45 protein-coding genes and 3 pseudogenes (2 of these 48 running past the window's edge) are annotated in these 57,671 nt (G+C 36.3%); 8 read left to right on the forward strand and 40 right to left on the reverse strand.

Annotated elements, in window-relative coordinates:
- Window positions 1-800, reverse strand: the 5' portion of a protein-coding gene (gene pobA / locus F935_RS08615; RefSeq protein ID WP_016138568.1) for a 4-hydroxybenzoate 3-monooxygenase. It extends 415 nt beyond the left edge of the window; 800 of the gene's 1,215 nt are visible here — the first part of the coding sequence; its start codon is at window positions 798-800; its stop codon lies beyond the left edge, outside the window.
- 141 nt (window positions 801-941) lie between these two features.
- Here pobA and pobR point away from each other — a divergent pair, with 141 nt between their 5' ends.
- The gene (gene pobR / locus F935_RS08620; protein ID WP_016138569.1) at window positions 942-1,757 is read left to right on the forward strand and encodes an IclR family transcriptional regulator PobR; all 816 of its coding nucleotides are present in this window, start codon (window positions 942-944) and stop codon (window positions 1,755-1,757) included.
- A gap of 60 nt (window positions 1,758-1,817) precedes the next feature.
- On the opposite strand, the gene F935_RS08625 is transcribed toward pobR, so the two are convergent.
- Window positions 1,818-3,197 carry an L-serine ammonia-lyase gene (locus F935_RS08625; protein ID WP_016138570.1) on the reverse strand — a complete coding sequence of 460 codons (1,380 nt, stop codon included), beginning with the start codon at window positions 3,195-3,197 and terminating at the stop codon, window positions 1,818-1,820.
- Between the two features lie 465 nt (window positions 3,198-3,662).
- On the opposite strand from F935_RS08625, the pseudogene F935_RS08630 reads away from it, so the two are divergent.
- Window positions 3,663-4,281: pseudogene (locus tag F935_RS08630) on the forward strand (hypothetical protein).
- A gap of 69 nt (window positions 4,282-4,350) precedes the next feature.
- Here F935_RS08630 and F935_RS08635 read toward each other — a convergent pair.
- The 3 genes from F935_RS08635 to F935_RS08645 all read right to left on the reverse strand — a co-directional run bounded on the left by F935_RS08635 (window position 4,351) and on the right by F935_RS08645 (window position 5,905).
- Window positions 4,351-4,785: an I78 family peptidase inhibitor gene (locus tag F935_RS08635; RefSeq protein ID WP_016138572.1), complete on the reverse strand. Its 435-nt coding sequence runs from the start codon at window positions 4,783-4,785 to the stop codon at window positions 4,351-4,353.
- Between the two features lie 159 nt (window positions 4,786-4,944).
- On the reverse strand, window positions 4,945-5,412 hold the full coding sequence (soxR, locus tag F935_RS08640) for a redox-sensitive transcriptional activator SoxR (RefSeq protein WP_016138573.1): 468 nt from the start codon (window positions 5,410-5,412) through the stop codon (window positions 4,945-4,947).
- 199 nt (window positions 5,413-5,611) lie between these two features.
- Window positions 5,612-5,905: a hypothetical protein gene (locus tag F935_RS08645; RefSeq protein WP_016138574.1), complete on the reverse strand. Its 294-nt coding sequence runs from the start codon at window positions 5,903-5,905 to the stop codon at window positions 5,612-5,614.
- A 439-nt stretch (window positions 5,906-6,344) separates the two neighbouring features.
- Between F935_RS08645 and F935_RS08650 the strand changes: the two genes are divergently transcribed.
- Window positions 6,345-7,004: an epoxyqueuosine reductase QueH gene (locus tag F935_RS08650; RefSeq protein ID WP_035366182.1), complete on the forward strand. Its 660-nt coding sequence runs from the start codon at window positions 6,345-6,347 to the stop codon at window positions 7,002-7,004.
- 277 nt (window positions 7,005-7,281) lie between these two features.
- Here the strand turns inward: F935_RS08650 and F935_RS08655 are convergent, their stop codons facing one another.
- The gene (locus F935_RS08655; protein WP_016138576.1) at window positions 7,282-8,760 is read right to left on the reverse strand and encodes a MocR-like pyridoxine biosynthesis transcription factor PdxR; all 1,479 of its coding nucleotides are present in this window, start codon (window positions 8,758-8,760) and stop codon (window positions 7,282-7,284) included.
- Between the two features lie 111 nt (window positions 8,761-8,871).
- Here F935_RS08655 and F935_RS08660 point away from each other — a divergent pair, with 111 nt between their 5' ends.
- The gene (locus F935_RS08660; protein WP_016138577.1) at window positions 8,872-9,327 is read left to right on the forward strand and encodes a GNAT family N-acetyltransferase; all 456 of its coding nucleotides are present in this window, start codon (window positions 8,872-8,874) and stop codon (window positions 9,325-9,327) included.
- Between the two features lie 38 nt (window positions 9,328-9,365).
- On the opposite strand, the gene F935_RS08665 is transcribed toward F935_RS08660, so the two are convergent.
- The 20 genes from F935_RS08665 to F935_RS08760 all read right to left on the reverse strand — a co-directional run bounded on the left by F935_RS08665 (window position 9,366) and on the right by F935_RS08760 (window position 32,905).
- A complete protein-coding gene (locus F935_RS08665) occupies window positions 9,366-10,523 on the reverse strand; it encodes a winged helix-turn-helix domain-containing protein (RefSeq protein WP_016138578.1) in 1,158 nt (385 codons plus the stop codon).
- 72 nt (window positions 10,524-10,595) lie between these two features.
- Window positions 10,596-11,264, reverse strand: coding sequence for a hypothetical protein (locus F935_RS08670; protein ID WP_016138579.1), 669 nt, complete (start codon window positions 11,262-11,264; stop codon window positions 10,596-10,598).
- Window positions 11,265-11,276: 12 nt separating this feature from the next.
- Window positions 11,277-12,230 (reverse strand): M15 family metallopeptidase, encoded by a 954-nt coding sequence (locus F935_RS08675; RefSeq protein WP_016138580.1) that lies wholly within the window; start codon window positions 12,228-12,230, stop codon window positions 11,277-11,279.
- A 7-nt stretch (window positions 12,231-12,237) separates the two neighbouring features.
- On the reverse strand, window positions 12,238-12,855 hold the full coding sequence (locus tag F935_RS08680; protein ID WP_016138581.1) for a hypothetical protein: 618 nt from the start codon (window positions 12,853-12,855) through the stop codon (window positions 12,238-12,240).
- A 12-nt stretch (window positions 12,856-12,867) separates the two neighbouring features.
- Window positions 12,868-13,674 (reverse strand): type IVB secretion system protein IcmH/DotU, encoded by an 807-nt coding sequence (gene icmH, locus F935_RS08685; protein ID WP_016138582.1) that lies wholly within the window; start codon window positions 13,672-13,674, stop codon window positions 12,868-12,870.
- Between the two features lie 17 nt (window positions 13,675-13,691).
- Window positions 13,692-15,056: a type VI secretion system baseplate subunit TssK gene (gene tssK, locus F935_RS08690; protein WP_005041639.1), complete on the reverse strand. Its 1,365-nt coding sequence runs from the start codon at window positions 15,054-15,056 to the stop codon at window positions 13,692-13,694.
- Window positions 15,057-15,072: 16 nt separating this feature from the next.
- The gene (tssA, locus tag F935_RS08695) at window positions 15,073-16,167 is read right to left on the reverse strand and encodes a type VI secretion system protein TssA (protein ID WP_016138583.1); all 1,095 of its coding nucleotides are present in this window, start codon (window positions 16,165-16,167) and stop codon (window positions 15,073-15,075) included.
- Between the two features lie 21 nt (window positions 16,168-16,188).
- Window positions 16,189-18,870: a type VI secretion system ATPase TssH gene (gene tssH, locus F935_RS08700; protein ID WP_080645572.1), complete on the reverse strand. Its 2,682-nt coding sequence runs from the start codon at window positions 18,868-18,870 to the stop codon at window positions 16,189-16,191.
- A 148-nt stretch (window positions 18,871-19,018) separates the two neighbouring features.
- Window positions 19,019-19,282, reverse strand: coding sequence for a PAAR domain-containing protein (locus tag F935_RS08705; protein WP_016138585.1), 264 nt, complete (start codon window positions 19,280-19,282; stop codon window positions 19,019-19,021).
- Window positions 19,283-19,298: 16 nt separating this feature from the next.
- Window positions 19,299-20,066 (reverse strand): OmpA family protein, encoded by a 768-nt coding sequence (locus F935_RS08710; RefSeq protein WP_005304028.1) that lies wholly within the window; start codon window positions 20,064-20,066, stop codon window positions 19,299-19,301.
- A gap of 2 nt (window positions 20,067-20,068) precedes the next feature.
- Window positions 20,069-21,028, reverse strand: coding sequence for a type VI secretion system-associated protein TagF (gene tagF, locus F935_RS08715; RefSeq protein ID WP_016138586.1), 960 nt, complete (start codon window positions 21,026-21,028; stop codon window positions 20,069-20,071).
- Between the two features lie 37 nt (window positions 21,029-21,065).
- Window positions 21,066-24,887 (reverse strand): type VI secretion system membrane subunit TssM, encoded by a 3,822-nt coding sequence (gene tssM / locus F935_RS08720; protein WP_016138587.1) that lies wholly within the window; start codon window positions 24,885-24,887, stop codon window positions 21,066-21,068.
- Window positions 24,888-24,917: 30 nt separating this feature from the next.
- A complete protein-coding gene (locus tag F935_RS08725) occupies window positions 24,918-26,327 on the reverse strand; it encodes a hypothetical protein (protein ID WP_016138588.1) in 1,410 nt (469 codons plus the stop codon).
- The gene (gene tssG / locus F935_RS08730) at window positions 26,324-27,322 is read right to left on the reverse strand and encodes a type VI secretion system baseplate subunit TssG (RefSeq protein ID WP_016138589.1); all 999 of its coding nucleotides are present in this window, start codon (window positions 27,320-27,322) and stop codon (window positions 26,324-26,326) included. The genes F935_RS08725 and tssG overlap by 4 nt, the downstream gene beginning before the upstream one ends.
- Window positions 27,286-29,097: a type VI secretion system baseplate subunit TssF gene (gene tssF, locus F935_RS08735; RefSeq protein ID WP_016138590.1), complete on the reverse strand. Its 1,812-nt coding sequence runs from the start codon at window positions 29,095-29,097 to the stop codon at window positions 27,286-27,288. Before tssF ends, tssG begins: the two co-directional genes overlap by 37 nt.
- 16 nt (window positions 29,098-29,113) lie before the next feature.
- A complete protein-coding gene (tssE, locus tag F935_RS08740) occupies window positions 29,114-29,590 on the reverse strand; it encodes a type VI secretion system baseplate subunit TssE (RefSeq protein WP_016138591.1) in 477 nt (158 codons plus the stop codon).
- Between the two features lie 78 nt (window positions 29,591-29,668).
- A complete protein-coding gene (locus tag F935_RS08745) occupies window positions 29,669-30,172 on the reverse strand; it encodes an Hcp family type VI secretion system effector (RefSeq protein ID WP_016138592.1) in 504 nt (167 codons plus the stop codon).
- A 49-nt stretch (window positions 30,173-30,221) separates the two neighbouring features.
- Entirely contained in the window at window positions 30,222-31,703 is a 1,482-nt protein-coding gene (tssC, locus tag F935_RS08750) for a type VI secretion system contractile sheath large subunit (RefSeq protein WP_016138593.1), read from the reverse strand.
- Complete coding sequence (gene tssB / locus F935_RS08755) at window positions 31,696-32,199, reverse strand: type VI secretion system contractile sheath small subunit (RefSeq protein ID WP_003651049.1); 504 nt, start codon at window positions 32,197-32,199, stop codon at window positions 31,696-31,698. The genes tssC and tssB overlap by 8 nt, the downstream gene beginning before the upstream one ends.
- 16 nt (window positions 32,200-32,215) lie before the next feature.
- Window positions 32,216-32,905, reverse strand: a complete 690-nt coding sequence (locus F935_RS08760) for a hypothetical protein (protein ID WP_035366186.1) — start codon at window positions 32,903-32,905, stop codon at window positions 32,216-32,218.
- Between the two features lie 819 nt (window positions 32,906-33,724).
- Here F935_RS08760 and F935_RS08765 point away from each other — a divergent pair.
- Window positions 33,725-34,741 (forward strand): formylglycine-generating enzyme family protein, encoded by a 1,017-nt coding sequence (locus tag F935_RS08765; RefSeq protein WP_016138595.1) that lies wholly within the window; start codon window positions 33,725-33,727, stop codon window positions 34,739-34,741.
- A gap of 4 nt (window positions 34,742-34,745) precedes the next feature.
- Here F935_RS08765 and F935_RS08770 read toward each other — a convergent pair whose 3' ends face one another.
- The 11 genes and pseudogenes from F935_RS08770 to F935_RS08820 all read right to left on the reverse strand — a co-directional run bounded on the left by F935_RS08770 (window position 34,746) and on the right by F935_RS08820 (window position 53,952).
- Window positions 34,746-37,712 (reverse strand): hypothetical protein, encoded by a 2,967-nt coding sequence (locus F935_RS08770; protein ID WP_016138596.1) that lies wholly within the window; start codon window positions 37,710-37,712, stop codon window positions 34,746-34,748.
- Window positions 37,713-40,499: a DUF2345 domain-containing protein gene (locus tag F935_RS08775; RefSeq protein ID WP_016138597.1), complete on the reverse strand. Its 2,787-nt coding sequence runs from the start codon at window positions 40,497-40,499 to the stop codon at window positions 37,713-37,715.
- A 347-nt stretch (window positions 40,500-40,846) separates the two neighbouring features.
- Window positions 40,847-41,212, reverse strand: coding sequence for a hypothetical protein (locus F935_RS08780; RefSeq protein WP_016138598.1), 366 nt, complete (start codon window positions 41,210-41,212; stop codon window positions 40,847-40,849).
- 328 nt (window positions 41,213-41,540) lie between these two features.
- The gene (locus F935_RS08785) at window positions 41,541-41,981 is read right to left on the reverse strand and encodes a hypothetical protein (protein ID WP_016138600.1); all 441 of its coding nucleotides are present in this window, start codon (window positions 41,979-41,981) and stop codon (window positions 41,541-41,543) included.
- A gap of 235 nt (window positions 41,982-42,216) precedes the next feature.
- Entirely contained in the window at window positions 42,217-42,495 is a 279-nt protein-coding gene (locus tag F935_RS08790) for a hypothetical protein (RefSeq protein ID WP_016138601.1), read from the reverse strand.
- A gap of 387 nt (window positions 42,496-42,882) precedes the next feature.
- Window positions 42,883-43,569, reverse strand: a pseudogene (locus F935_RS08795) (RHS repeat-associated core domain-containing protein); the annotation flags it as partial.
- 397 nt (window positions 43,570-43,966) lie between these two features.
- Complete coding sequence (locus F935_RS19055) at window positions 43,967-44,224, reverse strand: hypothetical protein (RefSeq protein ID WP_016138603.1); 258 nt, start codon at window positions 44,222-44,224, stop codon at window positions 43,967-43,969.
- 172 nt (window positions 44,225-44,396) lie between these two features.
- Complete coding sequence (locus tag F935_RS08805) at window positions 44,397-44,879, reverse strand: hypothetical protein (RefSeq protein WP_016138604.1); 483 nt, start codon at window positions 44,877-44,879, stop codon at window positions 44,397-44,399.
- A 6-nt stretch (window positions 44,880-44,885) separates the two neighbouring features.
- Window positions 44,886-49,772: an RHS repeat-associated core domain-containing protein gene (locus F935_RS08810; RefSeq protein WP_016138605.1), complete on the reverse strand. Its 4,887-nt coding sequence runs from the start codon at window positions 49,770-49,772 to the stop codon at window positions 44,886-44,888.
- A 12-nt stretch (window positions 49,773-49,784) separates the two neighbouring features.
- Complete coding sequence (locus F935_RS08815; protein WP_016138606.1) at window positions 49,785-52,952, reverse strand: type VI secretion system Vgr family protein; 3,168 nt, start codon at window positions 52,950-52,952, stop codon at window positions 49,785-49,787.
- Between the two features lie 103 nt (window positions 52,953-53,055).
- Complete coding sequence (locus F935_RS08820; RefSeq protein WP_016138607.1) at window positions 53,056-53,952, reverse strand: LysR family transcriptional regulator; 897 nt, start codon at window positions 53,950-53,952, stop codon at window positions 53,056-53,058.
- Window positions 53,953-54,050: 98 nt separating this feature from the next.
- Between F935_RS08820 and F935_RS08825 the strand changes: the two genes are divergently transcribed.
- Both F935_RS08825 and F935_RS08830 read left to right on the forward strand, forming a co-directional pair.
- Entirely contained in the window at window positions 54,051-55,391 is a 1,341-nt protein-coding gene (locus F935_RS08825) for an MFS transporter (protein ID WP_016138608.1), read from the forward strand.
- Window positions 55,384-55,785 carry a hypothetical protein gene (locus F935_RS08830; RefSeq protein ID WP_016138609.1) on the forward strand — a complete coding sequence of 134 codons (402 nt, stop codon included), beginning with the start codon at window positions 55,384-55,386 and terminating at the stop codon, window positions 55,783-55,785. The genes F935_RS08825 and F935_RS08830 overlap by 8 nt, the downstream gene beginning before the upstream one ends.
- Window positions 55,786-55,835: 50 nt before the next feature.
- Here F935_RS08830 and F935_RS19225 read toward each other — a convergent pair.
- Window positions 55,836-55,935: pseudogene (locus tag F935_RS19225) on the reverse strand (hypothetical protein); the annotation flags it as partial.
- A gap of 213 nt (window positions 55,936-56,148) precedes the next feature.
- Window positions 56,149-56,502 carry a winged helix-turn-helix transcriptional regulator gene (locus F935_RS08835; protein WP_016138610.1) on the reverse strand — a complete coding sequence of 118 codons (354 nt, stop codon included), beginning with the start codon at window positions 56,500-56,502 and terminating at the stop codon, window positions 56,149-56,151.
- A gap of 92 nt (window positions 56,503-56,594) precedes the next feature.
- Here F935_RS08835 and F935_RS08840 point away from each other — a divergent pair, with 92 nt between their 5' ends.
- Window positions 56,595-57,131 (forward strand): NAD(P)H-dependent oxidoreductase, encoded by a 537-nt coding sequence (locus F935_RS08840; protein WP_016138611.1) that lies wholly within the window; start codon window positions 56,595-56,597, stop codon window positions 57,129-57,131.
- A gap of 117 nt (window positions 57,132-57,248) precedes the next feature.
- Here the strand turns inward: F935_RS08840 and F935_RS08845 are convergent, their stop codons facing one another.
- Window positions 57,249-57,671: the 3' portion of a zinc-dependent alcohol dehydrogenase gene (locus tag F935_RS08845; protein WP_016138612.1), read on the reverse strand. 741 nt of this gene lie beyond the right edge of the window; 423 of the gene's 1,164 nt are visible here — the last part of the coding sequence; the start codon falls outside the window, past its right edge; it ends in the stop codon at window positions 57,249-57,251.

Genomic DNA, 57,671 nt, shown 5'->3' on the forward strand with positions numbered 1-57,671 from the left:
ATACTTTTTTCAATAGAGGCCCCCGTCTGTAGCTTTTCACGGCTTTTTGGGTCTAGGCGGCTTTTTAACTCATCCCAAAACTTTTCATCAGACCAATCTTCAACTCGATCTGTTAAAGGTACTTGTAAATAATAACGGCTACGCGTTTCTGAACGCATACTGCATAAAGCAAATCCACGTTCTGACTGTACGTAAATGAGTTCATCGGCTACAGGTGGAACATCTGCCAATACACCTAACCAGCCAAACGGATAAACTTTTTCAAAGGTCTTAATTTTGTCTTCAGGCACGCTGGCACGGCAGACACCATGGTAACCATCACACCCTGCTATAAAGTCACACTCAATTTGAAAAGCTTTGCCTTGGTACTCAAACTCAACTTTTGGAGCTGTGTAGAAATCTTTCACTTGTACATTTTGAGCTTCATAAAATGAAGTGAGCTGCTCTGCTTCACGCGCAGTCATTAAATCTTTGGTGACTTCGGTCTGACCATATACGGTCACTTTTTTTCCACCCGTGAGTCCAGCCAAATCAACTCGATGCAATTCACCATTGGTTAAGATTTCAATGCCCGAATGCGGTAATCCTTTGTCTTTTAAGTTTTGGTCAACGCCTGCTTGTTTTAGTAAGTCGACTGAAACTTGCTCTAAAATTCCTGCGCGAATCCGTGAAGCCACATATTCAGCACTACGTTGCTCAACAATAATATGGTCAATCCCAGCTTTATATAAAAGCTGCCCAAGCAATAACCCTGCTGGCCCAGAACCAATAATTGCAACTTGTGTCTTTAAAATATCCATAACTTCATCCTTGTTTCATCCTGACTTTTAAATTACTGGCTTTAAGTTTTGTGCACTATGTATCCAAGACGAAAATAACCGTTTATCATCTAGTTTGTCCGAATAGCGGACAGAAACAATCAAAATAACAGGAATGAAAGGATGCCTTCTCTCGATGCTTTTTTAGAGCACCCGAACTCGCATGAGAAAATTCGTCAAGATGACTATATTGCAGGGTTAGCAAAAGGCTTAGCTTTACTGGAAGCTTTTGGAATAGATCGGCAACGGCTCAATGTCACTCAAGTAGCTGAACGAACTGGCATTAGCCGCACCGCAGCAAGGCGATATTTGAAAACTTTAAAATATTTAGGCTATTTAGAAACCGATGAACATTACTTTTGGTTAACTCATCGCGTGCTGCGTTTTTCGAGTTCTTATTTAAGCTCTGCTCATTTGCCTAAAGTTGCTCAATCATTTTTAAATCTTTTATGTGCGCAGACATCTCTGACTTTTTCAATTGTGGTGCTGGACGATAACGAAGTTGTGCCAACTGCCCGCAGTTATTTACCGCAGCAAGATAATTTACGTGTAAGCCCTTATGGCATGCACTTAGGAAATCGACTGCCTGCCCACGCAACTTCCACGGGTAAAGTATTGCTGGCAGCACTGCCCGAAGAAGCTCAGCATGCATGGGTCAAAACTTATGGTTTAAAACGTTTAACCCCATTTACCATAGTAGATGAATCAAAGTTTTTTGAAGTGCTTAAGGGTATTTCATTATCAGATTATTGTCTTTCTAAAGAGGAACATGAGCTTGGCGTGATTGCGATTGCAGTGCCCGTTTTTAATGCTCAAGGTCAAGCTATAGCAGCGCTTAACTGTATGTCTCAAACCAACCGTGTACAAGAAGATTATTTAGTTCAGCACCTCTTGCCATTGCTACGCAACACGGCAAATGAACTCAGAAATGTGATTTGAATAAAAGATAAATAGTAAATGTTTAAAATGAGATGGGGCAAGGTGCCCCATCTTATTTTTTTAGCACTCAATTGCGTTCACAGCGAGACCACCTTTTGAAGTCTCTTTATATTTCTCAGACATGTCTCTGCCAGTTTCTTTCATGGTCTGAATAACTTTATCGAGCGTCACAAAATGCTCACCTTCATCATGAAGTGCCATTTGTGCTGCATTAATCGCTTTGACAGCTGCAATTGCATTTCGCTCAATGCAAGGCACCTGAACCAAACCACCAATCGGGTCACACGTTAAACCTAAGTTATGTTCAAGGCCAATTTCGGCCGCATGCTCCACTTGTTCAGGTGATGCACCTAAAATCTCGGCTAAACCAGCCGAAGCCATTGCGCATGCTGAGCCAACTTCACCCTGACATCCCACCTCTGCCCCAGAAATAGATGCATTGAGTTTACATAAAATGCCGACTGCTGCTGCACTTAGAAAAAAGCGAACAACTTTGTCTTCGGAAAAATCTTTAGAAAAAGTCACGTAGTAATATAAAACTGCTGGAATAATTCCTGCTGCACCATTTGTGGGGGCTGTCACCACTCGGCCGCCAGCAGCATTTTCTTCATTTACAGCTAAGGCAAATAAATTAACCCATTCCATGGCATGGAAAGTCGTCACAATCAGGTTTGAGTTTTCTTTATTTAATAACTTATCATGAATTTTTTTGGCTCGACGTTTTACATTTAATCCACCGGGTAATATTCCTTCATTAATTAATCCATTGTGAATGCACTGCTGCATCACCTTCCAGATATCCATAATTTTGGTACGAATCTCACTTTCATTACGCCAGCTTTTTTCGTTTTCAAGCATTAATTCACTTATCGATAAATGATGAGTTTTACATAAGTTTAAAAGTTCAGCCGCGCTATGAAATGGATATGGAACATTAACATCACTGGTTTCAGACTGTGTTTGTGTTAATTGCTTTTGGCTAACAATAAAACCGCCACCAACCGAATAGTAAGTTTCGGCATATAAAATTTCTTCAGCCTCACTATAAGCAATTAGCTCCATTGCATTGGGGTGATAAGGCAAAGATTCATCTAAAAAAAGCACATCACGCTTATAGTCAAAAGAAATACTCTTTTGCTGATTAAGCTGGATGGCTTTATTTTCTAAAACATCTTCAATCAAGTTTGTACTTACTTGAGTATCGATATGTTCAGGATCAAAACCCATTAAGCCTAAAAGAATAGCCTTGTCTGTCGCATGACCAACACCTGTTGCTGCAAGCGAACCATATAACTTAACCTGAATTCTAAGCGTCTTTTGTAGATCATTTTTCTTCAATAAATCATCCACAAAACTGTATGCCGCTCGCATTGGTCCAACTGTATGAGAGCTAGATGGGCCAATACCAATTTTAAAAAGATCAAATACACTAATAAACACGGGATCCTACCTTCAATCATTATTATTCGTATGTTCGTCGTTATTGTGTCCTTTCGGATAACATTAAAATTATCATTAAGTCTGGTACAAATCACGAATAACTATTGGGCAGTAGCACAAAAAGACAACGGTTGAACAATCAACATCGGTCGGTTTAATCAAAAACATGAATTGTGGAGCTTTTATCCCCCCAATCGATGTTCTAAAACTCGTGTTTCAATAAGCGCACCAATTTGTATAAATAAAAAACCACAAATATTAGCCATTAGTCGCACCTCTCTATTTTTATTCATTTTTGCTGGTAAAGTGTTTTACATGGTTTGATACAACCTACTTAACTCAGATGCATAATTCACCTGTTATTGCATCTGATGTTTTTCAGCCTCTAGTCCGCTAGAGGCTTTTTTTATTCTTGATTTAAAGCCTGATATATTAAATTTATAGAAATAATGAAAGAGAAGAAAAATGAATCACATTTTAAGATTGAGCGTTTTAAGTTTTCCGGTTCTACTCTTGAGTGGCTGTATTGGCTGTTATAACCCAACAGGTTGTAACCGGGATGATTCACCTTATTTCTATACAACTCAAATAATTCAAGTCAAAGGCGTAACAGTTCCAGTTGGAACAAAACTGATTTATAAATCTCAAAAGTTAAAACAGAAAGATGAGCAAACTTCACCACTTAAAGAAGAAAATATAACTTGGATAAAGCTACCGAAAGGTACGGCTATTCTTTGGGGAGGAATGCCCACAAATCACCTCCTGCAATTTGCTAATTCTGAAATGCAGGGATTTACAGCATACCGAGCACAAGAAGCTCCCGCTGTATATTCCAATCAATTTTTAAAACTCTGGAAAGAATGTGATAGTGATTTAGATATCTCTATCAAAAATAAAAATGACTGGAGTTTTAATCCTGCAAATATGAAAATTATTGGATGTGGAATTAACTATCAAGAAAGAGCTTCATATAACACTAACAAGCCAAGATAAAGTTGATATTTTTCTCATCAAAATTAATCAGGCTTTACAACAACTGCCTCAACAAAAAGAATATCCAGTTATCCACTATTCCCCAAATTAAATTAATAAAAAAGCCCGCTTTTCAGCAGGCTTTTATTTCAATTTGAACTAGCAAATTTAATTCAAAAAATTAACCACAGGTTGCATTCGTAATTTTTTTAGAAGCTGGATCAATGGTCACTGTAACTCGGTTTGTACGATAATCCATAGTCATTGGTTGACCTGGCGCTACTTTACGCACAATCTCCGATTGAGTTTTTTGTTTAATTTGATCGTCAGTAAGGCCAGTTTGCCCCACCAATTTCTGAGCTTCTTCTGCTACACAGTTCGCTTGATTGTCACGGAATAACTTCCATTCTTCAACGACTTGGCCATTTGGTAAATGACAATAGCCGACTTGACCATTTGCTTCATTTCTAATTTCTAATTTCCCACCTTGTTCAACACAATATTGACTAGCTGGATTTGGTGAACCAATTTTTGGTGGAGTTAAATCTTTATGTTGTACAGACGAGCAAGCCGTTAACGAAACAAGTGCCAAGCCAAGAAAAAGAATTTTTTTCATAATTTTTTGCTTCTTACTAAAAAAACTAAAGATATCAAAAAAACTTATGTTTCATATGACTTGTTTACAATAAAAAACTCACTTGAATGTTCTAGCAAAATAAATTTAATTGATTGGAAATTAAGATATTCCCAATTAAAAGCCATTTTTTGAACTATTCTATTCAGGTCTTTCTAAAATTCGTGGGCCTGATCCGTCTTGTCCTAAAATATCTTCAGGATTTCTTAATGGACATTGCTCTAATGATAAACAGCCGCAGCCAATGCACCAGTCCATTTCATCTCTTAACCGAGTTAATTTTTGAATTCGATCATCTAAATTTTCTCGCCAATGACTCGATAAATCTTTCCATTGCTTAGCTGTTAATTTGCTACCTACAGGATACTGACTTAAAGCTTCCTTGATTTCATTTAAAGGAATCCCCACCCTTTGAGCGACTTTAATAATCGCAATATATCTTAAAATAATTAAGGGATACCGACGTTGATTACCATTTGTTCTTATACTTTTTATAAGGCCTTTCGCTTCATAAAAATGAAGGGTCGAAACAGGAACGCCGCTCCTTTTTGCAACTTCACCCACAGTCAAAACTCGACTAGGGTCAGCTTTTTTATTTTCACTCATCATGATTGACCTCAACTTTACTCGAGGTTTATAAGAGCACGTCTTTGTTTTGTCAAATAAATAACAGAGATTTTCTTATATGTTATGAGCCACTTTTATCAAGTTATAGGTCTTATCTGTAAAAGCAAAAGACAAAAAATGGATCTGATGATTAATCCAGTTCAATCTATAAAATAACTTGCTATCAATCAAATTTAAGAAATTAGTTTTGTAGCGTACAGGGACATCCACAAATCCAAAACATGTTGTAAACGAAAGGCATTGGGGCACCTAATGGATAGACTTTAATTTGCTCGATTTTATAAGTTTTTTTACGTGACTCAATGTGTAATATATTATCGTGACGTGCAATCACAATTCCCTTTTTATATAATTTTTTCCTTTCATTCTTTGCATCAAATTTATATACCAAAAAGTAAACTTTTTCTCCTACGCTGATCTTTGAATGATTAACCATAATGTAACCATTACAATACTTACATTGCCAATCTTCCATATCTCAAATTATCACACGCTTAAATTAAAAAAACACACTGAATTTTGTAGTATAAATTTATTAAAGATATAAATCTAAAGAAATATTTTAATTGAAAAAATAAGGTTTATTTGTGACACATATCACAATAAAAACCTCAAATTATATTTAGATACATCAATCACTTATCAAAAATTTTTTAGAGTCTACTATTTTTTAAGATATAAAACTCACCTATAATTTATTTAATCATATAGTATATTTAGCAATAACTTTAAATTTAGCCGAACATATGACTTTAATATTTAATACCACATTTATTTCATTATATTTAACTTAGTATTAAATATATTAATAGAAAATATTAAATTAATTTCACAGTAAAATTGAAAATAATTCATTTCACATTATATAAAAAATAAATATATAATTAAAGGCATTACAATTTAATTTTTTTATTATGTCAACTCAACGTTTAAAATTAGAACTTCCGTCAGGACATGATCAATTATTACTTCATTCTTGTTGCGCTCCTTGTTCAGGAGAAGTTATGGAAGCATTGATTGACTCAGACATTAAATTTTCAATATTTTTTTATAATCCTAATATTCATCCAGTAAAAGAATATCTCATCCGTAAGGAAGAAAATATTCGTTTTGCCGAAAAGCATAATATTCCGTTTATTGATGCAGACTATGACACTGACAATTGGTTTGCTCGTGCAAAAGGTATGGAAGATGAACCCGAACGTGGCATTCGTTGTACCATGTGTTTCGATATGCGATTTGAACGAACTGCCCTTTACGCATATGAACACGGCTTTAGTCTCATCAGTAGTTCGCTAGGAATTTCTCGCTGGAAAAACATGGCGAAAATCAATGACTGCGGGATTCGTGCTGCTGCGCACTATCCTGAAATTCAGTACTGGGATTACAACTGGCGTAAAAACGGTGGCTCAAGCCGTATGATTGAAATCAGTAAACGAGAAGAGTTTTATCAACAAGAATATTGTGGCTGTGTATATTCTTTAAGAGATACTAACCGCTGGCGTAGGGGTAATGGGCGTGATCGTATTAAACTGGGTGTTAAGTTTTATAGTAATGCCATGGAAGAAGATTAATTTTCATTTCTCTTTAAAAATTAATTAAGTTATTCCGAGCTATATTTATTTTTGATAAAAAAAACGGCCACATCTGGAGAATGTGGCCAAAAGGTGTACTAAATAAGCTTTGATGTAGTTAGATTAATTGTGCTAGCTTAAAATAATATTAATTAAATTAATTTTTAAAAATTTTAATAACATCTCTATTTTCATATAACCAATTGATCATCATAGAAATTCGTATTTAAGCATTTAAAGAATGATTAAATTTATCTAAATAACAAAACTTAGGCTATTATTTTTCTTGTAAAGATTGTGCAATTTTTTGAATGTTTTCAATAATTTCATTAGGCGTATGGGCTGCGTAACCAAAAAGTACTGCGGCCTTTTTGTTTGGCATCTGACAATATCTTGATAGTGGTTGAACAGCCAAGTTTAGAGCTGAACACTGATCAATAAATTCTTGCTCTGTCCACTCACCTTTTAACCAACACACTGCATGAATACCTGAATCTGTGGGTTGAACACTAAGCACATCTGAAAGATGTTCATCAATTGCTTTAATCAATGCCTGTTGGCGCTCATAGCAAGCTTTTCGAACTTTACGTACATGCCGAGCATAGTGACCTTTTTGTATAAATTGAGACAAAGCCACTTGCTCTAAATAAGAACTTCGAACATCGGTATAGTATTTAGCTGCACTAAACGTTTCGATCAATGCTTCAGGCACAACCATGAACCCTAAACGAAACTCTGGAAACATCATTTTGGTAAAAGTACCAGAGTAAATAACTCTTTGCTGCTGATCTAAACCTTGTAGAGCTTGAATGGGATGTGTGCCATAGCGAAACTCACTATTATAGTCATCTTCAAAAATCCATTTTCCTTGTTGAGATGCCCAATCGAGTAACGAAAAACGGCGGGCGAGACTTAAGGTTCCACCTACAGGAAACTGATGTGAAGGCGCGGTATAAACAAGTTTGCTTTTTGGATAATGATGAATAATTTCCGAAATTTGCATTCCTTCTTCATCACTTTCAATAAAATTTACCTGAGCACCAAAACTTCGAAAAATGTTAAAAGCAGCGTCATACCCTGGTTCATCTAAACACACCTCATCATTTGCTTGAAGTAAAGCATAGGCCGTTAAATGAATAGCTTGCTGCGTCCCATTTACGATAATAATTTGGTCTTCGTTGCAGTTCAGCCCTCGAGTGGAGCGGACATATTCACAAATTGCCTGACGTAGAGGCAGATAGCCACGCGGATCGTGAAATTGACCAAGCTGATAATACGACTGCCGCCAAGCTTGATTTAATAACTTTCCCCAAAGTTGATGAGGAAATAAATCAACACAACCTACCCCCACATGGAACATTTTTTTCTTTTGACTTGACCACGACTGCTCTCGCCATGAAATCAATAATGCTTCTATGTTCGGATTAATATTTAAAGAATGATGATTGGCTAGCGTATTTTTTTCTGAATTTTCTTGAACATGTATTAACTGATCTGGCACAACCTCAGCAACAAAGGTACCCGAACTTGGTTTGGTAAATAAATATCCCTCATCAAGTAATCGTTCAAGAGCTGCCAATACAGAGTTTCTTGAAATTGACATCATCTCTGCTAAGGCACGACTGGAAGGCAATTTTGTTCCGGCAGTTAGCCTTCCATCTAAAATAGCATCCCGTAAAGCCGAATATAGCCCATCTTTAATCTGACCTTTTGGCAAAATCAAATGTGGGAAAGATGCCGAAAACGAAGCTGCCATAACAAACTGGTACTGTGAAAAATATCAAAAGTGTATCTTATAAAAATACCACTATCAAAACTACACTCTAATTGTCCATTTTCCATTACTTTAAAATAGAGTGTAATTATTATGCAAAATCAAGATATTCAAATCATCCCAGTTCAACAGCAGGACTATTCACAATGGGAAAAATATTGGCTTGCTTATCAAAATTTTTATCAGGTAAATTTACCTCTTCATGTCTCTAAAGTGACTTGGGAACGCTTTTTCGATGAAAATGAACCCGTTTATTGTGCTGTTGCCAAACAAGGCGAGCAAGTTTTGGGAATTGTGCATTATGTTATTCATCGTTCAACATGGGCAGAGAATAATTATTGTTATTTAGAAGACCTGTATGTTTCACCTGAAGTTCGTGGAAAATACATTGGTAAGCAACTTATTGAATATGTGCAGAATCAAGCAATTGAGCACAACTGTGACCGTTTATATTGGCATACTCAAGAAACCAATGTAACAGCACAAAAGCTTTACAACTGGATTGCACAAAAACCAGGGATTATTGAATATCGTATGCCCTTGAACTAAAAAAGTAAAAACACCAAAAGCTGTAGTGCTTTTGGTGTTTAAATTTTAGTACGAATAAGCTTAATCACTTTGTCATTAATAGTTGAGCATTGATTAAACACAGCAAAACGCTTGAGCTCTTGTTCCAATTCGAAAAAGAAAAGCTCTTTATTTTTGATTGTTTTTTCTAGATGCAGGCTAATCACTTCTAATTCTTTTATAGACCGATGAGCTTTACAATCTAGTCGGCCTACTAACTCATCTTGATACAGAATAGGTAAGCAAAAATAACCATATACCCTTTTGGCTGCTGGTACATAGCATTCAATCCGATAATCAAATTCAAATAAAGAAGTTAAACGGTCACGATGTATAAGCGAGTTATCAAAAGGTGAAAGTATTTTTAAACCTAAATCAGTATTAAGTTTTTGTTCTATAGCAGCCACATCAACATATAGAGTTTGACCATCCTCAAGTTTAACTGCGGACACTACACCTGCATCAATCTGCTCATTAAGCACGACACGCATAGTGTCTTTTAAATCTTTTCCCTTTAAATGGACTAATTGCTTCCAAGTAAATGTGCCATGTGCTCGGAGTGTGATATTAAATAAATACTTCGCATATTCATAAAGCGTGGGCATTATTAAATCAAGGTTTTCAGGTAGGCAACGCTCAGTCAAATCATAGACTTTTTCCATTCCATTACGTTCACAGATCATCAAGTCACCCTGCATATATAATTGCTCAAAAGCACGGCGACCTGGACCTGTATTCCACCAATTTCCCAAACTTTTCTTATTATTCTTATCAATGTCTCGCAGTCGAATTTTACCTTCAGCGCGAACACGCGCCAAAATTTCATTCATAAGGTGCTGATCACCTCTATTGAAATAACGACTTTCCCCTTTCCTAACGGACATCATAGCAGGCAATGCATAGCGATAATCTTTCATAGGAAGATAAGACGCAGCATGATACCAATATTCAAAAATCTGGCGCTCACGAACCAAACTATTTAAATGACTTAGCTCATAATCAGGCACTCGGCTCCACAATATATGGTGATGAGCACGCTCTACAACCGATATGGTATCAATCTGCACATATCCTAAATGCTCAATAGCTTGTAGAGTCCCCTCCACACCTTTTGCAAATGGACTAACCTTTCCTAAGCCTTGATTAATTAAAGCCAAACGTTTTAAAGATGAAGTCATTGAAAGCTCAATTGGCTAATGATATTGATATGGACTACTGCTCATTCGAACATGAGACTGGCTCAAGTGAAATCAGCTTCCTGCAAACATACTAAACATTGCAATAACAACAAAAGAATAAAACACCAAAGGTAAAGCCAAAAACCATAAAATCGCGCGCTTATTTGCTAAAAATAATATTTTTGCAGCAACATAACTTACCCAACATGAATAAATACTAAAAAATAAAATAATTAAACCAGACCAGATCTCTTCACTAAAAAATGTATCTAAATAATTATCATAAATAAATGTTTGAATAACAGTAATAACAATTACAGGAAATGCGGCAACAAACCATTGCATAATATTGGCCTGACGCACCAAAGCAGTATCTGGATTCTCTACACCACACCATTTCAAACGGATTTCATACCACCAACCATAAAAGAACCATGTGATAAATGAAGCAACTGCGCCAAGTGCTAAAACACAAATCCAATAATTAAGCCAATGATCTAAAATAAAAGAATAGGAAGAATAATTTGGATGATCTGATGCCAAAGCCTTAACGAGCTTTGTATCAATGCGATCCATAACAAAAAATACAGCAACGATATAAGTCGCGAAATGGATATATTGCATATCTAATTTCGCGAACATTAAGAAAAACGCTTTAGGCTTAAAATATAATTTTGCGATTTGTTTTGGGCTAATCACTGAATCGATTTTAATGTCCTGTATTTTAGGTTCTGTAAACATATTTTTCTCTTTTTAATTTATATCATTCAAACTTTCAGCAATCAGTTTTTCTGCCATTTCTTGAGTTTTTCTTAATCCGGGCATACGGAATTCGGTATGACCATAATCTTGAATAGATTTCCAACGTCCACCCCATGTAAGCCCAACCGATTCAGCAACTTGCCCATATAAACGATAGCCTTGCATAGCCCAAGGGTCTCTTTCAGAAATAACCACTTTCCCATTTCGTTTAAAGGCGACATCTGCTGCCAGACCAAATTGATGATAACTCTGATACCCTTTTGCTTTTGTCGTGTTCGGATTACCTGCCAACATATTCTGACGCACAGGACTCCGATATCCCTCTAATAGAACCAACTCATAGCCATATTGTTCTTTCATGATTTTAAAAACCATGAGTAAACGCTGCTTATAACGTGGGTTCATTTTGCTCCATTTACGATCTACTAGACTAGTATCTAAAATAGCTCGCCCATCAAAACTTGTATTATCAATCGGTGAAGAATTAATAGTTCCACTACTTTGAGCAGAATATTGTTGCTCTAATTGTGTAGCCTCTACAATTGCGGCTTCAATTAGGCTTTCATCCACTTCTGGTGGTGGCGATAATATTTCACCGTTCAAAAGCGCGTAGATTTGAGGATCTGTTTTTTTGAGATATTCAGCTTCAATTCGAGTTGAGCTAATAGGTCGAGTAAAAGCAAATACTAAAATACTGGCAAACAAGAAAAAGCCCGCAATAACAATCCACCACTGCTGTAAATACCAATGGGATTGTAGCTTTTCAGGCGCAGCAGCCTGATTCATTGTTTGAGCAAATTGTCTAACCTGATTAAGTTGTTTACGGCCTTGTGGCAGTAATGACAAAACAAAATCTTTGCTTCTAACTCTTAGCTCATAAGACATTAAAAACGCTAAACCAATTGCCAAACATGTAAAGCAAAAGAAAATGAGAAAAATCATCATCTATTCATTAATTCACAGCAAAAGGACTTCGTGTAATTTTAATATCTACCGTTGCTTTAGGTGGTTCAACCTCAGTTTCGGGTTCGGCTGGAGCTTTATTCTCAACAACAGGTTTAGTCTGCGCTACTTGTTGCGGCTTGCTCACTGTTTTTTGTTGAGCAGGCTGAACTTTAGGTTGAGTCATTTTAGCTACACCTGTTTGTAGTTGAGGCACAGGCTGACCTTTCTTTTCACCCGTGAGCTGTTCATCAAATGGAGAAACTCTCTGTTGATTGACAGTAGTAGGCTTATGCTGAGCAGGTTTAAAGATATTACTTAATTCATTATCTTTAGGTTGTTCAAAACCATCACGGCTCATTGAATCTGTTTCGTTGTCTTGACTTACAGCTACCTGATTTTGTTCCTCAGCAGAATGAGCAGTTTCTTGATTTAAAATCTGTTCTTCTGTTGATTTACTCTCAATTGCTGTTGATTCTGACGAATGCGGTTGAGACAAGAACAGGAATAGCGAGATGCTTACAAACACCCCGGCAATAACACCAATGACAATATAAAGTATTGGTGATTTCGGCTTTTTTTTATTCGACTGTAAAACTCGAATAGAAGTTGGTTTTTCCTGAGCCATTTCGTACCATCATCAAGGTAAATAAATTGTAATATGTGCTTGCTCTTGAGGAGCAGAAATCACATTTTGATAATTAGATAATGCTTTATCATTTTGATTATTCAGCATAAATTTTAGCCCTGCAAAGGTAAGTAATGCAAAAATCAATAAAAAGATCAAAATCCAAAAGAAAGGAACTTCGCGATGAATAATATTTCGTATCTGATCGGGAATAGCCGAGAACGGCGAAAAGGCAACTTTTTTTCCTTTCAAATAGTCAATTTCATCGCCCACTCTTGATACTAAATGGTTGAGACTTTCCGTAGATTCGATTCGGTACTTACCCTGAAAACCTAATAAAAGGCAGTAATGAAATACCTCTAAAGCAGCTAGGCGTTCTTTTCCACGACTACGTAATTGTTCTAATATTTCAAAGAAACGATAACCCGCTAACTGAGAACCAAACAAGCTCAATTGCAATGGGCTAATTAACCAAGAATTCTGCAAATTAAAATAACTTGGGTCTTGTTGCGTTACGATCGTTTCATCAATCAAAGCACAGAATGCATATTTAGCATCATGAATATCATCAGCTGAAAATTGCAACTTTTTGGCTTGTTGCTCAAATTGATTGAGTAAATTTAAGATTTTTTCACGAAACTGCTGAGCATCTGCCGGCACATACTGATTTCGAATCAAAAAAACCAAATAAAAGCCATCATGCAATAAATCAATAAGATTGATTGCCTGTAGTTTTGCTTGAGACTGGCTATTGTTGTTCCCGCCCGTTCCAATCTGCCCATCATCAAATAAAGAAGGAGCACCTGTGGATTGTGACATTTTTCTCTCCTTTACCCTTAAGCGTTCATGACCGCAATCAGTTCAATACTGATATCTTGGAAACCAGCCGGAACATAAATACAAATCGTCTCTGAATCCAACATGCGCTGATAAAGCTCATGATGTGGTTCAATTTCGAAATAGCTCACACCAGAACGTACCGGTATTGCAGTTGGAACTTGAATTAAGTGATGCAATGGAATCGCGGGCAATGCAGCAACTACACGTTGTTCTACATCTAAAGTGCTACCGATCTTGAATCGTAAAGGTACAATCTGGATCAACTCATGTGTCTGCATTGCACTACTTGATACTGCAATATAAAGTCGAGTGTCTCGAGTAATTTTATCGGTCTCAAGACTTCCCACCCAATATGAAGGACGGATTTCTTTAAGCGCAATACTGATGTAACGACTCGAAATAATCGTATCGAGCAAATCACGTAGAATCGTGTCTAACTGCGAGAAACTTTCTTGTAAATTATGGTGTTTATAGGCAGGCAACTGATCGACATCATACGCCGTCGAGAAAGTTAATAATGAACCTGCTAAACGTAATAATTCGAAGAACAAACGCTCTGGATGAATTTGTGGATATTGCACAAAATGATTAAGACCAGCATGAGCGGTATTTAACGCATTTACTAACCAGAATGAAACGATATCACCAGAACGGAATTCAATTAATTTCTGTTCATTTTCTCGGTTATTGGTTTGAATGGTTTTAATTTTTGCCTTAATAACGTTCAGTGTTCTTTTTAAATTTGAAATAAGTGTTTCTGATGCATCCACGTGCAAAATTGGTGGAATAAACTTTCGGTCAATTTCAAAAGCACCTGAACTTTGACGTTTAATCTTTCCAATAGGCAGATATAAGAAACCATCCAGATTATGGTCTGGATTACTATGTACATCTAATAATTTAAAAACAGCACGGCGGCGTAGCAAACTAATATCTGCTTCGGTAGCATTCGTAAATAGATCATGCGTTTCGACAAGATGAGATTGATATCTGCCCTTTTGCGCTTGGTTTTGATCAATTAGATTTTGCTTATTTGCTTGTAAGAGTGGCAATGCTAAATAAATTAGCATCTCACCACGTAAATTAAGATCATCCAATAAAATTGGCTCAGGCAATAGATCATATGCAGGCGCCTGATAAATTTCACCGTCTTGCCAGATCATCTCTACAGACTCAAGAGCAAGAATATGGGTGCTCAATTGAGCCTCATCGAAATTTAATTTTTGAATACCATATGAAAAAGGTACAACCGCACGAACCGTATGATTCAACCGTTGTTCATGATAGGTATCTTGAATTTGGAAATGTTGAGGTCTTAAAAATAAACCTTCGCCCCAAAGGACTTTTTCAGCTTTAAACATATGTCTTTACCAATCTTTATTCGTATTCATTTTTAGGCTGCACACCTAACATTTCCTGAACCATTTGCAATGGATGCTCATCTTTAATGACTTGTGCTAGCCATTCATGTAACGGCATTTGACTCCATTTAATGGTTTTTTGAAGCATATAACTCACAGGGCTATGAGGCTCGTTGGCTTGAAAGTAATCCGCAATTTCTTGCAGTACTTTCATTGCTTGCTCACGATTCGCCAAGTGTGTTTGTGCCTGAGGCTGAAAAGCAGGCTGATCTGAAACAACTTGTACAGGCACTTGATTTTCCATAGATGAATTTGTAATAACAGCGGCTGGTTCTTGGGTTGGCGCAAGCCCAGTACCAAAAGCCTCTGCCTTATAAATCTTGCGTAATGTGCTGTGGATTGTTTCAAATGCTGAATCAATTGCACCAAAACTCGGTGAGTCTAGTCCCATTAAATGGTCAAGGGTTTGTTTTAAAACATCCCACTCAGTTAACACTGAACTAAAATCTTGATAATTAGAATATTGAAAAGTTTTAGACGTATTAAAAATAGCTTGATCGAATTGCTCTAACTCCGATGGTCCTGACTGACTATCGTAATCTTCAGTTTGCTTTCGGCGAACATTCTCGTGATATAGAAAATTATCGTAATCAAGCAAATTATAATAAGGAACTGTATTAGTTAACGAAACTTTTTTTAACAACATTGGGAGTTGATTAATTAAACCCTGTAATAAACCAATGCGTTGATCTAAGTCATCATCTTCAATAACAGGATGAATTTCCTGCCAGTATTGATTGAGCATGGTATGGCTTAAGGTTAAACCTTTCGCCATACCTTCAAAACCGTAAAGATGAGTCCAAGCTTCTAAGAGCCAAGTTAATAGACGAATATCTTTAGTATTCTCTTTTAGCAAAACACTCGTTTTATTTGATACAAAATCCCAGTCGGCTTGTTTTCGCTCAGCAACCCAATCGCCTTGATCTAGCAATAGATCATCTTGTGTTTTCGCTTTTTTGATTTCATGAAATTCATTAGAAAATGAAAAGTCATCACCACAAGGTAAGCTATCACTAATCGGTTCAAGGAGTTCAGAAATATCAATATTCATCTAATTTTAGCTCTATTCAATTTAAACTTCTGACTTCAACTTTTTACTGGTCCTTTTTTTAGCAGCTTTTGCAACCGGATCTAGTAAATATTGAATTTCGTCATCTTTAGCATCAATCATGATAATTTTTGGCAACTTTTGTTCTGCTAAAGCCACTAAAATTTCTGTAGCCAATGCAGGTAACACCGTAGAATTTAAAATATTATCAACATTACGTGCACCACTATCGACTTCTGTACAGCGACTTAAGAGCAGCTCTACCAAATCGTCAGAATACTGGACTTGTGTACCGTATTGTTTCTCAATTCTTGCAGTGATCTTGCCTAACTTATGTTTAATAATTCGTACAAGTAAATCGTCATGCAATGGAAAATATGGCACAACTCTCATTCGGCCTAAAAATGCAGGCTTGAATTGCTTATATAAACTTGGTTTTAAATGGTCAATCAACTCTTCAGCTGTCGGCCATTCTTCTACTGGCGTATTTAAGCAAGCTTGCATGATCGCGCTTGAGCCAGCATTAGAAGTCAACAAAATAGTGGTGTTTTTAAAGTCAATTACTCGTCCTTCGCCATCTTCTAAAGTACCTTTATCAAATACTTGATAGAACAGTTCCTGAACATCACTATGTGCTTTTTCAATTTCATCAAGCAACACAACACTGTAAGGGTTACGGCGAACAGCTTCTGTTAAAACACCGCCTTGACCATATCCCACATATCCAGGAGGCGCACCTTTAAGCGAAGATACAGTATGAGCTTCTTGATATTCAGACATATTAATGGTGATTAAATGCTGCTCACCACCATATAGTTCATTTGCCAAAGTTAATGCCGTTTCAGTTTTACCAACACCACTTGGCCCCACCAAAAGAAATACACCTTGTGGCTTATTAGGATCTTCAAGTCTTGCTTTTGAAGTTTTAATGCCTTGAACTAATTGTGTAAGTGCATAATCCTGCCCCATTACACGCTCGCCCAATTTATCTTCAAGCGTTAATATCTGTTTAATTTCATCATTAACCATTTTTCCAACAGGAATTCCGGTCCAATCAGAAATAATTTCATTAATAATTAGAGAGTTTACTCTTTCAAATACTAAGGGTTGCTGGCCTTGAATTTCAGCAAGATCCTTACGCAGTAGATTGATCTGGTCATAAGCTTCAGATTCATTAGAATGATTTTGTGCTTCTAATTCCTGAATTTTATGAACAAGTTCTAATTCTTTTTGCCATTGCTCTTCGGTTTCATGAATCTCTTTTTGCAAAGATTCTAAATTAGCTTTTAAAGTTTCTAATCGTTCATGATGAATTGGAATCTGACGATGTTCATTTTCTAAAATTTTCTGTTCAAGCTTTAAGTTATGCTCTTGAGCCTTTAACTGATCAAGCTTTACAGGTTGGGCATTTTGGGTCAACGCAACACGTGCTGCTGCCGTATCAAGAACACTAACTGCTTTATCCGGAAGTTGACGACCACTAATATAGCGATGCGAAGAATGAACCGCTGTAACGATCGCCTCATCATCAATTTGTAATTTAAAATGCTGCTGCATCACTGGAATCATTGCGCGCAACATATCTATCGCAACTTCTTCGGTTGGCTCTTCTACTTTTACCACCTGAAAACGTCGGCTCAATGCAGCATCTTTTTCAAAATATTGTTTATATTCTGCCCAAGTAGTTGCAGCAATCGTACGCAATTCACCACGTGCAAGTGCTGGTTTTAAAAGATTTGCAGCATCATTTTGCCCAGCTTGTCCACCTGCACCAATTAAAGTATGCGCTTCATCAATAAATAAAATAATAGGATGAACTGAGGCTTGAACCTCTTGAATCACTTGTTTTAGACGATTTTCAAACTCGCCTTTAACACTTGCACCTGCCTGTAAAAGTCCCATATCAAGCACATGTAAATGGACATTCTTAAGGGCGTTTGGTACTAAACCTTGAGCAATTTTTAAAGCTAAACCTTCGACCACAGCTGTTTTACCAACGCCTGGCTCTCCAGTTAAGATCGGGTTGTTTTGGCGTCTACGCATTAAAATATCGAGCATTAGGCGAATTTCATATTCGCGCCCAATAACTGGATCTATACCGCCTTGTTTCGCTTTTTCAGTGAGGTTAATCGTATATTGATCAAGTGCAGGAGTTTTAGCTGCTTTGGTATTTGCTACAGTCGCTTCTGTTGGCTCAGCTTCACCAGAAGGTGTTTTTATTTCATCTTGTTGTTCAACACTCTTCTCACAAATTTCAAGAAACTTATGTTTCATTGAATCAATTGGTAAGAGGTCAAATAAACTCGAAGCACGAGTCGCAATTTGATATAAATCAGGCGCAGTTAATAACGCAACTAATAAATGACCACTACGAATAACTGGATTTTGTTCAGCCGAAGCCAATAACCAGGCTTGTTCAAACAAACGAACAATAGATTTAGCAAAAATAGGAGTTCGTGAATTACCTTTCGGCAATTGAGAAATTGTTTCTTTTAAATCATCAACCAAAGCTTCAGATGAAATTTTATATTTCTTTAATAAAATTTTTAAATCATTCTCTAAAGATTGATTAAGTAACTCTAAAAATAAATGCTCAATTTCAATTTCGTAATTTTGTTGAATAACACAAGCATTAGCCGATTTTTCTAAAGCAGTTCGCGCAACTGTAGAAAGTTTTGTAATTAAAATTTTTAAATTACTCATCATTACTCTCAATATTTTTAAATAATTTAATGCTTAAAATCATAATGCCTGTATATTAACAAAATTCAGCTTTATCAGACAAACTACTCATCATTTCAAGCGTTAATAAGTTTTGGTAGATATTTATATCTATATAAAAATATCTCTACCCTTACCCTTGATTTACTAAACTCTGTTTTGGCAATAATTTACAGCCACATGATAATGAATCATTTACACGTGCTGCTGATTTCCCCATAACAAGCATATTCGGATCTCCCGATACAATCGTTGCAACTATTTTGTGTAACGGACAAGTTGCCTTATCTCCTACACAGGCAATTGCAATTCCCTCAATTAAAAAAGTACTATTTCCTGAAATGACTTGCCCTCCACCAGTTGTTGGGCATCCAATCGTAATGTACGGGCTAGCCATGTTCTTCTCCTTATATTTATAGAACAGTAAACTCAATTCGACGGTTTTTCTTTCTTCCTTCTGGAGAAGTATTATCTGCAACTGGCTTAGAAGAACCTAGACCTTCCGCAGATAAATGGTCGGCAGGAATACTCTTACTAATCAAATAGTTTTTTACTGCTAATGCCCGATCTTGGCTAAGTTTTAAATTTTTAGTCGCATCGCCTGAACTATCTGTATGTCCTACGATTTTGACTTTTTTGCCGCCTACTTTATTTAAGGCAACAGCCATCTCGTCTAGAATTTTTTGACCCGCATCAGTTAAAACTGCACTACCAGATTCAAACTCAATAATTCGATTTTTAAGTGCGTCATCAATGATTTTCTGCTCAGCCTGATTGACTGATAACTGTGAATATAGTTGATATGGTGGCTGTACTAACCCTTGAAAGGACTGAATGGTAGGCTGGATATCTGCTGGATTCAGCATTTTTCCACTTAGCTCAAATCGAGTACCATTTACGCTTAATTTACCTTGTGAAACTTTTTTCAAGTCAGGTGTAATAACTCGTGTAACAGAATCACTCCATCCATTTGGAGCAGCTACAGGTCTCACTTGTATTTTATCTACTACCTGATCAGCACCATAAACAGATTGCATTTTTAATAAGATGGCCTGTTTACTCGCCTCATTTGGAACCACACCTTCTACAACAATAGGCTGAGCCAAAGCATAATTAGCTATTGCATAGATAAAACAGCCTTTTATGAGCTGTGTAAGTTTAGTTTGATTTCGTTGATTCATTATTATTCACCCAAAAAAGTCTGTCTAAATAGTTTTAAGCCTTGATTTAAACTTAATTGGCGTTGGCATAATGATTGTTCTAGCGTAGCTAAACCAGCATTCTGCTCCAAATAAGTATCAATCCACTGAGCTTCTATTAAAGAAACCCAATGTTTACTATCCATATTCTGAGTAAAAATATCGCTAAGGGCTAAAATATCAGCACCTTGAAAGCCGAAGAATAATACTGGTTGCTCTCGATGTAATAAGCCAATCAACACCTCAGTATTATGTTCCTTTAAAAAACGACAAATAATACTGACCCAAAAGGCTGCTATTTCATAACTGTAAGCAGGATTATTAATAGGCAAAATCAAAACTTTATTTAATCGACTGGTTCCATTTTGTAAAATTGGCTGAAGTAATAACCCCAGACCAATCATACTTTGAGCTAACTCATAAATGCTGAGCTTCATTAACTGAGCAAATGAGTGCATCGTATGATTTTCATAGAAGCCGATACACTCGCGTTCAGTTAAAACCTGAATTTGATTTTGTAAGTGACCTAATTTTCCAAGTAACAGATCTGAATCTTTAATTCCTTTTAAAGCACGATTGTTTTGAAATAAATCAACGAGTACATGTTTATAGCTATATGGCGCATACAGCAAATTATCATACGGTAAATCAATTTCTAATAAATGGCTCAGTACCATTGGAAAAGATCGGCCTGAACTATCTTCACTTGCGAGTAGATTCGCCGCTAAAAACATATTTTCTTTCGGATTCGCAATAAAGAAATCCAGTGAAGGCAACGTGTTATAAGCTTCTTTAAAGCTGCCCGATTGCATTGCGTATTCCAATGCTTCAGTAATCCACTGATCAAGCAACTGTATTAGAGCATTCTGACCTTTTGTTTTTAAAAAGTCGCCTCGTGCAGGACTTTTGCCGTAATACAAAGGGGTTGTTTTTAATGTTTGCATTATTGCTCCTCCTTTCGCATAGAGGTTATTTTCCATGTCATGGTTTAACTCCCACAGAAGGCTGAGCAAGTGCTGCAACAGGATTTGCTGTTTTTACTGGCGCAGCAGCTTGAGCTGGTGCCTGCTGAGCAGACACCACACGAGCTGCTTTATCGGCAGTAACTTTGTCAACCAGTTGCATACCTGCGTAACCACGGCTTGAACCAATACTGCCTGAATTACTACTGATTAGACGGAAATTCATTTTTACAACTAATGATGGGTCAGTTTTACTACGCCAAAGCATTTCAAACCCGCCATTTTGTTCTTTACGTTGAGCACTATCAATTAAACGGTTAATACCGTATTCGCCCGGCTCATCAAAAATCGTATGCGTTTGACCTTGTAAATCTACAGCGGTAATACGAGCACCCGGAATACTGCCTTGATTCGGCCAAATGAAGTTAACCCACTGTTGCACACCGTTTTCATAAGTCATGCGCTGACCATCAATATCCACGGTATATGAAAGCAATTGTGGATTTGGAATTGGGTAAAACTGGAAGTTAGATTGATTGGTTGCAGGTGCAGCAGGAGCTTGACTATTCAACTCACCTGTTGCCATACCATTTGATGGAGTAACATATCTTTGGAAATTCATGACGAATTGAGGATTTAAACTAATTCCTAAATCTTTCCATGTCTTAGACGTTAATGTATAACCACGACGAATCACAAATGGATCAAGATTTTCTTTTACAAAACGAGAAATGCTGCCGTTTTCACCCAAGATTTGGCCAATTTCACTACTTGTAGCTTGCAAAGAAGCTGATGAGTTAAATGGATATTTCTTAGCAAGATTTGCAGTAAATGGCTGATAGGCTTGCATAACCCATAATTTATTAATTTCGTCTTGCGTAGGTGTAATTAAACTCTCAAAAGCTTGTGTAAGTGGACTAACCACTAATTTTTGTAGTAATCGCTGATCAATTTCACTAAAACCAACCGCCATTTTTTCATCTACAATTTTTTGCGTCTGGTTAAATACAGAAGTTTGCTCATTCAGGGTTTGCTTGACTAATGTCATCGCATTAGGTCCAACTTCCCCTGCATTCTTAAGCTCATTAAACTTGCTACGAACTAGAGCTAAATTTGTCATATATTCATCAAGCAATGATTTACCTTGTTGATCATCGCGTTTGCGAACCAACTGATAGAACATTTGATATTCTTGAGAAATAGCACCCTGAGCATTGGTCGCCACTTGATTAGCAGTCTTGTCATCATGATTTAAAACTTTACGTTTAAACCACGCAACGAATCCTTTTTGTGGAGCTGCTAACTCAGCTTGCACAACTGGATTATCCCAGTTTGTTTCGATTGCTACTCGTTCAATTAAGGTTCGAATTGGAGAGTTCTGTGGCTCACCTAAAACATCAATATTTTTTACTTGCTGAGGGAATTGGGTAGCTTTAGCATAATGAATACCGCTTAAGAATTTTCTCCATTCCGCAATATATTCTTGCTTATAGAGTGCCGTCAGTTGCTTTCTAATTTGTTCAGGGCTGCCTGAGAAAGTTAAATCATCAGATTGACGACTATTTAGCACCCAATCTTTACTATCTGTTGGCTTATCTGCGGCTTCTTCAATCGCCTTTTCTACATAGTCATTCCATGCCTTTTGGGTAAATACGCCAGGCAACGCATAACTACCTAATACAACATTTTTATTAGCCTCACCCACGATCTGACTTACAGTCAACGCAGGGAAACGTACAGCAGCGCGCATTTTTATTTCGTTATAAACACGATCACGCGCAGGCATTCCTCTAACTACAGAGAGCAATACTTGACGTGTTTGATCAACAATTTGTGAATCTGCATCTAAAATTGGGAATTCTTTATCATTCGCCAAAGTCATTGCATACGATAAAATCTGCTCAGCTTCCTGAATCATATCTGCACGTGGCATTTGACCTTTATTTGCATCAAGCCAAGAACGCCAGAAACGCGTAACCTGATCACTTAGATGACTTGCATCCATATATTGTGGATTACTCATCATCAAATACGCTTTTAATGCGTTATAAGCATCTTGAGGATTTGTGTCTGAAGGCTCTAAATATTGTTGAGTCTGAGCAGTTTGCTTGATTTCAACATTTGTGTGATTCGCTTTTAATGTTGCTTCATTATTTTTTACGCGTTGCAAATATTGAGCAATATTTTGCTGTGTCGGTGTTAAGACAATTTGCTTAACGCCTTTTAAATATTCAGCTTTTAACTTTTCACGAAGCTCATTGCCCTGATATAAACCAAAACTAAACTTAAGCGGTCTATTTTCATCAAACTCATCCAACTGCTGTAGACGTCTTTGAAGAATAAGTAAAGCTTCTAATTGGGTAGACAATTGCTGACCCGAGGCTTTCTCTAATTGAACAACCTTATTTAAATCAGCTTGGACTTCGGCAACCAATTGCTGATTATTACGATATGACCAAACCCATACGCCAAGAATAATTGAAACACCCGCTAAAGCACCAATAAATGCAATGTAACGCTGACGTTTTCTACCCGTATTTACATGCTGCTTAACAAGATCTTTATCTTTTAAAATAACATCTGAAAATAGACCATTTAAGAAATAGCCATGATTAGGCGTAATTTTTGAATGATCTTTTAAATCACTTTGAGCAATTTGAGTAAGCTGAAATTCTTGTGCAATTTGTTCAGTCATTGGACTTTCAATGACACCTTCCTGCAAAGCACTGGTGAAGTAAAATCCACGGAAAACAGGTTGAAATTGATATGGATTATCTTCAAAAAGTGTACCGATAAAGCTTTTTAAAGCTGGTTTTAATGTTTTAAATTCTAATGGGAAGGTCATTACACTTGGTGAGATATTTTGCGAATGACGGCGGCTTAAATGAGTCGAGCTTACCCCTTTTAGACCATCATAAAGAATGGTGTAATGTTTTTCGAACAAATCTACCGCGTTATGAGAAGAACTCTGCTCATATGGAAGCGTTGCTCCCCAAGCTTGGTTATATTCTTGAGCTTCATAAAATTCAAAAAACTCGGTAAAACCTGCAATCAAATCCATCTTTGAAAAGACTAAATAAACAGGCACAACTACTTCTAAACGTTCGGTTAGATCTTGAATACGAGCACGTAAATTTTTAGCTAGCTTTAACGAGTTTTCAGGACTTTGACTAATTAACTCAGCAATACTAACAATTAAAATCAAACCATTCACCGGCGCTTTAGAACGGTTCTTTTTTAAAATATTTAAGAAACCTAACCACTCAGAATGGTCTTCGCTATAAACAGAATAACGGCCCGCTGTATCAAGCAAAATACCTTCAGTAGAGAAAAACCAGTCACAATTTCGAGTACCGCTTAAACCAGCTGATACCATTTTTTGATGCGTTTCTTCGAAAGGAAACTTTAATCCAGAATTATAAATAGCTGAACTTTTACCTGCAGCTGGGTTACCAATAACCATATACCAAGGAAGTTCATATAATGCAGCATTCCCTTTTTTATCACCCAACTTAGATTTACGAATCAGTTGAATTGATTCTTTCATTTGTTGGTTAACAAGCTGAAGTTCTTCTTTATCTTTATTTTTGCCATATTCAGCTTGATTATCTTTTTCAATTGCTTCAGCTAGCTCTTCGCCCTGAGCAGCATGCTTTCTTCGTTGAATAAGCCAATAGATACCATAAACAATAAGACCCAAAGCATAGGCAGTTGCTAAAGCCCAGAATATATGACGAGGAATTGAAGTATATGAAGACATCAATGCCACGAACAATGACAAGGCGATAATTGCTTTAGGATTCGTGATGTACTGCCACAAGTAGCCTAAAATTGTATGCATTCTATTCTCGTTCTAAGTCCAAAGTTTAAATTAGTTATTCAACACCATCACATCATCTTTTGAATTTTCAGTGACGCTTTGCACAAATGTATGTGCTGACACCGTATTTTCTCCAAAGACAAAAGGAATGATATGTTCAGGGAAGTGCATGCTCAGCATAAAGCCATAAATATCAGCTAAATGTTGGGTATGCCCTAATGAAGATTTCACATAAATATAGTGATGTGGTTCTATTGGTGTTTGAAGAAAGTGCTGCTGCAATTTTTTCGAAACTTTTATATCGGTCTGATCTGACAATATCAGCACATAAGGTTCCTCACCTTCATGCTGAGGTAAATCATGAAATTCAAAATTAGTAAAAAGCTTCGCTGTATCTTGTTGGCCTACAACAACTTTCAGATTTTTAGTAGGTTCTAATTCTTGAATTTTTACTAAAGGATCTGCCAATAAACAGCTTGCTGCAAATTCAGCAGGAATATAATCTTTAATCATCCAAGACTTTTCATCGACTAGATCTTGATCAATTTCCGAATCAGCCACGACTAAAAAGAACATCTCATGCTCTCTTTTATGAATACCTTTTAATAGGTGTATTAACTCTTGGTAAGCTAATTGCTCTCCAAAAAAATGATATTCAATATGGATCTTTTGAGCAGGAATACCAATCTCAGTAAAAAACGCTAAAATTAATTCATTACTTTGATCATCATTCCAAATATGTAATAAATCTTCAGAAAGAAGGATGTGTAGATTTAAGCGATTTAAGCGATAAACTTCGACTATCGGCATTTGAACATCATCATATTCAGACTCAGGATCAACCCATGCCGGATGCATATGATATTCACGTGCTTGCTGCGACTCATAAAATAAAGTTGAACGTTTTAAATGCTCTGCAAGAAGATATAAGTTTTCTATATTTTGTTCTAATTGCTGTTGTATTAATGACATCATACGAACTTGTCGTGGAGATGCATACTCGCTCTCCTCATGATTATCTTCATCCAAGTCTTTAATACGGTAAGATAAAAGAGGCAATCCATAAGAATTTAACAGTTGATCATCCAGCTCTGGACTTTTAAAGTTTTGTAGCTCCGCAATAATGCTTTCATTCTCACCCAATGCATGTACAGCAAAAGAAGAGTAAATATTAAAATCTAGCTGTTCGAGTGGTGCATCTGTTACCGCGGTTTGTTTTTGATTAGTATCATTTTTATCTTGATTTATAGCCTGTTCTTTCTTGTCTTTGTAAGTTTTATAGGCACTATAAATTAACCAAGGAGATAAGATCGCCAAGGTAATAATTGCTGGTAATAGCAAGAAATAAAGGAAAAAATCACCCTTATCAGGGTTATATTGAACGTCACGCCAGTAGAAAATAATAATTCCACTAACTACTGTAAAAATAGCAATAAACGAGAGTAATATTTTTTTAATCATATTGTCTCTCCAATAAGGCTATAGCAAGTTTCATGACTATGCACTTTCGGTTGTTTTGATATAAGAAAAGAACCTTGCCCCAGCCCACTCTGATTATGATGAGTTAGGCAAATAGGTTGTATTTCAGACTCATCTAACACGATTCGAAGATCTATCGATAAAGTTGGACTACACCAAGTTTCTACAATTTTTTTTAGTTTTAAACTTAACTCTTGATTTGGCAGAAAATTTAAATATTGTTGACGTTTTAAGGGTCCAATCTGAATTTCAATTTTTCCATCAATTTGCTGAATGGTTTCACCACAAAATGTATTAACACCAAGTAGGCTCGGCTGAGCTCCACCTAAAGTGGTTAATTGGTCACTCGCTAACTTAAAAGATTCTTGTATAAACTCTTTAATCGTAATTTCATGCTTAAAAATACATGACAGCATCGTTTTTAAGGCATGAACTGTATTATTCTGGCCCTGCATTAATCCAGAAAACTCTGCAAAATAGTCATCAAGTTCAGTTTGCTGATGTTGCGATCGTACATAGCCATTCAACGCATGCAAAATATCTAGATAATCATTTTTATGCTCGGTCTCATATCGAATCGGCAGATTATAGGTAATGCTGGACTCTACATATTGAGCAGTAAGCTTATGGTTAAATAAGCTCAAAAACTCTTTAGTTTCAGCTCTTTGCTGACGCGAAGCCTGTTTAATCTTGTTCGTATATGTATACGGTAAAGCACCTTGTATACCCGTAAGCCCAACGATTAAATTCGTGATATAAATCCGCTCATCTGATAATTCTAAATTTTCAATTTCCGTAGCAGGGAAATTTAAATTAAAGGATGTCTCAAACTTGAAATGATCACTCCAAGATGAACCAACTGCACGACTTGAATCGTGCCTTAATAGGCGTGTTGCTTGGATAAATTCAAAAGACTTTGGCTTTGTAAACAACTCAGCTGTTATAGAAGAGTCTTGCCACCAACGTTCTGACTGCATTGGTATAACTCCTGCTGAGATGAATAATCCTTAACAACCAAATCAACAAAACTATTAATTTGAACCTTTAAATTAAAAACACGACTTAACAATTGGCTAAAAATGTATAGGCTATGCCCTCTAAATACAGATGAATCAATTTGCAACTCGGCCTTCACGCCCCTTACAAACATTGGGAATGGTTTACCATCTACTAGTTTGTGAGTAAGTGAAAATTCAAGATGTTTAATTGATTCAATAATTAGATAATTTTCTTTTGATAGCGGTAAGTTATATAAAGCAAGTAACTCTTTAATATGAGATACAGCATCACCTTTCATTAGAGCTAAACTATTTAATGAAAGATGCGAAATAACACGCCACTGCTCACTCTGACTTTGACCAAATTGATATGGTTTTGTAGGTCTTTTTAAAACAATGGCGCGTCTAGCCAAACTACTGTCATTCAAGTTCAATATATTATTAGACTGCCCCAATGCTTCATGTGGTAAGTCACGATTTGAGCATAATAATTTTGTACTAATAAAATCTGAACGTGTTGAAGAAGGATTTAAATTCTTGGAAATAATTGAATATCCCATTTCAACAAAATTCGGTTGGAGTTTTTGATAGCTTACCGAATAGAAAAAGCGCGCCTTGTCTGCATGGTAATGACTCATCGCGAAAAAAGGCAGTACAGGAACATAGCTTTCTTCGTGACTGGTTTTTTCACGCACCATATTCATTTCAGTGATTGAATAGACTTGATAAAACTCAGGATGATGCGCATCTGTAATTAATGGGTATTCTAATTGCTTATGTACAATTTTTTGAGGTTCAGCATATTTTTCAAATAAATTAATGACTGGTGTAGTGAACAATTTAAAATTAGCGACATTTAATTCAGAATAATTTCGGACTACAGCTTGATCATTTAAATTTAATTTAAAATGTATAAGCAGCTCAAAATCATTCGCTTCTAAAGATAGAAGCTTTAAAAAACCTAAATCGAGTTTTAGATAGTTAAACTTCTCAGGAAAACAAAAATATTCCATGAGCAAACGATACGCATGATGAGTATGTTGATCGAGTGGCAATAGACTTTCTTGCTCTGAAAAACCAGTTAACTCAAATGGATTCTTATCGAGCGTTACAACTTTCTGCCCTATTTTGACAGCAAAAGTTGTTCCCTTTTTAAAAATACTGTCTAGTACTTGAAGCGGAAAATTAGAAATTGCATCTAAATAAATAGGAAGTTTTTCATTTATTAAACTTAGATGAGCATGATTAAAAATTTCGAATTTAAAATTTAAAATCGCATTTTGACTCAAATGCATATGTGCACTTGGCGTACTTTTAAACTCTAGCGCTTGCAAACTTATCGGGAGTAATTTTACTTCTTGCGTCGTATTAAACTCACACTGAACCCCTTTAAAACTACGCGACTTTAAGATTGTGTGTGCAGGAACAATATGCGCTTCTGTAAGCTGCTTTATCTTATTTATATCTTCGAAACTTACCACCGAACAAGCAGGAAAGTGCCGTAAGTATTGAGGGAACATCACCTCGAATAGAGAACGCGTAAATACGTCATAACTATCAGCAAGTTTTTTATCAATTCGAGCAGCGATTAATGAAAACGCCTGTATAAGACGCTCAATATGCGGATCATCAATCTGCTCTTGATTTAAAGATAAGCGCTGAGCAATTTTCGGATATTTTTGGGCAAATTCACGAGATTGCTGACCAAATTCTTGTAGTTGTTTCTCGTAAAACGGTAAAAGCTCTTCTATCACAACACACCCACTACGCTTAGGTTCTCGCTGAAATTACATATTGCTGCGTTGTCGGTTTTAGTAATGCATCAAAAACGACAGGTTCATACAGTGGATGAATATTTAGATAAGCCTGAATACTTAAACATAATGCCCCCATATTATGTCCATCCAACAACATCTCTACCCGTATTTGTCTTAATCTAGGTTCATGAGCTGCTATTGATTGTTCAATTGATTGACAAATCTTGTCTCGATCTAGCGGATTGGCTGTAGAAAGCCCCACAAAATCAATAATCCCGAACTGAAGTATAGATTTTTTAACCAATGGATAATCATCGACCACGTGATCTAATTTAGCGACACGACTATTCAGCAAGTCTTCTAAATCATTTGCTACCGATTCTCTTAATTGCTGAATAGAAAGACCCTTTTCATAATCTTCACTTTCAGGAATTAAGCGATCAAACAAAGTTGAACGAAATCCGTATGGATAAAGCCGATCTAAATTCATTCGAGTTCACAACAAGCATGCTTAAAGACAGCAGAGGCTAACTTTATGTCAGCCTCCACAAAATATTCACTTAAATAATTATGCTGCGTAAGAAGCAGTATTATTAGAAAGTGACCATTTCTTAGTAACAGCACCTTTAGCAGTACCGTTAATATCTTGTTGGTTATATGTCCACTCAACAGCTGCGTATTTCAAACCAAACGCTTCAGTTGGAACACCTTCTTCGGTAACTGTTGGAGTTACACTAGAAACTAGAACATGCTTCAATTTAATTTGTAAGTACTTGATACGTTTATCGCCATTCGCACGATAAAAATCAATTTGTACTTCATCAAACGTATAACCAGCTGAACATGCTTCCCATAATTTTGGGCTAGTTGCATCTAGGTCTTTAATAAAAAGCATATCTGAATGTTCAACACGTTCAGCAGTATGGCCACCGACACTACTTGAAGTAGCAGATTTAGGTTGACGAATGTTGTGAGACCAAGAGTTAACTTCTAACCAGCCTTTGTGCTCAGAGTCACGAGACTCGCCATCAACTTTATATTTACCGCGAAACTCAACGTATATATCTTTCATTTAGAACTTTCCTATTTTTAATTTAAAGTTATTCTTTCGCTGACCTTTATTAATTTGAGGACTGAGGTAACTCAGTAACAAGTCGCAAAGAAACTGACAACTCATCCAGCTGGAAGTGTGGTCGCAAGAAAACCACAGATTTGTAGTGACCTGGTTGAGCAGGATCTTCTACAACTTTTACAGACGCTTCACGTAGAGGGTATTGAGCTTTTGCTTCTTGAGAAGCGCCATCATCAAGCAATACATACTGTGACAACCACTCATTTAAAAATGCTTCAACATTTCCAGCAGAAGCAAAACTACCCACTTTATCTCTCATCATTGCTTTTAAATAATGAGCAATACGTGAAACGGCCATGATGTACTGAATTTGACTTGATAAAGCAGAGTTAGCATTTGCTGTATCATTGTCATATTTTTTAGGTTTTTGAGTTGATTGCGCGCCAAAGAAAGCTGCGTAATCGGTATTTTTACAATGCACTAAAGGAATAAAGCCCAAATCGCTTAATTCTTTTTCACGACGATCAGTAATCGCAATTTCTGTTGGGCACTTGAATACCACTTCGCCATCTTGTGTTTTAAAAGTATGAACTGGCAAGCCTTCGACTAAACCACCGCCTTCAACACCGCGAATTGCAGCACACCAACCATGCATATCAAATGCATTTGTTAAACGGGTACCGAAAGCATAAGCAGCATTCATCCACAAATATTCATTGTGGTTTGCACCCGAAACATCTTCAGCAAAGTTAAATCCTTCTGTAGCTGTTCCTTCCTTTGGATGATAAGGAAGACGACCAAGCACGTGTGGCAAGGTTAAAGCAACATAACGAGAATCTTCACTGTCACGGAATGAACGCCATTGAACATATTCAGCCGTTTCAAAGATTTTTGATACATCTCTAGGACGATCAATATCTGTAAATGACTCAAGACCAAGAATGCTTGGGCTAGCAGCAGAAACAAAAGGCGCATGAGCAGCGGCAGCAACGTGAGAGATTTGCTCAAGCAAATACATATCAGAAGGCGTACGGTCAAATTCAAAATCACCAATTAGCGCTGAATATGGTGCACCACCAAAAGACCCATACTCTTCTTCATAGATTTTTTTAAATAAAGTACTTTGATCAAAGTCTGTAGCACCTTGAAAATCTTTTACCAACTCTTTTTTAGTCGTATTTAACATACGAATTTTAATGAGAGGATTAGACGGTGTTTCCTGACAGAAGTAGTAAAGACCACGCCAAGTTGACTCAATCTTTTGGAATTGTTCATTGTGCATAATCTGACTTAATTGATTTGAAATCAGTGCATCAATTTCCGCAATACGCTTATCGATTGATAAAGTCATATTTTCAGAAACTGTAATTGTTCCTGCCATTACTTCTTTGGCAAGTTCACCGATTAAGCTTTTTGCACGCGTATGTTCTTCTTCATTTCGGGCAATACGGCTTTCTTCAACAATCGAGTCTAAAAGATTAACTTGTTCATTTTCAACAAGAGGCATTGCTGCCGATTGAGCATTATTCATGATCAGCCTCCGCACTTAATTTACGGATTTGATCAGTACTCTTAAGTACTTCATCAAGTAAGTCTTCTAAACGTTCGCTGTTAGAAATCTTATTTCTTAAATCTGTTAAACGTTCACGCGCTTCAACCAATTTCTTTAATGGGTCAACCTGTTGAACAACATTTTCTGGACGAAAATCTTCCATTGACTTAAATGTTAAATCAACTGCAATTCTCCCACCTTCTTCAGTCAGCGTATTATCTACCTGAAAAGCAGCTCTTGGAGACAATGACTCCATAACTTCATCAATATTATCTAAATCGACATTAATGAATTTTTTATCTTTTAATTTTGTACGTTCAAGCTCAGATGCTGCCGAAAAATCACCCATCACACCAACAACAAATGGCAGTTCCTTCGCTTCTTTTGCATCACCAATTTCAACATCATATGTGAGCTGAACACGTGGAGGTCGAATTCGCTGAAGCTTCTTTTGTACGCTTTCTCTCTTAGCCATAAGATTCTATTCCTGATTATTTAATTAAAGGGTCAAAAGGCGAACTTTTTGATTTATTAACATTGGCTACAGGGGCAGTTTTTGGTTTAACCGCAGTTGCTTTTGCTGGAGTTGCTACTCGTTTAGGTGCTGCTCTGGAAGCAGCAACTCTGTTACGCGTTACAGTTTGTTTTTTATAACTTCTTCTTTCGTTATCACCTGAGCCACCTTCTGCAGCTGCCTTAACATTTGAAGTATCAGGCGCAGGCATTGAAGTATGGATATTTTCAATTAACTGTTTAGCAGGTGGATAAGTTACATCGTTGCTTAAATAACGCATTTCCTGACTACGCATTTGCTGCAATGAGTTATTTGCAATACTTACACCAGATAAAAATAAAACATCTGTTATTAATGAACCGCGTATATTTTGACTTTGCAATTGACTTGCCAAATTCAATGCTTTAACTGGTTGATTGGTTTGATAAAACCGCATAGCGGCTTTAGCTAATAAATCATTTTTTTGAGTCGTATTATCACTATCACAAACTTGTTTAAAAATATTCAATAGCTCAGGATCATTCTGACCTTCTGCTAAAGGATTTTTTTTAATACAACTTTTTTTAAGTTTTACAGGCTCAAGTTCTGCTGCGTGAGCACCTGATAGACTGATAATGTTTCCAGTCAGCAAAAGTATCAAAATACTTCGTTTCAACACAACTTTAATTCCTCTGTTTTCTTATTTATTCAAGGCTTTACTGAAAAGTTAATATTGATAAAACATTAAAAAATCAGCCCAAAAACCTTATATTCAAAAAATTTATGCGCAGTTTATCATATAAACAAACATATTTTATATAAAAAACATATCAACTTAAACTAAAAGTAAATAGTTAAGATGGTTATAAAATATAGCTTAATAAAGTTATTCTTATAAAAATATAATATTGTTATTTTTTGTAATTAAAAATAAATCATTGATTTTTATGAATTAAATAAGAATTAAAACTAAACAAAAAATTATCATAAATATCACTTATTTAGTTTTTATGAAACATTTTCTTAACAATATTTAAGTTTATATTAACCAGCAGCTGTTTCTATTTGGTTAGGAACAGATCATCAAAACGTAAAGTAAAAATGAAAGTTCAAAAAATACAAAACTTGTCAAGACTAATCTGTCTATCTATTATACTTATTTAAATAAATTTAATTTTCTGTCTAAAGGTTAAAAAGTGCCACGCCATGCCCTAAACATGCTTTTTCAATATATTGTCAACAAAAAAAGAAGAGAAAATTTAAGTTTGTTTTTTGTAAAAATATGATGAAGAATTATAGATTCCTCTTTTGAATAGCCAATTGGTTAATGCTTAATTCCCCAAAGCCATTTAATCTATATTTCAATTATAAAAGATCTGAGTTCATTTTAATTTTTCGTAACTATAAAGATTATTCACTGAGTTGAATAACAAAACCGCTCTTTATATCTTTCACGTCTCTTACTAAAATAGTTTCATCAATATTCAACCTAATGATTTCCAACAAAATGATGAAACGGAATATAGCTATTGTTTTATTTTCAAGTCTAGCTTTAAGTGCTTGTGCTAAATCTAGTGAGACAAATCATAAATCATCAAAGCCCTCACCAGAACTTCAGCAAAAAATTCAGCAATTGGTTGAAAAAACCAAAAAGAATATGATCTTTGTTGAAGGTGGTAGCTACCTAATGGGTGATTTTGGACTAGTCACACCAGAATTAGAAAAAATGGTTCCAAATAGCATGGCAGTGAAAAACCCCAAAGGTAATACTGAAAAACCCAATAACCAGCCTTTCTCCCCTGGGGACAATAATAAAACCCTGCATAAAGTCACGCTTAGCAGCTTTAATATGAATGCTTATAAAATCACTACAGAAGATTTTTATATTTACACCGAAGCTAGTGGTCAACCCGAAAGCCTAACAAATAAAGAATATAATCCAGACATTTGGCATGAAGTGGCTGCAGGTATTTCTTGGCAACAAGCCAAAAACTATTGTCAATGGCTAGGACAGCAAGTCGGCACTCCAATGGATTTACCTACTGAAGCACAATGGGAATATGTTGCTCGAAATAAAGGGCAATATACAGCCTTTGCAACAGACACAGGAAAAGTAGAAGCTGAAAAAAATCTTTGGTCTAAAAAGCAATATGACAACTATTATTTAAATTATAGCCCAGACAGTTTAGGTAACATTCCAGTTCTAGGTAAAACTCCACCAAATCCTCTTGGTTTTTATGATCTTGTCACCAATAATTATGAATGGATGAATGATTGGTACGCTAAAGATTATTACAAGCAGTCCCCTACCATCAACCCAACTGGACCAAAAACAGGTACTGAAAAAGTATTACGCAGTACCTCGCCAATGGGCGCCGACAATTTGGTAATGGCGGATGGGTTAGCAATTGGAAGAGCTCATGAAATTATGGAACCCTTCACAACTTCAGATGGTAAAAAGAATTTTCATTTTGAAACCTATTCAAGCCGTTGTGTTGCAAACACTCAACAGCCTATAAAATAATTTCTTATACCGTATATGAACCATCCGAGTTTTGTTCATAATTTGCAGCAATAAATAGTTCCGCATCGGTACCATCTACCTCAATAGACGGTACCGATTCTGTATTTAAGGCAACTAAAGCATCCGCATTAATAATACTTGGTTGTTCAACCATTTTCTCTCTTAACTTTTTCAACTCCCTCGGATTATTCATTGGAGCTTTTTCATGTAAAGGTATAGTTTTGACTATTTTAGAGCGTAATTTTTCATATTGCTCTACATATTCACTACCACGGCCAACAGTATCTGAATTAAAAGTATATTCTTTAACAAAATCAATGGTTCTTGACCAGAATCCATCATGCAAATATACCAACAATTGTTTTTCTAAACTTTGGATACTCCTTTCTGATTTTATACCCCTTAAAGACATTCTTTGAAGTACGTTAAACCACTCACCTTCTGTTGCAATGGTTTCAAAAATTGCGAGTACTGCTTCTTTATGTGTAGGTAAAAAAGGGCTAATTCCTGTTTTAGGCATATCAGCAGCATGTGTATATTCACTATGCCTTGTCATTTGATAAATTAGCATTCCTTTTGCATCTGGTGTAGCTTGTTTCAACCATTCAGATTGACGTTTAATTTTATTTGCTAAATCAACAGAATCTTTTGCAAGTGCATATTTAGCATTAAAATCCCTAAACTCCCCAGCAATATTATTTAAAGTATTAGCCGTCATTGAGTCTCTGCCTAACGCAATAACAGCTAATTGACCTAAATTACTAAACGCATCTTCAGCAATAAAACCTAACAGCGTAAATTGGGCACGGGTAAGTTGGTAATGCACCCATCTTAGTACTTCAAGAACTTGGCTAAAATCAATAACAAAATCTAGCGCCCCTTTTGCACCCAATCCCACACATAAAGCGGCTTTTGCTCTAAAACGGAATTGCTTACGTTCTAACCAGTAAAATAATTTAAAATTAACACCCGCCCCTAAGCCTGCACTTACAGCAAAATCGACAGCTAAGCTCGCTAGAGGTTTAAAATCTTTAGCTTCAGGTGAAAGCCACTGAAACTCTCCAGATGGTTTGATTCCCGCTTCGGCACCAGCAAAAGCTTCAATTTGCCCCTCAGAACTTGCTCCACTACCAGGAATGATGGTTTCATCTCGATCCATTGGGACAAATCTTGGACGGTTTTCTCCCATATTATTGGCGAGTGAAGGATTTCGATTTCTTCTACCATTAGCAGCCAATTGTTGCTGCCCACTTTTACTATAGCTTATCTCCAAACCAATCCCCGCAGCCACTTTTGCACCTGCAAAACCGTAGAGTTCCATACCAATAATAAATCGGAATGCACCTAGATCAATATCATCAAAGTTCAGCATCCAACCTTTATCACATGGAATTACATAGGTGGTTTTTGCCTTCCCTTCAAATAATACTAGCTTGCCTTGAGCATTAACATTCGCCTTAGCATTCACCTCACCACTTTCGGGTTTCCAGCTTGCACTTGTCGATAAGCCAGCGCCACCAACACATCTTAACCACTGTGATTGAATATCAACCGTTAAGTTGTCTGAAAGCTTAATTTGTTCGACAAAACTGCCACTAAAAGCGGAGAAATCCCAAACCTTAGTTCCCGTTTGCTTGGAATATTTCGCAAGATCTAAACTAACTTTTTTAAATTCATTATGAATAGTCTCTTGGTTAATTTTCTTAAAGTCTTGTTTTATATCTTTAAGTTTCTTTAACTCCGTCCCTAAAACCGTTACCTTAAAGCTCTCTTTGTTTTTTTTCTTTTGCTGTAACTGCATATATCGGTCAGTACGCAGATACCGACGTCTGAAATCAAACTCTTGCGTGTTACCATTTGGATTTTTCTTTTGACGTGCTTCAAAAGTAATGACTTCTGTTAGATCGGCCGCTTTTTTAAAGTTTTTATTTAGCTCCTCTTCGATCTTTTTCTCTGCTTCTTTTATTTCTTCTTCTGCTTTTTTAACATTAGAAACACTCCCAGATTTTATTGCTTCTGCTAATTTATTTTTAGCATCAAAAGAGTTTCCAAATAACTTGTCTAGTTTTGAGCTTTCCTTTTCAAACTCAGCATAATCCTCTGCTGAAAGAACTATCATTTCCTCTCGATGCATATTTAAAATAACAGGCGGTTTTCCATTGCCCTGCAAAGTTACTGTCGTATTCTTATCTTGCTTTGTTATCTTCGCAACAGACTTCAACTGTACAGTGACATAATTCTTTTTACTCATAGTTGCAAAATGCTGTATGTCTTTTTTATCTGGTTGGGCAGATATATTTACGAATTTAAATTTTACAAATATAACCTCACCTTTGGGCGAATATAAAGGTGGAGTAAAACCATTTTTATCTACAACACTCATTTTTACATTAGGTAAACTAATTTTCTTTTCCTTACCCTCTTTGTCAAAAGTAAAAGTTTCAAATGGAATATTATCAGATAGTTTAGTCCCCCTAAATCCTTCTATTTTATAGCGATAATATTGTTTGATTTGATATTCTATAGTAGTGATTCCTTGCTTTTCTTCTTTTATATGGAGACCTGAACTACCATTAATATTAATGGCTTTCTCCCACTCTGAATCCGTTCTTTTAATCCAAAGATCATACTCACCAGCTGGCAGATGCATTTCTTTAGTAAAACCTTTCATGTCAGTTTTAGCTTCTCGGTTCTGACTCAAGCTTGGACCTTCATGTACATCTTTATATTTCGCCATATTTTGGGCGATCGTCTGAGCTGAAATAGGTTTATTTTTATAAATAGAGTTCAAATCCAACGGCTGCACAAGAGGCTTAGGATTCTTTGCACTTCCTATAGCTATCGCAAGTTTATTTACCTGTCCTGGCCGTTTTCCCTTTTCAGTTACAGAATAATCCATTCCATGGCAAGCAATCGTATCATTATCAGGTAATACATTAATAAATAGTTTTAATTTAATCTTATTCATCATTTATTCTTCTTCAAAAGTTACAAAACCATCGTGAACGTGATCTTCTAAACTAATTTGGATTTGCTGAGGGCCCTTGGTTGTGATCTTCTGTGTTTTACCTTGACCATCTGTCACACCACTGACCATTTCCCCATTCGGTAAAATCATTAAATATTTTTTATTTTTCAATGGATTACCAGTTATATCTTTGGCAATATAAGTTAAATGGTAATCTGGCAACATTGCCAATTCTGGGTTTTTCGTTGCCACCTTGGCTCCCCCCATAAACAAATGTTGCCCAGCCTTCACCTCAAGCTTCCCCCCTGTGACAGGGAAAATGCCTGAACCATTCAGCTTTACTTGAGATCCACTTGCAGTCAGATTAATTTCAGTTGGGCTAGTAATAAAAACTGTGTCTTCGGTTGACGTAATCTGTACGCCCTTTCGAGCAATCACATCTAAGCCATCACCTTGTGCCTGAATTTCCACTTTACCTTGACCAGCAAAAAGCCGAGCACCTTCTTGAGCGGCAAATAGACTTATTTTTTGACTCGCATGACTCACTATATTCTTTTGCGTACTAATATTAATACTATCTCCAGCACTTTGAGTGAGCTGACCATTTGCACTGAGATAGATATCTTCATTAGTGCTTATAGCGATACTGTTTGGAGATGCCAACAGCATCACTGCTGATTGAAACTCAATAGCCTTTTTAGGGTCTTCTTGTTTAAGAACCTCCAAGAAAGTCTGAATATTCTCAAGCATATCTAACGGGTCAGTTTGCTGATTTTTGGCAACTTCGCTGAGTGCCTTGGCATTATTGAGGCTGCCTTCTATTTGTTGTTTGGCCTCATTTGCATCGAGGTGGACACCTTGGGCTTGATCCTGCTTGTAGGTACTAACAAGTAAGCCACTACCCGCTCTTACCGCGCCCCACTGGTCTGTTCTAAGTTCAAAACCTTCTCCACGACCATCACTTTCCGCTTTGTCTTTTGGATGGCTTAAGTTACCCAAGTTGAGTTGGCTGGCCACATGGCTACTTTGTAGCTGGGCACTGATTTGTTCTGTGGAGTCATCAAAGCGTAGCTGGTTAAAACCTTTACCGTCGACTTCTTCTGAACGAATGCCACTGAGCTTTTTAGTGTCAGGTAGCTGGCCTTTCTGGTCGAATTGCGTTGGATGCCGTTCAGCTTCGTGAATACGTCCCACCACGAATGGGCGGTCAATGTTACCGTCAAAGAAGTCGATGACAACAATCTCACCCACGCGAGGCAAGAAGCGTGCACCATAACCTGCACCCGCCCATGGAGTGAGTACATCCACCCAAGCCGAGTCGGTATCATTGTCGTTACTTCCGGCTCCACCGTCATGACTATGGTCATCAGTTCGGGTAAACAAGAAACGGACTTTAATGCGTCCCCATTGGTCGACATGAATGCTTTCGCCTTCCAAGCCTACCACTCTAGCGCGCTGTGGGTAAGCGGCTGATCGGTGTTCTAGCGGATGATACTCAGGAACAGTTCTAATATTTCTACGCGACAAGATGAGCTCATTACCCTGACGCTCAGTCTGGTCATTTGGCCCTACTTGATTGTTTTGCCATTGGCTTTGACTAAAAAGTTGATTGATTTGTTGTTGTAAATCTTTAGGCAAATTATTTTGCAAATAGAAGCTTTTACCAATAATCAGAAATTCTTTGTCTGCCCCGCTATGCATATCTATTTCTGGATGTTCATTCAATTCAAACCAATAGCCAACTTGCGCATCACGTACCGTGGTTTGTGCATGGAAATATTTTGATTTAAATGCATAATAATCAGATAGATTTTGATTGAGTTTTTCTAGCTGCTGATGACCCGATGCAGTGGCTTGGTCTTCCCCATTTAAGTCTTGCATCCAAGCAGGACTGACATGCCATGCATGTTCTAGACTTAAACTCGCATTATCTTGATTAGCACTATGACTATGCTGTGACTGAACACTGCCCATGCCTTCTTCTTGACTTAAAGCATCAGCCTGCCAGCGTTGCACATGCACGGCTGTAGATTGCAAACTTCGAGTAGGCACAAGGCTTGTCATACTGTCTTGTTGTTCAACAGCGCTACTACGGTGATAACGGATATTTCTTCGATCTAATGCTAAATATGATTCATTGCAATCAATTAAACGTAACTTTTGTGATTGAATCTCATCCGAGCTATCAGTGGCAAACAACTGAGCTTCATCAATTAACCAGTTAATGCCTTCACTACGCCAAAGTCGGGTTAAAAACTCATAATCCGTTTCGTTACTTTGCATGACAAAAGGTCGAACATCGTAGTCTTGGCTTAGGTTTTTTAAATCCAAAGTTAAGGCAGAAGCAAACAACGGACTTTTGTTCTGCCACTCAGTAAATAGAATTTCAGTAATGTTCCGTACACTTTTATTCATAAATACACGGCTATTTCGGCGTTTATGCCATAGCGCGGTCGGATCTTGTAATCTCAGTTTATACAATGTTAACGAACCATCACTCTGCCCCTGACTGGCTTCTGTAATAATTCCTGTAGTTCTAAATAGCTGCCCCTGATCAGTTACTTGATCGACTGCAACCTGACAACCAATAAATTGTTTTAATGAAATATGGGCATTGGTAGAAAGACAAAATAAATCGGCAGTCAGTCCTTCATTTAGCTGATGCTGCCCTTCAATACTTTGTAAAAAGACTTGAATATTCAACGATGGATTAGAAAACTGAACATGAAGCACGCGTTTTTGCGGGCTGATACCCAAATCTTCTAGAATTCTATGTATATGAGATAACATCTTTTTTATGAAAACTTTGTCAGGATTGGCATTATTTTATAAAATACAGAAACATCTGTCTATTTTATAAAGAAAAACTTAACCATATGAATACAAGAATGAATGAGAATACTATCCGTGATAAATACAAAAAAATGAATTAACAACTTACGCTATTAATTCACTTTTAACGATTATTAATTTTTTAGTATTCCAAGAAATTTATTAAAAGCATTTAAAAATTGTGATGATAAACCGTTTCTTTACCATAAAATGCAATTTCAGAAATTAAAAGCCTAAAAAAGCCATATAAAATTGATAAAGGGAATTTCCCTCTTGAATTTTCAAAGAAGATATTAAAGTTATATTTACTTGATTTCTTCAAAATATTCATATGCTGGTAAATCAGGTTCTAATGAATTTGTATTTCCAGCATAACCATCTAATACTAACTTAAAATTATCAGAAATAATTGCCAGAAAATAAAGATTGTGATATATACAACAATCAAATGAAATTTGATCCTTGTTCAATTTAAAAACAGGTAAAGGCGAAATATTATAGTATTCGCCATCATCTAAAAATGTTTCATATTGACTAAAAAATACATTAAATAAAAGATTTTCATCAGAAATATTCTTAATAAAATTAATAATCTTTTTACTTATTAAAACCTTATCCTGTGTTTCTGTAGCTTCTATCAAAATCTGATTTGATTTTTTTAAAGACAACATTTCATTGTAAAAATCAATACTTTCAATCGACAGACCACTTGTCTGAACTATCTAAAAATTTAAATTTTAAATTAGTATCCTTAATAAAATTTGATAGATTCAGATTTTGTCTTTGTTTAATCTTAAGTGCTGTAATTCTTTTCATTCATGCGCTCCTTATCACTAGTCATGAGTAATGATTAGCCCACTTGAAATATATTTCCAAGCACATGGATTATTAGTCCTAACTTGACCATTATCCATGATAGTTGGAGTTGCATGCCAATGAGAATATGGATACTCTTTATCTTTAGAATGATGAAAAGTATCACAATTTCAATTTAATAAATTAGATAGTTCCACATATATATTCAAAAATTCTCAACTCCACTAAATTTATATCTTTTTTAGTACTATCTATACTTAAAAAATAAATAAAATCCAGAAAACAAAATTCATCCATGAAGTTAAATAAATTCAGAAAAAATTCGTTAGTATTTATCTTAATCACTGGTTCAGATCCAGAAAAATATAAATATACGCTCTCCTCATTTAATAATTTAAATTTCAAATTCGAGACTATTTTATTTATCACACTCTTATCAATTTCATTTGGAAAACTCAATTTTAAAAATTCTGTATTTGTGACTTCCCAATTCATTCCCCCTGTTGTTCCCTGCCATAAAGCGCCCATACACTCATTAATTTTATCAGTTAAATGTAATGGCATTATTGAAAAATCAATCTCATATTTCCGATAAAACTCTTCAATATCTTTAATTAAATTCATAGCTTAAATATCAATCCAGGCATATTAAAATTACTAGAAAAATATAAATTTATTTTTTGATTTAATCTATAAATTACTAGAAATCCAAGAAATAAAAAATCATCATCTCGCTATTAATTTCTGTCGTTAAAAAGATACCTAATTGATTGTTTATTTATATATTAATGCTTTTCATAATTTACTAAAATAGAACCTAATAGTAAATATTAAGTTCTATTTTGAAATTTTATACAAACTATAACCATCTATTAGCTGGTGATAATTCCTCATATTTTTTTAAATCAGTCTGTTTAATTTTTCCTAAAGATACTGCCTTATTAAATAATTTATCAAATCTAGCTAAAGATTCAGCATCTCCTGCTAATGAGGCATAAAGCATTAAATATTTTTCAATTTCTTTACTATCTAACTTTATTATTCCATCTATTTGATCATCTAAGATTTCATCAACTTTTTCATATTCTTCCTGTTCCGAAAGCTTATCTATAAGTTGATTAAACTCTTCAAATTTCATAATTAATTACCTCAGTTTATAATCCGATACGCCTTAGATGGAATTGAGCCTCTAATCAATACTTCTTGATCTTTAATTGCCAAGTTCTTGCTCTTTGTTTTCCTTTATTAATCAAATTTGCCCCATCAGATATATCAATAATTTTAGAATCATCTATTTTACATAAATTAATACCAACAATCTTTGCAGCATGTCTTTTTGCATAAAATTGAGCCGTCACTAGCGACTTTGTCGTCGATATAAATTGAGTTCTATTTTTCCATTTTCCACATGTTCTTGAACTGTATGAGGATTATTTAAACTTTTCGGTGTAAGATCTTTATTTTTTAATGCTTCTTGAGTTTGATTCTCTGTCAATGCTCGATAAACTGTACCACAATGCTTTTTCAATCCTAATGAATCAACCCAATTATTAGGATTCGGTGCATATTCATAAACATTAAATCCACCCAATAATCCAATCGGGTCTTTAGAAATAAAACGCCCTACATACGACGAACAATAACGATAGCGATTGTAATGTAATCCTGTCTCTTCATCAAAATACTGACCTTGGAAACGGATATTATTTGAAATAATTTCACTGTTTTCGAAGAAATTCGACTTAGCTTTCTCTGCTTTACACTCACCCCAAGCTTTATATTCGGCTTTCCAAATAATTGAACCAGTATGGTCGGTCATTTCCTGCGGTGTACCTAAGTGGTCACAGTGATAGAACCATACATCATCAAATTCTTTACCCTGTTTTTCAGTTTTCCAAAGCGGGTCACGGTGTATGTTATAAGGTCTATCTGACCAATCTGGAGTTTGGTGTAATTCTATTGGACTTAAATAAACAGTCTGTAGAATTGGCACGAAACTGTCTTTTTCATAGATGTAATGCTTAGTCAGTTTCTCTGTGGACTCATAAGCAAGCGTATCGCCATCCCATCCATAAATGATGTTCTGCTCTTGACCTGTATAGTGATGTTTACTCCGCTTTTGAATACGACGACCTAAAGCATCATAGCGATATTCTGCCGTATATTGACTATTACGGCTCTTCACCATACGGCCATAGACATCCCACAATAAAATTTGATAGATTCAGATTTCTTCTTTGTTTAATTTTTAGTGTTGTGATGCTTATCACTAACCAGATGTAATGATTTACTTATCCAAAGTATATTTCCGAAAATTAAAGAAATTATCAATTTTAATTAAGACTGAATTATCCAGTCTTAATTCCACAACACTAAAAAAGTTCTTGATTTATAATTTAAATCCACTCTTTTACATTTTTCAAAATATTATCCTCATTGATTGACTCATCTAATTTATGATAAACATCTATCAAGATTATATTTAAAAATTCACGAACATCCAAAATATTATAAAAACTACAATTCCTCATAAAAATTAATTTATTCTTTTTTGCTACCTCATATAAACCTAGCCCAATTTTATATTCAAATTTCTTGCATTCATTATTTTATATCTCCGGATAAACAGAAACATCAGTAACAAAATTATAAATTGAATTATTAATTTTCCTTTCCAACTTAGCATAAAAAATATTTTTATAGAGATAAATCTCTGACATCATAAATTTATCATCTTCATTTAACTGATTTAACCAATTACAATTGACATCGTAAAGATAGTTCTTAGAAATAAACCAGCTTGAAGAAATATTTAATGGTAACAAAAATTCTTTATTTAAAAAATATTCTAAATCATTCACACTCATTTTAAGCCTTTTAATATAAGAATCACAATTTTCTTTGATATATCACACCCATAGAGTTCATTTATTAATGAGACTTCAACCATCATATATGTAATCACCTTTTCCTCATTAAAAATATTATTTCTCTCAATGCCAAAAAATAAAATCCAGAGTTTAATTATATTTTAAAAATTCAATTAAAATTTACAAAATAGTCATATATTACCCCATCATAAAATTCATTTTTTTCATTAGGATAATCAGCACACCCTTCAATTTTAACAAATTTCTTAAAATCCAGATTAGATATTGCAAAATAATCAATATCTAATAAATTGATATTTTGCAATACTTTTTTTATATTGTCTTTTGTATCTTTTAAAATTGGAAGACTTGTATTATAAAAATTAGAGCCTAGTGAAACATCAGGAAATATTACATATAACTGTTCATTACCATTAAAATAATCTAGATATTTTTCAAAAAAAATCATTTCGACTTTTCTTTTACAATCTACTTTTAGCTTTTCTTGACACTCAATATTTTGCAAAATTAGTGTAGTTTCTGGATAAAAAATTAAATTTTCCACATCGAATTGGAAATTATTTTTATTTAAAAATAATTTCCAATTTTTTCTTTGGCTAAATACTAATTTTTTTGTCTCAAAATTATTCATAATGACCTACTTCGATGCATGCTCTACTGTGATTCCACCAGTTTGATATTTCCAAGCACCATTATCAAAAGTCTCTGGTTTATTATCACTATTAAGTCGTTTAGGTATACCAACATGCCAATGTGCACAAACATGCTGCTTATCAGGTTGATGATGACTAACTATTCTATAGGATTTTACATCATTTGGATTGGCACCAACTTTATATAAATATTGCTCCCATCCATTTACTTTCCTTTGAGCTATTGGCTGACTTGAAACAGGAATTCCATTTTTAAACAATGCAAGCCTCCTTGCTTCATTTTTTGAAATTGTTGCTTTACATTTTGTAGTTTCTTTATCAAATTCACCGCTTTTAGGTATTCCACTTCCTGTCTTATGTTGCCCGCCTCTTGATTTCTTTTGTAAACCTAATGGATCTATCCATTCAATAGCATTCGGTGCATATGCATAAACATTATTACCACCCAATAATCCAATCGGATCTTTACTTACAAACCTACCTACATATGGGGAATAATAACGATAGCGATTGTAATGAAGCCCTGTCTCTTCATCAAAATACTGACCTTGGAAACGGATATTATTTGAAATAATTTCACTGTTTTCGAAGAAATTGGATCTTACTCTCTCCTCTTTACACTCACCCCAAGCTTTATATTCGGCTTTCCAAATAATTGCACCTGTATGGTCAGTCATTTCTTGCGGGGTACCTAAATGGTCACAGTGATAGAACCATACATCATCAAATTCTTTACCCTGTTTTTCAGTTTTCCAAAGCGGGTCACGGTATATGTTATAAGGTCTATCTGACCAATCTGGAGTTTGATGGAGGTCTATAGGACTTAAATAAACAGCCTGTAGCATCGGTACAAAACTGTCTTTTTCATAGATGTAATGCTTAGTCAGTTCCTCTGTGGACTCATAAGCAAGCGTATCGCCATCCCATCCATAAATGATGTTATGTTCTTGACCTGTATGATGATGTTTACTCTGCTTTTGAATACGACGACCTAAAGCATCATAGCGATATTCTGCCGTGTATTGACTATTACGGCTCTTCACCATGCGGCCATAGACATCCCACTCAAGGTTTAAATCACCTTGGCTCGTTTTTTGTCTTACGAGTTGTCCATAAGCATCATATTGGTATTGTTGATCTAGATATTCTTTAACTACGTTATTAACCAAACGATTATAACAATAGCCTGTTTCGTCTAGCTTTTGTGAATGGCTTTGAGCCTTCTGACTATGATACGAATCTATAATGTTACTGGCAGGGTCGAAGTTAAACGTTTCTTTTCCAAGTTTACTGCTCGCTTCAAGTAAACGACCTACAGGATCGTACTTATAAGCAATATTGCCACGGCGAGTATCTCGAATTGCCGTTAGCTCACCTGTTTTGTCATATTGATAAAGACGCTGTACCAATTGACTGGTCTGCTCTAATGCATTGTTGTGCGGCTTATATTGGTTTTGATAGCCATTTTCATGTTCACTCAACATCATTTGGCTTTTCAAACGACCTGCCAAGTCGTATTGCTGTTCTTGACTCACTCCGTTGGCATAGTGACGTGCAATTTCTCGATGTAAATCATCACGCTCAAAGCTAACAAGGTCTTGACCATTCACGATCAAACTTTGTACATGACCGCTACCATAGGTCAACCAGTCAATAATCTGCCCGTCTGGACGAGTCGTTTTGATTCGATCATTAATTTCGTCATATTGGTGTTTCCACACCGCGGTTTTATTGATTTTATAATCTTGCTGGTGTTCCCGTACTAAATTGCCAGCCGCATCATAAAACCATTGTAAATTGCTTTGAGCATTTTTAGCTTGAATGATTCGCCCCATATAATCATAGGCAAATTCTTCAGACTGTTTTTCTTCAAGTTCTAAACCATAGTGACCATAACCCGCAGTACGCTGTTCTAAACGCCCCATACTGTCAAAAATAAATTGTTGAATTCGGTCTTTTGATGCAGCTCGGTCTTTGAGGTCTTGTCCATAAGCAGATGCAACTTCAATACTTGTTGCAAGTTGGCCCGAGTTTTCATTGTAGTGGTAAACCGTCTCCTTACCATCAAAGTCAATTTCTTTAACGAGTCGGCTTGCGACATCATAGAAGAATTGGTAACTGGCACCATTTTCATTAATGAGTCGGGTGAGACGTCCCAATCGATCCCATTTATATTTTAATTTGTGGTTTAAAGCATCTGTACGAGACAGAATTAAACCCGCCTCATCATATTCATAGCGAGTGATGTTCTGTTTAGGATCTACATGTGCCAGTAAACGCCCTTCAGCATCATGAATGAAGTGTTCTTCTGTGCCATCAGCATGTTTAATCTTTTCAAGTTGACCAAAAGCATTCAGAGGTAAACCCTTTATAATTGGTTCTCGATTTTCTAAGGTAAGTTCAGTATAAAAATACTCAACTTTTTGTTTTAATGCATTTTCAATGCTGATTACACGACCACGCTCATCATATTGCCACTTGGTTTCTTTACCTGAACAATCCGTATAACTGATTAAATTCCCTTGATCATCATATTTGAGTGACTTACTTCCACCTTTAGCATCTGTAATGGAAGTGACTAAGCCCATGGCATTATACGCATAACCCGTTTCATGCTTGAGCGGATCAATTTCTTTGATCAGGTTTCCAGAACCATCATATTGCTTAAACCAACGTCCCTGTTCTGCATCAACCATACCAGTGAGTTGATTTTTTTCATCATATTCAAAATAACTCGTCGCCCCATCATCTTGAGTTGTTGTCAAGACATTACCGCGCTCATCATAAGTATAAGAAGTTTTAGAACCATCTTTGGCGATATGTAAAGTGATGTTCTTAGCATTGTCTCTAAAGAACCACTCTTCAAAATTATCAGGATAAACAATACGGTAAGTATAACCATCAATATCGTAGTAATGTTCAGTGCTATTCCCTTCAACATCTAACACTGTCGTTTTTCGGATATTCTTATCCCATTCCAACTTTGAGGCACTGCTAGCGTTATCTGCCCACTCTTCAATCGCTTTTGAAGTAGGTAAAATACCATCCCATTTTAGGTTCATCCCACGATGAGTAAGATCTGTATAAAGTGTAATTAAATGATGGGTATATTGATAATAATAAGAAGCTGAAAATTCATTTATCGCCTGAACCAAGTCACCTTGTTGATCATAGTCATAACTTGCCAATACACGATCTAACTGACCATTTTTGATTGTCCAAATATCGGAAACCAAACCCTGTGGAGTTAATTGCAAAGCTAAATGAGCCAGCAAATTATCGTCCTGTTTAAATAAAATGTCCGATAAAATTGTTTTATTATCGATAGAAACATGGTCATAACGTAAAGCGACTTTGAAACCATTTTTACGTTCTATATAGGATAGACGGTAGTCCTCACCGTATTTTTCATAATAGCGTTTCTCTTCTTCACCGTAGGCAATTAAATGAAGCTGATCGGATAAAACTGTATAAGTGTATTGCTCGATAGGGTCGTAAATACTTTGACCCGTCTTTAGGTCAGGTAGATCGATTGCTCGGCCATCTAAACCAATGTATTCAAGCCCATTTAAATAGTCTTTGTAATCATTCTTCTTTGGACTATATTTAAATTTACGAGAAATTTTTGTAGTAAATGGAGTAACCCAACGTGCTCCAAAAATAGAGTCATCCATCTGGTAAAGGTTTGAAGCATAGGTACGGCCAATGCTGTCCTCAATTACGCCACCAATTTGTGCATCGACATGAGTAAAGAACTCTGTACCCATTGCAAAGCTAATTGAACCACCTGTTCCCCCCATACAGTTTTTACACTGATTGGCATTGTTTTGCGCTTCCGCTTGTTTAGTTGTTTTATCAGTTCTAGTTGATGGATGGCTTGCACTAGCTTTTGTCGTTTCTTTGGCCTTAATCTGAGCTTTCTTTTGCCGATGTTTTGCAGCAACCATTCCCATGATGCTAAATAGCCAACCAATGGTCCATAAAGTATTAGGATCACTTAAACTATTTACTTTTCCTTGTGCAACTTGTCCTATAGCTCTTATTTTTGCGCCTAAAGCTAAAATTTTAGCTCGTGCTTCATCAGAGACTACTAAATTGGCTAGGTTGACATACCCTTTACCTACAGTCTTTGCAACATTTTCAGTAGCATATTTGGCATTGTTTACTATACGGGTTCCATCAAGTTCAAATATTCCTTTTATAACTCCTAAAGACTGCTGGCCTGCTCGCTTAAGGTTTGGAAGTCCATTTAAAGAACCGCTGACTAATTTCTTAAAGCCGTCATCAATAGTTTTTGTTAATAAGACAATCCAATTACCAACTTCTTTTAGAACCTGATTAAGTAAACTTTGCCCTTTTTTAGCAAAGTTTTCTAAAGTACCCGCTACATTTTCAGCAATAATGGTCGTTAAAAATACACTTGCGCTGTCTTTAAATCCTGTACTTAAAGCTTTTTTTACTTCTTGAGAAGTTAATGTTTTTTTACCTAATTTCTTTGCCTGCGCTTTGATAATTTTTTCTGATTCATTCTTTACATAAAATAATGCTGGCCGTGCTGCACCACGCACAGAAGGTCCAACCGGTCCCATTGGTACCAATCCAATAACATCGATTCCCAAATTCAACCAATCAAAAATCTCAACTTTCTCAAGACCACCTTTATTGAGCATACTTATGATATCAATAATGATATCGCCAACAGCAAAGGCACTTCCTAAAACAGGTACACTTCTACAGATTGTCTCTAGTCGGTCAACTGTAACCACACCATTTGTATATTCCTTAAACCATTTATCAACTGCTGCTTTCTTTGCAGTTAAATCTTTGGGACTAAAAGTATTTAAAGGAGCAACGACTGAATTTTGTGACATGTTCTTCTCAAATTATACAAACGTTTCAAAAGGTGATTGGATTTTTGTTATTGCTGTTTTGTCAGAGCTTGCTTGAGTCAACATTCGGAGTGGATTACTCTGCTGACTTGAAGGCATAAAGCTATTTTGACTAACAAATGATTGGCTTAACCTAGATCCATCACTCCCTCCTAAAACCTGTTCAATCGCCATTGGTAGTAATGCTTGGGCACCTTGATCTTTAATTTTTTTAACCGATTCAATCTTCTGCTGTACAGATTTCACATTGTCCGCAAGTTGACTCAACTTTTTAAAGTCATTTTTCAATGTTTCAGTTAAACCTTTACTGCCAGATGCAATACCAATGCTGCCTTCTGCATCATTTTGATTTGGCCACTCTACCTTACGTTTAAAATCACTTGCCTCATCCCAAGGATTACGAGGATCTGGATCAAACAGAACCTTCACTGAACCCGTTGCCAAACCTGAAACACGAGCAAATCCTTTATCGTCTAACTTTCCATTAACGACTTTGCCCAAATTATCAGTTACGGTATAACCAGCCCCTTTAACAAATGCTCCATGTGAATAGTCATGCAAAAGCTCAAGTACACCCTGCCCACGTTTTGGCGGAGGCGGTAGTGAAGAACTAAAATTCGCACTTCCTCCCCCCATAAACAAATGCTGCCCAGCTTTTACCTTAAACTTGCCACCAGTGACAGGGAAAATTCCTGAGCCATTAATCTTGATTTGAGATCCACCCGCCGTGATAACGATTTCTTTAGAAGCACTAATTTCAATTTTGTCTTCTGTTGAAATAATCTGCACAGCTTTACGGGCAATTAAATCTGCTCCATCGCCTTGTGCTTGTATCTCGACTTTGCCTTTGCCTGCATAGAGTCTCGCCCCTTCTTGAGCCGAAAAAAGGCTAATTTTATTTTGGGCGTGTGCAATCAGGTTCTTTTGCGTAGTCAGGTTAATGCTATCACCAGCGGTTTGACTTAACTGAGCATCTGCGCTGAGGTGAATGTCTTCATTACTGGCTAGAGCAATACTGTTAGGTGCGGTTAATATCATCAAGGCTTGCTTAAAAGCGGCAGCTTTGTCTTGATCTTTTTCTTCAATTTGTTCTATGAACGTTTTTAAGTTCTCAAGAACTTCCAATGGATCAGTTTGCTGATTTTTAGCAACTTCACTAAGTGCCTTGGCATTGTTGAGGCCGCCTTCAATTTGTTGTTTGGCCTCATTTGCATCTAGATGTACGCCTTGAGCTTGGTCCTGTTTGTGGGTACTAACGAGTAAGCCACTGCCAGCTCTTACCGCACCCCACTGGTCTGTTCTGAGTTCAAAACCTTCACCACGACCTTCACTCTCTGCCTTGTCTTTTGGATGGCTTAAGTTACCCAAGTTGAGCTGACTGGCTGCATGGCTACTTTGTAGCTGGGCACTGATTTGCCCTGTGGTGTCATCAAAACGGAGTTGGTTAAAACCTTTGCCATCAACTTCTTCGGAGCGAATGCCACTCAGTTTTTTGGTGTCGGGTAACTGGCCTTTCTGGTCAAACTGAGTTGGATGGCGTTCAGCTTCGTGAATACGGCCCACCACAAATGGGCGGTCAATATTGCCGTCAAAGAAGTCGATGACAACAATCTCACCGACACGTGGTAAGAAGCGTGCGCCATAACCCGCACCCGCCCAAGGAGTGAGTACATCCACCCAAGCGGAGTCGGTATCATTGTCGTTACTGCCTGCTCCACCGTCATGACTATGGTCGTCAGTTCGGGTAAACAGGAAGCGAACTTTAATACGTCCCCACCGGTCGACATGGATGCTTTCGCCCTCTAACCCAACCACTCTAGCGCGCTGCGGGTAAGCAGCTGGTCGGTGTTCTAGCTGGCTATATTCAGGCACAGCTTTAATATTGCGACGAACAACGTTCAGCTCAGCAAAGTGGCGCTGCTCAGGGTTTTGGCTGTCGAGTTGGGCTGCCTTGAGCTTGTCTTTTGGCAACAGACGCTCAAGTTGCTGTTGTAATTCTTTCGGTAAATTATTCTGGTTGTGGTAGTGCTTGCTTAAGATTAAAAATTCTTTATCAGCACTATCATGTTGGTCGAGTTCTGGATGGTCATTGAGTTCAAACCAGTAACCCACTTGTGCATCACGGACGTTACCTGAAATGGTAAATTGTTTAGAAGTCAGGTGATGGTAGGCATTAATGTGCTGGTTTAACTGTTCAATCTGACTATTGCCTGAAGCTGTAGCTTGATCTTCACCGTTTAAGTCCTGCATCCACGCTGGGCTAACATGCCATGCATCTTCAAGGTTTAAGCTAGCATTGTCATAGTGTTCGCTGTGCTTTTGTGTGCCCTGTACGCTACCACTGCCTTCTTCTTGTTGGAGGGCATCGGCTTGCCAACGTTGGATATGAACCGACGTCGGCTGTAGGCTTCGTTCTGCCTTAACTTGGGTAATGGTGTCGAACTGTTCTGTGGCACTACTGCGCTGGTAACGTAGGCTACGGCGTTCAAGGGCTTGATAGTTTTGGTTATCGTCAATTAAACGCAACACTTGCGGCTGAATAGAAACATTCGGGTCAGCAACCAAAAGCTGAGATTCATCGACTAACCAGTTAATGCCTTCACTACGCCACAGACGGGTTAAAAAGTCATAGTCGCTTTCGTTTGACTGCATCACAAATGGACGCACATCGTAGTCTTTCGTTAAGCCAGATGTGTCGAGCGTTAGACTTGAGGCAAATAAAGAGCTTTTCCCCTGCCATTCCTTAAATAGAATTTCGCTAATATCCCGCACGCTTTTGTTCATAAACACGCGGCTATTACGGCGTTTATACCAGAGTGCAGTTGGGTCTTTTAAGGTGAGATTATAAATGGTGAGTGAGCCATCACTTTGCCCTTGGCTCGCTTCGGTAATAATGCCTGTGGTTCTAAAAAACTGACCCATGTCAGTGACTTGATCAACGGCAACCTGACAGCCAATAAATTGTTTTAATGCAATATGCGCGTTTGTCGATAGGCACAGTAACTCAGCAACGCTGCCTTGGTTGAGCGTATGCTCGCCTTCAATGCGTTGCAAGAAGACTTGATTGTTTAATGATGGGTTGGAAAATTGCACATGAAGTACGCGATTCTGTGCGACCAAACCTAAACTATCTAAAATTTGAAATATTTTATGGGACATCATTATTATAAAACTGAGTCATAATCATCGATATTTTATAAAAAACAGACAGAATTGTCTATTTATATAAAATTGCTTATCTTCCACAACTTACATACTTTTCAGTTTATCTAAAAGAAAGACGGGTTATTAAATAATCTATAAATGCTCTCATTTTGGCTGGTAAATTAGAGGTATGAGGATAAAGTAATTGAATACTTTGTAGGGGTAATGAAAAGTCAGGAAATAACCGAATTAGGCGATTTTGTTGAATATCTTCATCAACTAACCATGCAGGACAAATCGCCACACCTAAAGATGAAAGAGCCATTTGATGAATTGCAGTGACCGAGTTTGATTCATACTGACTTCGAATAAAAGGTAATGAATATTGCTCCCCCAAACTGTTTTGCAAAATATATTGTGAATCTTGCCAATTTAATAAGGTATGGCCAATCCAAGGAACATCCGCTAAATCAGATATATTTTTTATAGGATGGTCTTTTATAAACTGCGGAGTAGCCACAAGATAAATTGGATATTCTCCGATTTTTCGAGTTTTTAGAGATGAGTTTTTTAAATTTCCTAGTCGAATAACCAGATCTAATTTTTCAGTCACTAAATCATCAAGCGATGAATTAAACGAATACTGTAAGCGTAAATGTGGGTAAAGCCGACAAAACTCAGGAAGCAAAGGCAGAATGAAACGTTGGCCAAACTCATTGGTAGAGGAAAACCGTAAAGTGCCTGTAATGCTTGTACCTAAGTGTTGGCTTCGTTCAAATGCCTCATCAATCTGAAGTTGGATTTGTTTAAAATCGTCATAAAAATGCTGACCAATTTCAGTTAAAGCAATATTACGGGTGTTGCGAATTAATAGGCTTGTATTGAGCTGCTTTTCTAATTGTTTTATATCAATACTCACCATTGATCGGCTTAAGCCTAAAATTTCAGCAGCTTTGGTAAAAGAGCCAGAATCAACGACTTGTAAAAAACTAGTAATTTGCTTGAGGTTTTTTTGCACAATTAAGCCAATTGTTTAAAATTATCAAACAATGATTTTACTTCGCTTGCATCGACAATAAAAGAGCTAGATCTTACCCTGCCTGCACGGAGGTAGGTATGTCTTATCGATATAAAATAGCGACAGTGTTTTTACTTGGGTTCTTTATTGATTGCATCAACATTTTTATGTCTGCAATTGCATTGCCTAATATTGCATCGTCATTTTCAGTTAGCCAATCCATGGTCGCTTGGGTAACAAATGCTTATATTCTCGGTCTCATTTTAATTATGCCCATGAGTTTATGGTTAGCCACCAAACTTGGGAACCAAAAATTATTGTGTTATTCGATGCTGTTATTTTCGATAAGCATTTGCTTTATTGGCTTTAGTGAATCGATTTATAGCTTAATTTTTTGGCGATTTATTCAAGGCGTAGCTGGAGGCTTATTAATTCCAGTCGGGCAAGCTCTCGTATATGCATTCTTCCCGAACCAAGAACGCCAACGCATTTCTACTATGATTATGGCAATTGCACTGATTGCACCAGCTTTTTCACCTGCCATTGGTGGCATAATTATTGATTCATTAAATTGGAGATGGGTATTCTTATCTAACCTTCCTTTTTCTTTACTGGCAGCAGCTCTGGCATGGTTATGGATTAAAAAGACAGAGAAGGTATCGAGTGAAAAACCAGACATAAAAGGCTTGGTTATTTTTAATATAAGCCTATTATCTTTATTACTCTCCTTTTCATTCTATAGTGATTACCATAACGTCACACTAGCTATAACTAGTTTTCTAATTTCAGTCGGAATGCTTATTTTTTACATTCGGCATGCGAAAAAAATTTCCCATCCTGTTCTTAATCTTCAGTTATTAAAAAATAAAAATTTACGTAATGCATTTATTGTCTATTACGCTGTTCCGGGTATTTTTACAGGCGTTAATTTACTCAATATTTTTAATTTACAACTTAACTTCGGCTTTAATGCAAAACAAACTGGTTTATTTATGTTGCTCTATGCAACTGGGGCACTCACAGCCATGATTAGTGGCGGCCTGCTCTATCAACGGTTAGGAAAAAAGTATCTTCTTATTATTGGAATAACCCTACATAGCCTTGGCATATTTCTTTTGTTTTGTATTTCAAACACTAGCCCTTTGAGCTTTTTAGTAATTGCTTATTTATTGATGGGTATGGGTGGCGGTCTAAGTGCCAATATTGCCCAAATTAGTTCACTGATTGATTTTTCAGGCCAAGATTTATTACAAGGAAGTGTGCTCTGGAATATTAATCGACAAGTTTCATTTAGTGTCGGTACTGTTGTTCTCATTTCGATATATAACTTGATGTTTGGCTCAAGCGATCTGCTTCGTTATCAACATACTTTTTTAATTGCAGCTTTACTCTGCTTACTCTCACTCATTCCCATTTTAAAGGAGAAAACCCGTGTCTAACCAAATGGATCAAGCCATTCAAAGTGTCATTGACCTACATGTTTTAATAGAAAATGTATTTACAGGAAAAAATGCAGAGCAAAGTCTGAGCCCGCTTTTAGGTAGCTTTGATCAAAATTTTAAGATGGTAACGGTTCAAGGTTACAGCATTGGTTTCGCAGAAGTGAATAGTTTATTTAGCCAAAATATTGGAAAAAAACCTTCTTTAAAAATCGATATTATTAAGAGTACAGCTTTATACGAATTTGAAAATTATTGTTGGGTGCAATATCAGGAACATCAGCAAACGAGTGAAACCGAAACATTACGCACTTCGACGGCCGGCATTAAAGTAGAAGGTGAAAAATGTTATTGGGTTTACTTACATGAAACTTTAGTTCCTTCATCTTCTTAGCTCATCTAGAGTACCTTAAAGATGGCATCTATTTTGCTTAACAATATTACATGAAAGCCAATGACATCAATGTTGTCTTTGATTGCAAAAGGCAGACCATATTAGAGGCAAGTCAGCAATATTCTGGTCTTTTAAAACATCAATTTGTGTCTAGGTTTTACATCGTTCAGATCGCACCTCTAACTTGGTATTGCCAAATTCAGTTTTTATATTACTGATATGAGATGCAGAAAATGTGCTAGTTTTTAAGCGTGGTTTTGATAGGCTTGGCTCAAATTTGTGAGTAATTTTTGGATATAAATTAGCCCCATGCAAAGAGATGGGGCTAATATTTACATTTTTAAGAAAGTTAATTTTTTAATCTTATTTCTGATTAATCATCGTATGTGCCCATACCGATAAAGACTCTAAAACAGGCTTGAAAGTCTGCCCCAATTCGGTCATTTCATAGACAACCTTAATCGGTGCTTTTTCACCATAAACTGTTCTGGATATTAAGCCGCTTTGCTCTAACTGTTTAAGTTGAAGGCTTAAGGTCATTTCTGTGATAGTTGGCATTAATTGATTGATTTCATTAAAACGTTTTGGCCCATCTTTTAGATAATACAAAATAACGCCTTTCCATTTTCCACCGACCAAGTCCATAGCCATACTGATATGACATGGATACGTTTTTCCATTCATGCTGATTTCACATTTATTTTCAGTTTTTGCCATTTTTGACGCTACCTATCAACTTTGATAGTTATTGTACGCTAATACTATAAAAATTATAGTGACTATGATTTTTATAGTTACAAGGCATTATTATGGCTTTACTTATTTTGGCCCATCCCTACTACGCTCAATCAATTGCAAATAAAACAATTGTGAATGAACTCCTTAAAACCTACCCAGACCTTGAAGTACGAGATATTTTCCAGCTTTATCCGGACTATAAAATTGATGTCAGTGCTGAACAAGAAGCGTTGTTACGCCACGACACCATCATTCTGCAATATCCGATGTTCTGGTTTAATATGCCGGCAATTTTAAAATTATGGTTTGATGAAGTTTTTACTTATCAGTTTGCTTATGGCTCTGAAGGCGACAAATTAAAAGACAAAAAAGTCATTATTAGTATGACGGTCGGGCAAAAAGAAGCCGACATGGTGAATGACCGAGAAAACTTAATTGATAGCTTTTTAAAAGCAGTACAATATTCAATTCAATATACACAAATGCAATTAAGCAGCACATTCTTGCTTTATGAAGTTTCGCCTTTATCAGGTCATTCAGAGTCTGAAATTAAGTTAAAAGCTGTTGAACATGGTCATAAAGTACTAAAGCGTTTGACCGAAGCATAAAATTTAAAGAGAGCATCAATATCGATGCTCTTTTTTGGTTTAAGCGACAGGTGCTAATCAAAATAAAAAAGCCCCTTTCACTAAGAGGCTTAAGAATGAATTATAAGATTGAGAGTTTTAAGGAAGCAGAATCACCTTACGGCAGTCCTCATCTCTTTCATTAAAAATGCGATAACCCTCTGCGGCATCTTCTAATTTCATTCGGTGGGTAATAATCGTTTCAGGTGACAAATCACCACGCTCAATCAGTTCTAAGAGTTGCGGTAAATATTGATGCACATGTGTTTGTCCCATTTTAAAAGTTAGTCCTTTATCAAAAGCATCACCAAATAAAAAGCCATGAATCGGACCTGCATATACACCTGGCACACTCACCACACCTCCACGGCGAACCGCAGCAATACATTGACGCAGTGCTGCACCACTTGAACCCTCTAGTTTTAAATTGGTCAGAACTGTCTCAATCACACTGCCTTTTGCCTCGAAACCAATCGCATCAATCACAGCATCGACACCGCGATAATTATCGGTATGTTGAAT

Source organism: Acinetobacter calcoaceticus ANC 3811, from assembly GCF_000399665.1.
Taxonomy (GTDB): domain Bacteria; phylum Pseudomonadota; class Gammaproteobacteria; order Pseudomonadales; family Moraxellaceae; genus Acinetobacter; species Acinetobacter calcoaceticus_B.

Bases quoted from the DNA above. Each gene is read 5' to 3' on its own strand.
- F935_RS08705 (WP_016138585.1), bottom strand. From the start codon at position 19,282: ATGGCTAGCCCGTACATTACGATTGGATGCCCAACAACTGGTGGAGGG.
- F935_RS08645 (WP_016138574.1), bottom strand. From the start codon at position 5,905: ATGGAAGATTGGCAATGTAAGTATTGTAATGGTTACATTATGGTTAAT.
- F935_RS08680 (WP_016138581.1), bottom strand. From the start codon at position 12,855: ATGGCTCAGGAAAAACCAACTTCTATTCGAGTTTTACAGTCGAATAAA.
- tssM (WP_016138587.1), bottom strand. From the start codon at position 24,887: ATGCATACAATTTTAGGCTACTTGTGGCAGTACATCACGAATCCTAAA.
- F935_RS08650 (WP_035366182.1), top strand. From the start codon at position 6,345: ATGTCAACTCAACGTTTAAAATTAGAACTTCCGTCAGGACATGATCAA.
- F935_RS08655 (WP_016138576.1), bottom strand. From the start codon at position 8,760: ATGGCAGCTTCGTTTTCGGCATCTTTCCCACATTTGATTTTGCCAAAA.
- F935_RS08810 (WP_016138605.1), bottom strand. From the start codon at position 49,772: ATGTCACAAAATTCAGTCGTTGCTCCTTTAAATACTTTTAGTCCCAAA.
- F935_RS08745 (WP_016138592.1), bottom strand. From the start codon at position 30,172: ATGAAAGATATATACGTTGAGTTTCGCGGTAAATATAAAGTTGATGGC.
- F935_RS08790 (WP_016138601.1), bottom strand. From the start codon at position 42,495: ATGAAATTTGAAGAGTTTAATCAACTTATAGATAAGCTTTCGGAACAG.
- F935_RS08635 (WP_016138572.1), bottom strand. From the start codon at position 4,785: ATGAAAAAAATTCTTTTTCTTGGCTTGGCACTTGTTTCGTTAACGGCT.
- tssK (WP_005041639.1), bottom strand. From the start codon at position 15,056: ATGTTTAAAGCTGAAAAAGTCCTTTGGGGCGAAGGTTTATTTTTAAGA.
- tssH (WP_080645572.1), bottom strand. From the start codon at position 18,870: ATGATGAGTAATTTAAAAATTTTAATTACAAAACTTTCTACAGTTGCG.
- F935_RS08805 (WP_016138604.1), bottom strand. From the start codon at position 44,879: ATGAATAATTTTGAGACAAAAAAATTAGTATTTAGCCAAAGAAAAAAT.
- F935_RS08765 (WP_016138595.1), top strand. From the start codon at position 33,725: ATGATGAAACGGAATATAGCTATTGTTTTATTTTCAAGTCTAGCTTTA.
- F935_RS08675 (WP_016138580.1), bottom strand. From the start codon at position 12,230: ATGATGATTTTTCTCATTTTCTTTTGCTTTACATGTTTGGCAATTGGT.
- tssE (WP_016138591.1), bottom strand. From the start codon at position 29,590: ATGAATTTAGATCGGCTTTATCCATACGGATTTCGTTCAACTTTGTTT.
- tssB (WP_003651049.1), bottom strand. From the start codon at position 32,199: ATGGCTAAGAGAGAAAGCGTACAAAAGAAGCTTCAGCGAATTCGACCT.
- F935_RS08710 (WP_005304028.1), bottom strand. From the start codon at position 20,066: ATGAATCAACGAAATCAAACTAAACTTACACAGCTCATAAAAGGCTGT.
- F935_RS08780 (WP_016138598.1), bottom strand. From the start codon at position 41,212: ATGTTGTCTTTAAAAAAATCAAATCAGATTTTGATAGAAGCTACAGAA.
- F935_RS08770 (WP_016138596.1), bottom strand. From the start codon at position 37,712: ATGATGAATAAGATTAAATTAAAACTATTTATTAATGTATTACCTGAT.
- pobR (WP_016138569.1), top strand. From the start codon at position 942: ATGCCTTCTCTCGATGCTTTTTTAGAGCACCCGAACTCGCATGAGAAA.
- F935_RS08835 (WP_016138610.1), bottom strand. From the start codon at position 56,502: ATGGCAAAAACTGAAAATAAATGTGAAATCAGCATGAATGGAAAAACG.
- F935_RS08725 (WP_016138588.1), bottom strand. From the start codon at position 26,327: ATGATTAAAAAAATATTACTCTCGTTTATTGCTATTTTTACAGTAGTT.
- tagF (WP_016138586.1), bottom strand. From the start codon at position 21,028: ATGCAAACATTAAAAACAACCCCTTTGTATTACGGCAAAAGTCCTGCA.
- F935_RS08840 (WP_016138611.1), top strand. From the start codon at position 56,595: ATGGCTTTACTTATTTTGGCCCATCCCTACTACGCTCAATCAATTGCA.
- F935_RS08660 (WP_016138577.1), top strand. From the start codon at position 8,872: ATGCAAAATCAAGATATTCAAATCATCCCAGTTCAACAGCAGGACTAT.
- tssA (WP_016138583.1), bottom strand. From the start codon at position 16,167: ATGAATATTGATATTTCTGAACTCCTTGAACCGATTAGTGATAGCTTA.
- F935_RS08815 (WP_016138606.1), bottom strand. From the start codon at position 52,952: ATGATGTCCCATAAAATATTTCAAATTTTAGATAGTTTAGGTTTGGTC.
- F935_RS08775 (WP_016138597.1), bottom strand. From the start codon at position 40,499: ATGTTATCTCATATACATAGAATTCTAGAAGATTTGGGTATCAGCCCG.
- tssG (WP_016138589.1), bottom strand. From the start codon at position 27,322: ATGCAGTCAGAACGTTGGTGGCAAGACTCTTCTATAACAGCTGAGTTG.
- F935_RS08670 (WP_016138579.1), bottom strand. From the start codon at position 11,264: ATGTTTACAGAACCTAAAATACAGGACATTAAAATCGATTCAGTGATT.
- F935_RS08665 (WP_016138578.1), bottom strand. From the start codon at position 10,523: ATGACTTCATCTTTAAAACGTTTGGCTTTAATTAATCAAGGCTTAGGA.
- icmH (WP_016138582.1), bottom strand. From the start codon at position 13,674: ATGTCACAATCCACAGGTGCTCCTTCTTTATTTGATGATGGGCAGATT.
- F935_RS08825 (WP_016138608.1), top strand. From the start codon at position 54,051: ATGTCTTATCGATATAAAATAGCGACAGTGTTTTTACTTGGGTTCTTT.
- tssC (WP_016138593.1), bottom strand. From the start codon at position 31,703: ATGAATAATGCTCAATCGGCAGCAATGCCTCTTGTTGAAAATGAACAA.
- F935_RS08785 (WP_016138600.1), bottom strand. From the start codon at position 41,981: ATGAATTTAATTAAAGATATTGAAGAGTTTTATCGGAAATATGAGATT.
- F935_RS19055 (WP_016138603.1), bottom strand. From the start codon at position 44,224: ATGAGTGTGAATGATTTAGAATATTTTTTAAATAAAGAATTTTTGTTA.
- soxR (WP_016138573.1), bottom strand. From the start codon at position 5,412: ATGATGAGTGAAAATAAAAAAGCTGACCCTAGTCGAGTTTTGACTGTG.